The organism is Bradyrhizobium sp. WYCCWR 13022 (assembly GCF_030435535.1).
GTDB lineage: Bacteria > Pseudomonadota > Alphaproteobacteria > Rhizobiales > Xanthobacteraceae > Bradyrhizobium.
In genome coordinates, this window is sequence record NZ_JAUIZJ010000031.1 from 56874 (window position 1) to 114544 (window position 57671).

Genomic DNA, 57671 nt, shown 5'->3' on the forward strand with positions numbered 1-57671 from the left:
GCGGGCCGGCGCGCAGCAGCCGCATCACCTTGCGCGTATCGGCCGGCGTCACCGAGGCGTACCACCTGTGCCCTTCGCGCTTGTGCTCGCGCATCGCCGGCAGGAAGAAGCGAAAATCACCTGAACGAACGTAGGACAGCGCATGGGTCCAGTATTCGAACACGCTTTTGTCGACGCTCTGGGCATAACGCAGATCGGCGCGACGGTAGGACGGGATGCGGCTGAACAGGATGTGGTGATGGCAGCGCTCGATCACATTGATGGTGTCGATCTGTACGTATCCGAGATGGTCGACCGCCTCGGTGACGGCCTGTGCGCCCTTCCCGAACGGTTCACGCGTGTCGAGCCTTTGGGCGCGCAGCCAGATCTGCCGGGCCAGTGTCGTCGGAAGCGAAAGGGGTTTTGGTGCACGGGACATTGCGAGAGGCAATGTAGCGGGATTCGGGCAAAGCAGAAGCAGAACCAGCGACAGAACAGGGCGAAGAAGAGCCGCGCTGCCATCTGCTGACAGCGCGGTTGGATGGTGAGGCCGGGGCCTACTTCATCATCATGGCTTTTTGCGCCTTCATGTAGTGCATGCAGGCGCCCTTCATCTTGCCCATGCTCATGTCCGTGTTGGCCATGGCCATTTCCTTGTTCATGGCCACCTTGGCGGGGGTGTCGGCCGTGCCGCCCATCATGGCCGCCGATTTCATCATGTTATCGCTGGTGCACGCCATCATCGCGGCGGACGCGGGCGAAACTGAAAGAGCGAACGCGACAAAGGCTGCGGTAGTGAGCAAGGTCTTCATCGAAAAGTCTCCTGAAGTAAAACGAAACCGGCGTCATGCCGGCATTCGCAATTACGTATCCTCAAGCGAGAACGTTTCGCGGGGAAAACAATTTCCTTGCTGCAACGCGAAGCAAAACGGCTTCAGTGGCCGCTCTTCGGCAGCTTGGGCCGGTCGCCGACGCTGCCGGTAGCGATGTCGGGCTCGCAGGAGGCCTTGCCCCGCCCCTCGGCCTGACAGCGATAGACGTTGCCCGTCAGGCGATCGACCAGCCACATATTCTCCTCAGTCGGCGCTTCAAGACCGACATAGCGGGAGGTCAAGCCCGCGATCAGCGTCGAGAGCAGGATCGCCACCGCAATCATCGCCGCGCCGATATAGATCGGCATGGCATTGAGAGACACGGTCCGATCCGGCGGGCCATTACGATAGAACTGATGATCACTTGGCCTCGGCACTGAACGGAACTCGGCTCCCTTCGCCCGTCATGTCTGATGAGGGGGTGTTTGCTAGGCGCGCATCTGGCCGAAAGCTTGTTCGCGAGCGGACCATGCCGCGACCGCTTTGCGACGAACGATGTCCGCGCGTTTCAGCAACGTCCCGCCACGATCCGTCAGCGCAAAGGCGGAAGCACAGCAGGTCCTGTTCCGGGCGGGAGGCAGGCTACCCCGGAAGCCCCCGCCTCCAACGTGACGAATATCACATCCGAGCCTTTGAACCTTCCCTATGCTCGCAGCATCAAATCGCCATCAGGCGTTACAGCGAGGATACGACGATGACCCATTTCACTAAGTCTTTTGGACTAAAGGCGATCACGCTCACGGCCGTGCTGTCGATGACGGCGGGCCTGGCTTTCGCCGGCGACACCAACGTCTCGTCCAGCCAGATCCTGGATGCGTTGAAGCCCAGGCCGATCACCCGTGGTCTCTCCGCCGGTCCCCAGGCCGACCCGACCGCGCAGGCCAAGGAAGCGACGTTCCTCAACACCGTGCGCAACCGGCAGACCCGTTCGCTCTCGATGGGTGAACGTGACCAGATCGCCGAGCTCGCCGCGACCAAGCCGAACATCGACCTGGAGATCCAGTTCGACTACAACTCGGCCGACATCGCCAAGACTTCGGTAGCGTCGGTGCAGGCACTCGGCAAGGCGCTGTCCGACCCGTCGCTCAAGGGCTCGACCTTCGTGGTCGCCGGCCACACCGATGCGATCGGCACGGAAGAGTACAACCAGGGCCTCTCGGAGCGCCGCGCCGACACGATCAAAAAGTACCTGGTCCAGAACTACGGCCTCAACGGCAGCGATCTCGTCACCGTCGGCTATGGCAAGACCAAGCTGAAGGACACCGCCAACGGCGCCGACCCGATCAATCGCCGCGTCCAGGTCGTCAACATGGACACAAAGACTGCATCGAAGTAGTCGTGACGATCGACAAATCGCCTGCCGCTTTCGCGGCGGGCGGTTTCACCTCGTCAGATCCAGCTCTGGAACAGCATCAGCCGGTTGAAGGTCTGCATCGACGTGCCGATGAAGGCGGCTGAAATGGGCAGCATCACCGCAAAGCCGATGGCGGCGATTCCGACATAAGCCCACAACAGCCAGCGCGGTAGGCCCTCTCGTCGCAACACATAGACCAGCGCGAGCGAAGCCGCCGTTGCGGCCGGCAGATAATAATAGCTGAACCCCAGCGTGCGCGGCAGCAGCGCCCAGGCGAGCCAGGGTCCGAAATAGAACGCTGCGATCAGGAACGCGTCCCAGCGACGCGCGACGATGAAGTCGCGGAGCACCATCAAGAGCGCGAGCAGCGCCGGCCACAGCACCAGGGGATTGCCGAGAAAGACGATCGCCGCGACGTTGTCGTCCGTGGTCTTGTCGAACAGAAACCAGACGGGCCGCGCCAGCAGCGGCCAGGACGGCCACGAACTCATATAGGTGTGGCCGGCGATCGCGGTTGTGGTGTTGTCGGCAAAGATCCGGCGCTGCGCCTCGATCAGATCAGGCAACGACACCCCGTAAAGCGGAACGAAGGCGGGCAGATAAGCCACGACCGGCAGCAGCACGAAGCAGAGCGCGGCATGATGGGCCTTGAACCCCGGCCAGAGATCGGGCCGGTACCAGTCATCTGGCCTCGCGTCGGCAAACAGCGTGTGCCAGCTTTGCATCAGGCGGGTCACCGCAACGATGACGATGCAGACGCCGAGCGGAAACAGGCCGCTCCATTTGCAGGCGGCGGCAAGGCCGAACAGGCTGCCCGCGAGCGCGAACAGCGCCTGCGGCCGCTCGCGTCGGAAGCCGTGCATGAAGGCGGCGATGGCGAGCAGACCGAAGCCGAGCGCAAAGATGTCGAGCATCGCGATGCGCGCCTGTACATAGAGCATCTGGTTGAACGCCGCGATCAGCGCTGCCGCGATCGCAGGTCCTTGCGAGCCGAACAGCGCGAGGCCGCAGAGATAGATCGCGACGATCGCGAGCGCACCGAACAGTGTCGCCGGATAGCGCCAACCCAACGCATTGTCGCCGAAGGCCGCGATGGATGCCGCGATCAGCTCCTTTGCCAGCGGCGGATGCATCGGATTGAGCATCGGCTGCGACGCCGTGGAGCCCAGCATCTGACGCGCCGCCGGTACGTAATGCACCTCGTCGAAGACGAACTTTTCCGGTGTCACCAGCCCGATCAGCAGCGCGAAATGTGCCGCTAGGAAGATCGCGACAGCGATCACTGCGCTTCGCGACACCATTGGAACCGCGTGTGCTTCACGCGACTGCTGTGAGACTATTTTGCGTGGCAAATCTGCGTCACCGCGGAATAAAACAAAACTCAGCCGATCCATTGAACGCATTCTGCCGCAAGTGTCACTAAGCTAGCGCTCGTCTCACGCCCCTTGTGATAATTCTGCCACAACACGGGCGTGCACGATCCGTACGGCCAGGGACTTCGATCGGTCACGAAATGATTTTGCGTTTTCTGCTTTTCCCCACACTGCTGTCGGTTGCACTGTGCGCTGCGCCTTGCGCGCAAGCCCAGACGCGCGTCGGCGAAGCCGTCCTCGTCCAGAACGAGGTGGTTCGCCTCGCCGCGACCGCGACGCCAATCAATGTCGGCGACAGCATGCTGCGCGACGAGACCGTGCGCACCGGCGCCGACAGCGCGGCGCGCTTCGTGATGGCCGACAGCACCAATCTGTCGCTCGGACCGAGCGCGACGCTGAAGCTCGACCGCACGGTCTTCAACGACGAACACAGCTACCGCGATGTCGCGATCCGCATGACCACCGGCGCTTTCCGCTTCGTTACCGGCCATTCGGAGAAGGCGGCCTACAAGATCACGACCCCGCTCGCGACCATCGGCGTTCGCGGCACGACGCTCGACATCCTGTCGCAGCGCGGCCGCTCGGTCGTCGTGCTTCAGGAGGGCGCGGCCAGCGTCTGCACGCTGAGTTTCCAGTGCGTCCAGCTCACCCAACCGGGCGACACTGCGGTCATCACCTCGACCGGCGGCAAGGTTACCATCGCCAAGACCAGCACGCCGCCGTGGACTTTCGCCGCCAACTGCGCTGCGAATTCGGGGCTTTGCGCCGTGAACCAATATGCCGACGCCTCACCGACCATCACACCTGGCGTCCGTGACGACGACACGCTGTGCGGGCGTTGACGATGGCAAAGCTCGGCTTCAAACGGCTCCTTCTGGCGGTCGCATTGGCCGCAACCACGGTGCTTGCCTTGTTCTCGCTCGATACGCGCTCGGCGGGCGCGGCCAGCTTCTGCGAGTCCGAATGCGGCGAGCCGACGCCCTATCCGTCGCCGAACCCGTACCCATCGCCGAGCCCGACCCCGACGGGCGCCGACTCCAGCGGCAGCTCGGCCGGCGGCCTCGCAGGCCAGCGCTTCAACCAGATGATCACCAACCGGGTACTCGGCACCGTGCTGCTTGGCGTCAACGAGCAGGTCAATTGCAGCGACTGCGTCAGCGCATTCGGTTCGGCGGGCTCGTTCTCGGCCGGCATTCATGGCCGCAAGGAGCTGACGTCCAATCTGTCGCTGCTCGCTGGCCTCGCCTACACGCAATACAGCGAGGGCGGCTACCACATCACCAGCGCACCGATCGGCGCCTTCGCGCTGCGCTATGACTTCACCGATTGGGGCTCGTCGCGTCCATTCTTCGACGTCGGCACGATCCTGACGCCGTGGGAGAAGGCGCGCTACACCCGCAACTACGACACCAGCCTCGGCCCGGTGAGCGTGACGAGCTCGACCAATGCGGCGAACTACGCGGTCTATGGCCGCGCCGGCTGGATGAGCCGATTGTCGCCGCGCGACGAGGTCGCGGCCTCGATCGAGGTGTGGCAGCTCTGGCAGCGGGTCTCGGGCTATGCCGACGACACGGTCGCCTTCAATCCGTTCGACGCCAGCATTGCTGATGGCACCGACCGCACCAGCCTGGTCAAGATCGGCGGCCAATGGACCCATCTTTTCGCCGGCAACATCGAGACCAACATCAATGGCGGCTGGGTGCAATCGTTCGCCAGCCACAGCGGCATCGTCGCCACCGTGACCGGCGACGGCACGGTGGTGCCGACGATGGGCAACCAGGGCTGGTTCGAATATGGCGGCCGCCTCGGCTTCCGCGTGCAGAAGGGCTGGGTCGTGGACCTCTTCGCCAACGGCACGCTGGGCCCGCAGCCGGTGGGCAACACGATCCACGGCGGCGTGGGGTTGAGGATCAATTATTAGCGTGGGGTTCGCGCGGAGCCGCGAATTCCGCCGCGATGCCCCGGCTTCGACCGAAGCATCCAGTACGCCGCAGCCTTACGGTTCAACTACCGTCGTCACGGAGTACCGGATCGTCCGGTCAAGCCGGGCGATGACAGTGCGTATGTAGCAAGGCCGAAGCCCTCACGCAGCCGACTTGCCCTCGAACGCGCGGCGCAGCACCTCCACATCCAGCTTCACCATCTTCATCATGGCCTGCATCGCGCGGGCGGCGGCAGCCTTGTCCGGGCTCGCGAGGAACTCGAACATGACCTTCGGCACCACCTGCCAGGCCACGCCCCAGCGATCCCTGAGCCAGCCGCACTGCTCTTCCCTGCCGCCATGGGCCAGGAACGCATTCCACACGCTGTCGACCTGGGCCTGGTCGTCGCAATGGATCATCAGCGAGATCGCGTGCGTGTACTCCTTGGTCATGCCGCCGTTGAGCGCGACCAGGGGCTGGCCGGCCACCGTGAATTCGACGACCAACACCGAACCTTCCTTGCCCGACGGGCCGTCCGAAACGTTGTGTTGAACGTGCGTGATCTCCGAATTCGGCACGATCGAGACGTAGAACTTGGCGGCTTCCATGGCATCGCCGTTGAACCACATGCAGGGGACGAGCTTGGACATTGCGAATGCTCCTCTTCAGCCTTCGATCAGGCGTGCGCCATGGCGGGCTCGGCGGGGACGGCTGCCATGTCCAGCCAGTTCACGCCCCACATATGACCATCCGGATCTTCGAAGCTGCGGCCATACATGAAGCTGCAGTCGTCGACCGGGCTGGGATCGGCGACCGCGCCGGCAGCCGCGGCCTTGCCGACGATCTCGTCGACCTCGTTCCGGCTATCGGCGGACAGGCAGAACAGCGCCTGGTTCGAGGTCTTTGCATCCGCGATCGGCTTCGGCGTGAACTGACGGAATGTGTCGTGGGTCGTCAGCATCACGTAGATGGTCTCGGACAAGACCATGCAGCTGGCGGTCTCGCCGCTGAATTGCGGGTTCCGGGTTGCGCCGATTGCCTCATAAAAGGCGGTCGCTCGCTTGATGTCCGTCACGGGCAGATTGAGGAAGATCATCCTGGGCATCGGAAGCTCCTTGGGCGGGGTTCTGCCCAAGGACGGATGGCCGAGCCGCCATCCGACACGGCGGCTTCCGAATATTTTTGCGCACGGCCTTGCGAAGTTTGGTCACACCAACCCCCGCGCAGTCGTCAGCCTCATTTCTTCTCGTTCGGATCCCGATGCACGGGATCGATCCACAGCACGGTTTCGGGCTTCTCGACCGGCTCGATATCGAGATTGATCGCGACCGCCTCGCCATCGCTGCGCACCAGCACGCATTCCAGCACCTCGTCGGCGCTGGCGTTGATCTCCTGATGCGGCACGTAGGGCGGCACGAAAATGAAATCACCGGGGCCCGCCTCGGCGGTGAATTGCAGGCTCTCGCCCCAGCGCATCCGCGCCTTGCCCTTCACCACATAGATGACGCTTTCGAGATGGCCGTGGTGATGCGCGCCGGTCTTCGCGTCCGGCCTGATGCTGACGGTGCCCGCCCACAATTTCTGCGCGCCGACGCGCGCGAAATTGATCGCGGCAGCGCGGTCCATGCCGGCGGTCGACGGCACGTTGGTATCGAGCTGGTTGCCGGGAATGACGCGCACGCCGTCATGTTTCCAGCGATCATCGTGATGATCGTGGTCATGGTGGGAATGGCTGTGGTCATGGCCGGTCATGATTCTTGCTTTCTGTTGGTTCCGTGCGCGCGAAACTAACCAAAGCCGGCCTATCAAGCCATACCAAATTCGGAACCCTCATAGCCGCCAGACGTTGTCTTCGCGAGCAATCTGGAAGGAGAGTTTCATGGGTAGCACGAGCGACAAGATCAAGGGCACCGCCAACGAAGCCATCGGCAAGGCCAAGCAGGGCATTGGTGAAGCCACCGGTTCCGAGCGTCTGCAGGGCGAAGGCGCGGTCCAGGAAGTGAAGGGCAAGGGCCAGAAGGCCATGGGCGATGCCAAGGATGCCGCGAAGGAAGCGATCGACCGCGCCGCTGCGGCGGCACGTCGCACAACCGAGTAAACTGCGTTGTACTGAAAGCGAAAAGACCGGCCGCGAGGACGGTCTTTTTGTTGGTGCGTTATTTCACGCCGAGCAATTCCACGTCGAACATCAGTGTCGCGTTCGGCGGGATCACGCCGCCGGCGCCGCGCGCACCGTAGCCGAGCTGCGGTGGGATTATCAGCGTACGCTTGCCGCCAACCTTCATCGTGGCAACGCCTTCGTCCCAACCGGCGATGACGCGGCCCTTGCCGATGGGAAATTCGAACGGCTCGTTGCGATCGACGGACGAGTCGAATTTCTTGCCCTTTTGGCCGTTCTCGTAGAGCCAGCCGGTGTAGTGCATCACGCAAATCTGGCCGGGCTTCGGCGAAGCGCCGGTGCCGACGACGCTATCGGTGATCTGCAAGCCTGAAGCTGTGGTCATGGTCTTTCCTGCGGTCTGGGCCGAGGCCGTGGTGGAAACGAATGTCGACACGCCGCCGATCAACGTGATCACGAGCGCCGACACGATGGCGAGAAGCATGCGCTGGAAACGCTGCATAAGACACCTTCCGTTCGAGGCGGAAGGTGTCTAGCGCAAGGCGGTGATCGTTTCCAGCCCTCGGAGGATCAATAGCCGAGCGCGCAGCCGTCCTTGCGCGGGTCGGAACCGCCGGTCAGCGTACCCTTCTCCCAATCGATCCAGATCGCCTGCGCACCGCCGAGCGGGCCGACCACGCTGGTGGTCTTGTGGCCGAGCTTCTTGAGGCCTTCGACGATGTCGGCCGGCACGCTGTCCTCGAGCTGATACTGGCCCTCGTAGTGCAGACCGCGCGGCATGTCGATCGCCTCCTGCACGTCGCAGCCATAGTCGAGGATGTTGGTCAGGAGATGGGTCTGGCCGGTCGGCTGGTACTGACCGCCCATCACCGCAAACGACATCGTGGAGCGGCCGCCCTTGGTGAGCAGGCCCGGCATGATCGTGTGCAGCGGACGCTTGCCGCCCTCGATGCAGTTGGGATGGCCCGGCTGGATGCGGAAGCCGCCGGCGCGGTTCTGGAACAGCACGCCGGTCTTGTTGGAGACGATGGCCGAGCCGAAGGAATGCGCGACCGAGTTGATGAACGAGCAGACGTTGCGATCCTTGTCCACCACGGTGATGTAGATGGTTGAAGGATTCATCGGCGGCGCGACGTTGGGCAGGTCGAGCATTCCGTCCATGCGGATCTTGCTGATGTACTCGTCGGCAAAACCCTTCTCGAGCATCTCGGCGACGTTGATCTTCATGTGCGCAGGCGAGGCGACGTGCATCTCGCGGTTCATGTAGGCGATGCGCGCGGCTTCCGCCTCGAGATGGAAGCGCTCGACGCTGACGGGCGCGTACTTGGTGAGATCGAAGCGCGACAGGATGTTGAGCATCAGAAGCGCGGTGACGCCAGGGCCGTTCGGCGGGCACTGCCAGACGTCGTAGCCCTTGTACATGGTGCCGATCGGCGTGGTCACTTCGGTCGTGTGTGCGGCGAAATCGTCGAGCGTGTGCAGGCCACCGATACCTCTGAGGGTCTCGACCATGTCCTCGGCGATCGCGCCCTTGTAGAAGCCGTCGCGGCCATCCTTGGCGATTGCGCGCAGCGTTTTGCCGAGTTCTGCCTGGCGGATGACGTCGCCGGCGACCGGCGGCTTGCCGCCGGGCAGCAGATAACGGACGGTGTTGGTGCCGTTCTTCAGCTTCTCGAACTGGTTCTTCCAGTCGAACGCGATGCGGGGCGCGACGACGTAACCTTCTTCCGCCGCCTTGATCGCCGGCTGGAGCAGCCGGTCGAAGCCGAACTTGCCGTGGTCGCGCAGCACGGTCGCAAACGCGTCGATCACGCCGGGGATCGAGACCGCATGCGCGGAGGTCAGCGGCACGGAGGTGATCTTTCGCTCGAGATACCAGTCGGCATTCGCGGCTTTGGGGGCGCGGCCGGAGCCGTTATAGGCGATGATCTTGCCCTCGCCTCGTGGCTGGATCAGCGCGAAGCAATCACCGCCAATGCCGGTCGATTGCGGCTCGATCACGCCGAGCACGGCCGAACCCGCCACCGCCGCGTCCACCGCCGTGCCGCCCTCGCGCAGCACCTCGATCGCGGCAAGGGAAGCCTGCGGATGCGAGGTCGCGACCATCGCATTGGTGGCGTGGACCGTGGACCTGCCGGGGAAATGGAAGTTTCTCATCGAAGTTCTGCTCTCTCAGGGGCGTCTAGACGAAGTCTTGGGTGCATGCCGCACCGTCTCGGAAAATCGGGTCTTCATGACACATTCAGGGCCGCCCGGGCAATGCTGGCATACCAGGGAAATGGCTGCCATTCGCTGGGAATAGAGCTATCGGTTGCGGGTTTTCCGGGCGGCGGACGCCTGCTAAACGAGCCATCATGACGTACAAGGTCTGCGCCTTCTACCAATTCGCCGCCCTGCCCGATTACCGCGAGCTGCGCGAGCCGCTGCGCGCGTTCTGCGCCGGCCTGGCCCTGAAGGGCAGCGTGCTGCTGGCGCAGGAGGGCATCAACGGCACCGTCGCGGGCGCGCCCGGCGCCGTCGACGCCTTCGCGGATGAGCTCGCGCACGGGACGATGTTCGGCGGCAGGCTGAACAATCTCGAACTGAAGTGCTCGACCGCAGAGGCCATGCCGTTCGGCCGGCTCAAGGTGCGGCTGAAGAAGGAGATCGTCACGCTCGGCGATGCGGCCGCCGATCCGACCCGGCAGGTCGGCACCTATGTCGATGCGAGCGAATGGAACGCGCTGATCGCCTCGCCCGACACGCTGGTGCTCGACACCCGCAATGCCTTCGAAGTGGCGATGGGGACATTCGAGGGCGCAGTCGATCCTGAGATCAAGAGCTTCGGCCAGTTCAAGGAATTTGCCAGCCGGCAGCTCGATCCCGCAAAGCACCGGCGCATCGCGATGTTCTGCACCGGCGGCATCCGCTGCGAGAAGGCGAGCGCGCATCTGCTCGCGCGTGGCTTTGCCGAAGTCTATCACCTCAAGGGCGGCATTCTGAAATATCTGGAAGAGGTGCCGGAGGCGCAGAGCCGCTGGCGCGGCGAATGTTTCGTGTTCGACGAGCGCGTCGCACTCGGCCACGGCCTGCAAGAAATTGGCTTGCGCGAACGGGACAAGGGGCACGACCGTGACGAATGAGATCAAGACGCTCGCCGAGCGCATCGACGCGCTGGAAATGCGCCTCTCCTATCAGGACGATACCATCGAGACGCTGAACCAGACCATCACCGCGCAATGGAAGCAGATCGATGTGTTGACGCGGAAGGTCGCAGAACTCGGCGAGCGATTGCACGAAACCGAGACGAACGCGCCGGGTCCGGCCAACGAGCGCCCGCCGCATTATTGAACGCGATTACTGGCCTGACGCTTTGGGCAGCAGATTCATGACCTCGCCGGACATCATCAGCCGATCGCGGCCGGCGGTCTTGCCGGCATAGAGCGCGCGGTCGGCGGCCTCCACCAGCGACCCCGCGCCCGCGGTACGCTCCGCGGCAGGCCGGCAGGCCGCACCGCCGACGGAAACGGTGACGCATGGTCCGGCCGGATTGGTGGCGTGCACCAGACCCGCATCATGGACGGCGCTGCCGATCCGCTCGCCGACCCGTGCACAGCCGGCGGCATCGGTGTTCGGCAGCAGCATGGCGAATTCCTCGCCGCCGTAGCGGGCCGCGAGATCGCCGACCCGTTGCACCTCGGCCGCAATGGTCCTTGCCACCACGCGCAAGCAGGCATCGCCTGCGGGATGGCCATATTCGTCGTTGTAGGCCTTGAAGTGATCGACGTCGATCATCAGCAGACCCAGGCTGGAGCGGTCGCGATAGGCACGCGCCCACTCCTCCCTCAGACGCTCGTCGAAGCGGCGCCGGTTGGCGAGCCCGGTGAGACTATCCTCGATCGCGAGCGTCTCGAGGCGGGTCTCCAGCTTCTTCTGCTCGGTGATGTCGCGCGAGATCGCGACCACGCCGTCGACATTGCCGTTGTCCTTGCGCGTGACGCGCATGGTCGATTCCAGCCAGACCTCGGTCTTCTGCCGGTGCCCATTGCGGTAAGTGATGCGCGCTTCATCCATCTCGCCGCGCTTCATGGCATCGACGATCGCCTGCACCTGAGGCCGATCCTCGGGATTGATGCCGGCGAGCGCATCCGTGCCGATCAGCTGGTTGGGACGCCATCCGACCACGCGGTTGGACGAGGGCGAGACGTAGCGCAGCCGCTCATCGAGCCCGATGCGGGTGACCATGTCGCTGGAGCCTTCCGCGAGCAGGCGAAAATGCGCCTCCTTCTCGATCAGGGCGGCCGCCATACGCTGGCCGCGCTGCAGCTGCCGCACCAGCACCGCGCCGATGATCGCGATCAGCAGCACCAGCGCGATCACGTAGAGCATGCGCGAGATCGCCGCGGCTCGCCACGGCGCCAGCAATTCGTCCTTGTCGACGGTCGCGAGCAGCACGAGCGGATAGCGGCCGCTGCGCTTGAAGAAGCTGACGCGCTCGGCGCCGTCCAGCGGCGAGGTGAAATGATAGGCGCCGCTCGGCCGCTGCAGGCTGGCATCGCGGAACAGCGGCGTGTCGCCGACATTGCGGCCGACGAACTTCTCGTTGTTCGGGTTGCGCGCGATGATCTGGCCGTCGGCGTACATCAGCGTCACCGAGCTGTTGCGGCCGATCTCGAACTGCTCGTAGAAATGCGACAAATACCGGGAGCCGATGGCCGCGAGCACCACGCCGCCGAAGCTGCCATCCGGCTTGTTGAACCGCCGCGACAGGGTCACGACCCATTCACCATCGACGAGGCTCTTCACGGGGTGGCCGACATAGGCCTCGCGCAGGGGCGAAAGCTGGTGGTGACGGAAGAACGCGTCGTCGCTGAGCGTCGATGCGATCGTGCCGGGCGAGGTCAGCCAATTGCCCTTGTCGTCGATGATGGCGAGGCTATGGACGCGCTCCATCGCCCTCTTGCGCGCCTCCAGAAGGTTGCGCAGCTTCGCGATGGTGGCAGGGTCCGAGCCGTCCATCTCCAGCCGGCTGACGACGCCGACGACGCCGGAATCAAGGAGGTCGAGGCTGTCCTCGGCATGCTGCGTCAGGGAGCGGGCGACGTTCGCCATCTCGGTCTCGGCACCCTTGAGCACTGCGTCCCGCGCGGCCCATTCGCGCCAGCCGCTGACGCCGAGGATCGCAACGCAGGTCAGCACGACGAAGGCCGCCGTGCGCAGCGGCAGGCGGCTCCATCCGGCTCTCGGTGAGGCGAGGTTCATGCGGCAGAAATCTCCGATCGCCGGAACTTCTGCCGCTTCTCTTATTGAACCCTGAAGCACCCGCGCAGTTTCGCATTCATCTACGGGCTTTTCCGTACTCCTACGGACCGGGGCTTCCGCAGATCACTAACAAGGTCTTAGCAAGCCGATCGGAAACCGGCAGTCGGATCCCTAGCTGAAGATCGCCTTAACCTTGTCCCAGAGCGAGGGATTGTCGGCGTCCGCATCGGCCTTCGACGGCGTCGGCTGCGCGGCGCTCACGGGATCGGAGGCGGGAAAGGTATCCTCCAACCCGGTGTCGAGCCTGGCGTTGCGATCTGCGGCGAGCGCTTCGCGCAAGTCCTCGGCGTGCTTGTCATGCGGCGCGGGATTGAATGTCTGGGCCATGGAATTCCTCCTCCATTGCCGGGTCAACGCGACGCATTTGCGCTGGTTCCCCTGTTCCGCTTCCGCGCGTGGCGGTGTATCAGGAACCCTGGATCTGCATCAGGATTGCTCGTGCCCCAGTCTGCGACAAAGCCCTTCATCGACGTGCTCTCCGGCCAGCGGCAAACCGTTCCGCCCCTATGGATGATGCGGCAGGCCGGCCGCTATCTGCCTGAATATCGCGAGGTGCGCGCCAAGGCGGGCGGCTTCCTCGATCTCTGCTTCAATCCGGAGCTCGCCGCCGAAGTCACGCTGCAACCGATCCGCAGGTTCGGCTTCGATGCGGCGATCATCTTCTCGGACATCCTGGTGATCCCCTACGCGCTCGGCCGTGAGGTGCGCTTCGAGGTCGGCGAGGGTCCGCGGCTCGAACCGCTCGATGATCCCGCGAAAGTCACAACGCTCGCGGCGCAAGCCGACTTCGGCAAGCTCGCGCCGGTGTTCGAGGCGCTCAGGATCGTGCGCGCCGCGCTCGATCCGAAGATAGCGCTGATCGCCTTCTGCGGCGCGCCGTGGACGGTGGCGACCTACATGGTCGCAGGCCAGGGCACGCCCGACCAGGCGCCGGCGCGGATGATGGCCTACCGGCATCCCGAGGCCTTCTCGAAAATCATCGACGTGCTGGTTGAGAGCTCGATCCACTATCTGCTGGCGCAGCTCGAGGCCGGCGCCAACGCCCTGCAGATCTTCGACACCTGGGCCGGCGTGCTGCCGCCGGCCGAATTCGCGCGCTGGTGCACCGAGCCGACGCGGCGCATCGTCGAAGGCGTGCGGGCGAAAGTGCCTGACGCGAAGATCATCGGTTTCCCGCGCGGTGCCGGCGCGCAGCTGCCCGGCTATGTCGAGGCGACCGGCGTCAACGGCGTCAGCATCGACTGGACCGCGGAGCCCGCCTTCATCCGCGAGCGCGTGCAGAGCAAGGTCGCCGTGCAGGGCAATCTCGATCCGCTGGTGCTGATCACGGGCGGCGCGGCGCTCGACCGCGCGGTCGACAACGTGCTGGCGAACTTTGCGCAAGGGCGTTTCATCTTCAATCTCGGCCACGGCATCCAGCCGGAGACGCCGATCGCCCATGTCGAGCAGATGATCAAGCGCGTGCGGGGATGAATCGCGAAAACAACCCCATGCACAGTACAAATCATTGAGGAATTTCGCGCCGCACGGGTGGAGCGCCGCTCGCATCGACATTTGACACGTCGGGCAAAACAGGAGCACGATGGCATCATCCCGCCGATCGTGATCTCACCACCGACGCCTATCGCGGCCGGCTGCGCTCGATGATCTCGGCGGCGCCCTTGCCCAGCAGATCCAGCCCTACGGCGCGTCCCAGCTCACGCGGGCGATTGGCCGGGCCTGCGCGCGAGGCTTCGATGATGGTGTTGCCGGAGAGGTCGAGCACGGATGCGGTCAGCGACATCCGATCGCCCGTGATGGTCGAGAAGCCGGCGACGGGCGAATTGCAGTGGCCGTTCAGCACCCACAACACTTCGCGCTCGGCATCGGCGCAGAGATGCGCGTCAGCGTCGTCGATCGACGACAGGATTTTTCGGGTTTGCCAGTCCTGCGCGGCGCATTCGACGGCGACGATGCCCTGCCCTGCCGCCGGCAGCATCTCCGCCGGAGTGAATTCGTAAGCGATGCGGCCGGCGAGCCCGACGCGGTCGAGGCCGGAGCGGGCCATGATCAACGCATCTGCGGGACCCACCGCGCCGCCATCCGGCAGCTTCTGCTTCTCGCCATCGTCCAGCTTTCGCACGCGCGTATCGGCGGCGCCGCGGAAGTGAATGACCTCGACATCGGGAAACAGCCGCCGCGCATAGGCCGCGCGGCGCACCGCGTTGGTGCCGATCTTGAAGCCCTTGCCGCGGGACTGGCGCAGCGCCGCCAGCGTCACGCCCGCGCGCAGCACCAGCGCATCGCCCGGCGGATCGCGCGACAGCGTCGCGCCGATGACGAGGCCCGGCGTGTCCTCGTTACCGGGCATGTCCTTCAGCGAATGCATCGCCGCCTGAAGCTCGCCCGCAAGCACCGCGGCACGGATCTGCGCGACGAAGGCGCCGCCCTTGCCGCCGTGGGGCAGCAGCTTGCTGGTCTGGTCGAGATCTCCAGTGGTGTCGAACTTGACGATCTCGACGTCGAGACCGGGCACCGCTGATGTCAGGCGGCGCGCGATCTCTTCCGTCTGTGCCAGCGCCATCGCGCTCTTGCGGGTGCCGATCTTGAATCGCGTAGCCAAGTCCGAATGCTCCTTGAGTTAGGCATGATCTAATCGGAATACCGCTGCACACTTTTCCGGATCATGCCTGTGCGTCCTGCAATATCATATCGGAGGCCTTCTCCGCGATCATGATGATCGGCGCGTTGGTGTTCCCCGAGACGAGGTCGGGCATGATCGAGCCGTCGACGACACGGAGGCCTTCGAGCCCCCTCACCTTCAGCCGCTGGTCCACCACCGCGAGCGCGTCGTTGCCCATACGACAGGTCGAGGTCGGATGGTAGATGGTGCTGCCGCGGTCGCGGCAATAATCCAGGATCTCGGCGTCCGTGGATACCTTCGCACCGGGATCGTACTCGCTGATCACGAATGGCTTCATCGCCGGCGCGTTGAGAATCTTGCGCAGGATCTTGATGCCTTCGACATTGGTGGTGCGGTCCGTCTCCGTGGACATGTAGTTGATGCGGATCTCCGGCGGCACGGTCGGGTCCGCGCTTTTGATGCGCAAGCTGCCGCGGCTCTCGGGTCTGAGCTGGCACACCGACGCCGTGAAACCAGAGAAATCATGCAGCCGCTCGCCCATCTTGTCGGTCGAGAACGGCAGGAAGTGAACCTGGATGTCGGGCGAGGCCAGCCGCGGATTGGTCTTGAAGAACGCGCCCGCCGTGCCCGCCGCGATCGTCAGCCAGCCTTTCCGGAACAGCGCGTAGCGCGCGCCGGCCAGCGTGCGGCGGATCGGGTTGTTGACGGTGTCGTTGAGCGTGATCTTCTGCGAGCAGCGCATCACGATGCGGACCTGCATGTGGTCCTGGAGATCGTGGCCGACGCCTTGGGCATCGAGAACGACGTCGATGCCGTGCTTGCGCAGCAGATCGGCGGGGCCGACGCCAGAGAGCTGCAGCAGTTGCGGCGAGTTGTAGGCGCCGCTCGACAGCACGACCTCCTTGCGGGCCCGCGCGCGGCGCACGCTCGCGCCCTGCCGATATTCGACGCCGACCGCGCGGCGCCCGTCGAACAGCACGCGCTGGCCAAGCGCCTCGGTCTCGACCTTGAGGTTGCTGCGGGTCTTCGCAGGACCGAGATAGGCGACCGCCGTCGAGGCGCGGCGGCCGTTGCGCGTCGTGGTCTGGAACAGGCCGACGCCTTCCTGCGTGGCGCCGTTGAAATCGGGATTGTAGGGCAGACCGGTCTCGACCGCGGCGTCCATGAAGGCCTTCGACAGCGGGTCGGTCACCACCATGTTGGAGACCGGCAGCGGCCCGCCGGCGCCGTGATATCGGTCGGCGCCGCGCGCCTGGTTCTCGGCCTTCTTGAAATAGGGCAGCACGTCGTCATAGCCCCAACCGGCATTGCCGTGCTGGCGCCAGCGATCGTAGTCCTCGTGCTGGCCACGAACATAGAGCAGGCCGTTGATCGAGCTCGATCCGCCCAGCGTCTTGCCACGCGGCTGGAACACCTGGCGGCCCTTCAGCTCGGGCTCCGGCTCGGTCTGGTACATCCAGTTGACGGTCTTTTCCTTGAACAGCTTGCCGTAGCCGAGCGGCACGTGGATCCAGATGTTGGAATCCTTCGGGCCGGCCTCGAGCAACAGCACGCTGTGCTTGCCGTTCGCCGAGAGACGGTTGGCGAGCACGCATCCGGCGGAGCCGGCGCCAACGATGATGTAGTCGAACTCTGGATCGGAGGAGGCGGAGTTTGCGTTCATGCGCTACTGTTCTTCTTGTTGGCGTGGGCGTTTCCTTCCTCACCTCTCCCCGACGGGGAGAGGTCGGATTGCGCTCGGCAATGCGCAGCGTCGTCCGTAGCAATCCGGGTGAGGGGCCGCAACGGCAGACCGTAGCCCCTCACCCGGATCGCATCTTCGATGCGACCCGACCTCTCCCTACGGGAGAGGTGATCGCGTTTGGCGCCAGCACCGCCCAACTCATTCTGCACTAGCACAATCATGCCCGCACGCGCAGCGCCTCGACCAGCGACTTGAACGCACGGGCATATTCCACGCCCGCCCTTGCGATATCGGCGCGCCCGGCGCAGGCGACCGCCGCCTCCGTGACCGCACCAAGCAGCAGCCGCGCCAATGGCTCGACCGGCTGCCTGGCGATGAGACCTGCCTCCATCGCCGCCGAGATCGCGCGCGGCATCTTGCCGCCAAAGTGTTTCGCGTCGATCTCGCGCCAGCGCTCCCAGCCGAGCACGGCGGGTCCATCGCGCAGGATGATCTGGCCGGTCGCGCCCTTGGCGGTCGCGGCGAAATAATGCTGGGTGCCGGCGACCATCGCGGCCAGCACGTCCTTCTCGGCCCGCGCGGCGCTGTCGATCTCTATGACGAGGTCGCGCGAGACGAGGTCGAACACCGCCTCGAACACGGCCTCCTTGGTCTTGAAGTGATGATAGACCGCGCCCTTGGCGATGCCGGCGCCCTCGGCGATCTCGTCCATGGTGGTGGCGGCAAAGCCCTTCGCCCCGAACAGCCGCCGCGCCGCCGTCAGGATCGCCTCGGTCGTTGCTGCGCGCCGCTCCGCCTGTTTTGCCATGCCGTTCCTGTCTAGCGCAGATCGGGCCGCGGGCTCGCGTTGTGGAGACACCCCCACCCCAGCGCTCCCCCCCAAGCGGGAGAGGGAGTCGACCTTCTTCGCGGATGCAGCTCGATCTGATGCTGCTCTAATGGAATTCTCCGCAGGCGACCAGTTGACTTTTCGACTAGCGGTCGGTATTTACCGACCAACAGTCGGTTTTACCCGTGAGGTGTGCCATGCCAAGCCGCGACGTCGTCGAAGCCTTTGCGCAGCGTCTGGAAGCCGGGGATTTCGTCGGCGCGATCGAGCAATTCTATACGCCCGATGCCGCCACCTATGAGAACAACGCCGCGCCGATGGTTGGACGGGACAAGCTGGTGGCAAAAGAGCGCGGCGTGCTCGCCGCCTTCAAGGAGGTCAAGGCGGTCCGCGTCGGACCGAGCCTGATCGAGGGCGACAACGTCGCCTCGCGCTGGATCTTCAGCTTCACCAACGCCGAAGGCGTCACGCGCACGCTGGAGGAGATCGCCTGGCAGACCTGGCAGGGCGACAAGCTGATCGAGGAGCGGTTCTTTTACGACCCGAAGCAGCTGGAGCGGTGACGACGTCTCCCGAACACAGGTGTCATCGCCAGGCTTGCCGTCCTCGCTCAAGCTTCGCCGGCCGCGGCGTACGGGATGCCCCGGTCAAAGCCGGGGCATGACAGCGGAGTTCGTGGCGAACTGGCGCAACTATTGCGCTGTTACAGCCGCAACGCGGCGCGCCGCATTTGTATCGATTTGTTATCGATATCGGCGATCGGACACGCAGAAGTGGTCACGGAGCCCGCCGCAAGCGTGGATAATTCATAGTTCGTCAAAGGTTTGCGGCGAATTCTCCTGACCAGGCCGGACAAACGGCTCATGCTGCAGGCTCTGGAATGCGGACTCACCTGACCAATCATGTCGCACGGCTGTTCGCCGGCGATCTGTCAGCCTTTGGCGGTCCCGCAACCGACGAAACCGTTGCGGGTCACATCCGCGCTGAACAGATGTCGCTGGTGCTCGGCTATTCGGTCGGCATCATGCTGGCCAATGCCTGCAATGCCGCGGTGCTCGCGATTGCGCTGTGGCAATCGCCCGACCGGACCGTCGCGGTGGTCTGGGCGATCGCCGTGGCCGGCGCCGCGATCGCGTTCGGCGTGCAATCCCATGCCTCGCGCAGGATCACCAAGCCGCAATTCGTCTCCCGCCGGGCGATGCATCGGCTGGTGCGCAACGCGTTCGTGCTCGGCACCGCCTGGGGCATCGTCCCCGTCGCGTTCTTCGCGGACGCATCCACCGGCGGCCAGCTCGTCATCACCTGCCTCTGCTCGGGCATGCTGGCCGGCGGCGCGCTCGCCTTCGCCACCATCCCGATCGCGGCCATCGCCTTCACCGCCCCCATCTTCGTCGGCATCGCAATTTGCCTCAGCAGAAACGGCGATCTCGCCTTCCTGCTGATCGCCTTCCTCGTCGTGGTCTATGGCAGCGTGCTGCTGCGCGGCGTGTTCGTCAATTCGATCACCTTCGCGCGGCGCGTGATGCGGCAGATCGACGCCGAGCGCACGGTGCGGCAGGATCCGCTGACGCAGCTGCCCAACCGCATCGCCTTCAACGAAACGCTCGACGCAGCGCTGAAACGCCTTGCCCTCTCCGGCGAGGAATTCGCGGTGCTGCTGCTCGACCTCGACCGCTTCAAGGAGGTCAACGACCGCTTCGGCCACCCCGCCGGCGACGAATTTCTGGTCCAGGTCGCAAGCCGCCTGCAACGCTGCACCCGCGCGGCCGAGCATGTCGCGCGGATCGGCGGCGACGAGTTCGCGCTGGTGATGGCCAACCTGACGCGGCCCGAAGATGCACTCGGGATCGCCGAGCGCTTCGTCGCGGCCTTCAACGAACCGTTCCTGATCGAAGGCTGCGAGATTGTTGGCGCGACCAGCGTCGGCATCGTGCTGGCGCCGCGCGACGGCAACGCGCCGCTCGACATCATGAAGAATGCCGATGCCGCGCTGTATCGCGCCAAGAAGGCCGGCCCCGGCACGATCTGCTTCTTCGAGGAGGCCGACGACAGGGTCTCGCGCGACCGCAAGGCGCTCCAGGCGGATCTCGCCGGCGCCGTCGCGCGCGACGAGCTGTTCCTGGTGTTCCAACCCTTCCTCGATCTCGACGCAAACCGCATCACCGGTTTCGAGGCGCTGCTGCGCTGGCAGCACCCCTCGCGCGGCCTGGTGCCGCCGAGCGAGTTCATCCCGATCGCCGAGGAAAGCGGGCTGATCCACGAGATCGGCGAATGGGTGATCAGGCGCGCCTGCGCGACGCTCACGGAGTGGCCGGAGGACATCCGCGTCGCCGTGAATTTCTCGGCGGCACAGTTTCACAACGCGAGCATTCTCCAAACCATCGTGCAGGCCCTGGCCGACGCCAAGGTCGCGCCCGACAGGCTCGAGATCGAGATCACGGAATCGATGCTGCTGTCGAAATACGGTTCGGCCGCCTCGATCCTCAATGCGCTGCTGGAGCTGGGAGCCACCGTGGCGCTGGATGATTTCGGCACCGGCTTCTCGTCGCTGACTTATCTGCGCAAGCTGCCGTTCAGCCGCATCAAGATCGACCAGTCCTTCATCCGCGACATGCTGGTGCAGCCGGACTGCGCGGCGATCGTGAAATCGGTGATCTCGCTGGCGCGCGACCTCAACATCGGCGTGGTCGCCGAAGGCGTCGAGACCGCCGACCAGCTCGACTATCTCCGCCAGTTCAGTTGCGACGAAGTGCAGGGCTACCTGATCGGCCGGCCGGTGTCGGCGGACGCCGTGCAGGCGATGCTGGGCTCGAAGAAGCTGAGGGCGATTTTCGCGGCGTAACCGCCCTCAAACCGCATCCGCCCGCAGCAGCGTGTCCACCGTGATGGTGCCCCGCGCGCGCGAGACGCAGGCGCAGATCTTCGCGTTGCTTTGCTTCTGATGGTCGCTGAAGAAGACGTCGCGATGGTCGATCTCGCCGTCGACGGCGACGACGTCGATGGCGCAGAGGCCGCACTCGCCGCGCTTGCAGTCGGATATCACCTCGAAGCCGCTGGCGTTGAGCACGTCGAGCATCGAGCGCTCGCGCGGGATTTCGAGCTCGACATTGGAATCCTTCAGACGCACGCGAAAGGTTTCGGTCGGCAACGTGCCGCTGGAGCCGAAAGTCTCGTAGCGGAGATCGGCGAGCGGATGGCCGGCGCCGATCCAGGCATGGCGGGCGGCATCGAGCATGCGCATCGGGCCGCAGAACAGCGTCAGCGCGCCCTGCGGCAGGGAGGCGAACAGACGATCGAGATCGAGCCGCTTGCCTTCATCGCTGGCATGAACGACCAGGCGGTCGCCGAGCATCGCAGTGAGATCGTCGAGATAGGCGGCGTCTGCAAGACTGCGCACCGCATAGTGCAACGTAACATCCGCGCCACGGCGCGCCAGCGCCTGCGCGGCGCCGAGGATCGGCGTGATGCCGATGCCGCCGGCGATCAGGCAATAATTTTCACGGGCCCAGTCGACGGCGACGAGCGAGGCCGGCCGGGTGATGTCGAGCCGCGCGCCCGGCGCGAGCTGCCACATGTAGCGCGAGCCGCCGCGGGAATCATCGGCCCGGCGCACCGCGATCCGAAAGCCGCGTGGCGAAGCCTCGCCGACCAGCGAATAAGAGCGCGTCTCGGGCAGGCCGTCGATGGTGACGCTGACATTGATGTGGCTGCCGACCGGATAGGCCGCACCGTCGAACTGGTCGGGCTTGATCAGGAATTCGCGGATGCCGGGCGACAGATCGCGCGTGGAGACGAGCGTTGCGGGAATCCAGGTTTCGATGAAGCGCATGATGCCCTCAATCGGTTGCGGTCTTGATGAGCGCGAGCGCCGGCAAGAGGTCGAGATGGGTCCGGTTGCGCAGCGCAAGGCGCAGGTTTCGCACCGCGAGCCGCGCATGCTCGCGCATGACGGCTTCGGCGCGCGCGCCCTCGCGGTTCTCGATGGCGTCGATCACCACGCGGTGGTGCTCCTGCCCGATGATCAGGATCTGCTGCGCCTCGGGCAACGCCGACTGCGCCATCACGAAACCGCTGGGCGAGGCGAACGGAAGCGCGGAGGCGCGGTCGATCTGCCGGATCAAGGGCGGACTGCGCGATAGTTCGGTCAGCAGCGCATGGAAGCGTGCGTTCAGGGTGACATAGGCGGAGAAGGCGTCGACCGAGATCGGCACCTGGCGCAGGAGATCGTCGATCGCGAGATGGCATTCCTTCAGCGGCTCGAGCTCCCGCGCGGAGACGCCGCGCTCGGCGGCAAAGCGCGCGGCCAGCCCCTCGAGCGTGCCGCGCAACTCGATCGAGTCCAAGATGTCGCGCTCGGAAAACGCCTTGACCATGAAACCGCCGGAAGGAATCGCCTCCAGCAGCCCCTCTTCCTCCAGCCGCACCAGCGCCATGCGCACCGGCGTGCGCGAGGCGCCCGTGGTCTCCACCGCCTGAAGCTCGGAGATGCGCTCGCCCGGCCGCAGGCTGCCCGACAGGATCTGGTCGCGCAGCGCAAGCTGCGCCTTCACGGTCTGCGAGACGGAGCGGTCGACCTCGCGTTCGGGAGCTACTTTCACTTGGGCTACTCCGCGGCCTGGAGATGCGTCGGCGGATTTTCCTTGGCGACCATCCTGTCGATCAGCTTGCGCGTCCACATTGCGCCGGCGTCGATGTTGAGATTGTAGAAGATGCGGTCGGGGTTCTCGTCCATCGCGCGCTGCTGCGCTTCCAGGATCAACTCGTCCTCGCGGAAGATGCCCGAGACGCCCTCGCGGATCTCGGTGGTGATGCGCTGCTCGCCGATCTGGTAATTGCGCACGAACGCCCAGAAATAGTGGCAGGTCTTCTCGGTCTCGGGCGTGATGGTGTTGAGCACGAAGCCGTTGACGCCCTGCGAGCGGTCGCCTTCCGGCGCGCCGGTGCCCGTCGGCGCCACGCCGACATCGATGGCGATGGTGCACGGCGCCTCGAAGCGGATGATCTGCCAGCGGTCGACGAGGCCGGGCTTGCCGAGCTGCTTGGCCCAGAACGGCGGCGCCTCGATGCCGTGCATCCAGCGCGTCACGGTGACAGTCTTCTCGCCATGGGTGACGTCGAACGGCGCTTCCGCCACAGCGTCATTGCCGATGGAGGAGCCGTGCACGAAAGTCTCGTGGGTGAGGTCCATGAGATTGTCGAGCACGAGGCGATAGTCGCAATTCACACGAATGGTCTTGCCGTCGCCGGCCCAGGCCGGATCGTGATTCCAGTGCATGTCGGGCACGAGCGCGGGGTCGGCGAGCGCGGGGTCGCCCATCCAGAGCCAGATGTAGCGATGGCGTTCGACCACGGGATAGGCGCGCACGCAGGCCGACGGGTTGATTGTCTCCTGCGAGGGCATGAAGGTGCAGCGCCCTTGCGCATTGTATTTCAGGCCGTGATAACCGCAGACGACGGTGTCGCCTTCGAGCCGGCCCTTGGACAGCGGCACCAGGCGGTGCCAGCAGGCATCCTCCAGCGCAGCCACCGAACCGTCGGCCTTGCGGTACATCACGATGTGCTTGCCGCAGATCGTCCGCGGCAGCAGCGCCGGCTTCACCTCCGCGTCCCAGGCGGCAGCGTACCAGGCGTTCATGGGGAAGGGTTTTGTCACCGGCGATCTCCCAGGGCTTATGTATGCGTTGTGTATACAATAACCGAGGGATAGAATCGTTCAAGGCAAAAAATAGCGTACTAAAATACCTATCGTAAATGTTATGTATACAGACTTAAGGCGGTTGTCATTCCCCGCGAAAGCGGGGAATCCAGTATTCCGCGGCGGTCATTAGTTCGCGCAACTTCCGTCACGGCGTACTGGATCACCCGCTTTCGCGGGTGATGACACCTGTTGATATTGCGGACGCCCTACGCCCCGAACACCTTCTTCAACCCCGCCTGGGCCTCTTCCTGAATCCGCTTCAGATGCTCGGTGCTGCGGAAGCTTTCGGCGTAGATCTTGTACACATCCTCGGTGCCCGACGGCCGCGCAGCGAACCAGCCGTAATCGGTTTCGACCTTGATGCCGCCGAACGACTGGCCGTTGCCGGGGGCCTTGCTCAGCGTCGCGCGAACGGGATCGCCGGCGAGATCCTTCAGGCCGAGTTGCTCGGGCGTGACGGACTTCAGGATGTTCTTCTGCGGTCCGGTCGCGGCGACGTCGATGCGCGCGTAGTGCGGCACGCCGAGCTCGGCGGTGAGATCATTGAACAACTGGCTCGGATCGCGGCCGGTCCTGGCCATGATCTCGGCAGCGAGCAGGCCGAGGATGATGCCGTCCTTGTCGGTGGTCCACACCGTGCCGTCGCGGCGCAGGAACGAGGCCCCTGCACTCTCCTCGCCGCCGAAGCCGAAGCCGCCCGTGAGGAGGCCGTCGACGAACCATTTGAAACCGACCGGCGTCTCCACCAGCTTGCGGCCGAGCTTCCTGGCGACACGGTCGATGATCGAGCTCGACACCACGGTCTTGCCGATCGCGGCGTCCCTGCCCCAGTTCGGGCGGTGCGCGAACAGATAGGAGATCGCGGTCGCCAGATAGTGGTTCGGGTTCATCAATCCGCCGGTGCGGGTGACGATGCCGTGACGGTCGGCGTCGGTATCGTTGGCAAAGGCGACGTCGAAGCGGTCGCGCATCGCGATCAGGCTCGCCATCGCGTAGGGCGAGGAGCAGTCCATGCGGATCTTGCCGTCCCAGTCGACAGTCATGAAGCGGAAGGTCGGATCGATCGCCTCGTTCACCACGGTCGCCTCGAGGCCGTAGCGTTCGATGATCGGATGCCAGTAGTGCACGGCCGCGCCGCCGAGCGGATCGATGCCGATATTGATGCCGGCGGATCTGACGAGTTCGAGATCGACGACGTTGCCGAGATCGGCGACATAAGGCGTGATGTAGTCGTAGGCGTGGACCGTCGAGGATTTCAGCGCCTTGGTGTAGTCGATGCGCTTCACGCCCTCGAGGCCATCGGCGAGATAGGCGTTGGCGCGCTTCTCGACGACGCCCGTGACGTCGGTGTCGGCCGGGCCGCCGTGCGGAGGATTGTATTTGTAGCCGCCGTCTTCAGGCGGATTGTGCGAGGGCGTGACGACGACGCCGTCCGCAAGGCCCGAGGTGCGGCCCTTGTTGTAGGTCAGGATCGCATGCGAGATCACGGGCGTCGGCGTGTAGCCGTGATCCTTGTCGATCATGATGTCGACGCCGTTGGCCGCGAACACCTCCACCGCGCTCGCGAGCGCCGGCTCGGCCAGCGCATGGGTGTCGATGCCGATGAAGAGCGGGCCGGTCAGTCCCTTCTCTTTCCTGTAGTCGCAGATGGCCTGCGTGGTCGCGAGGATATGGCCCTCGTTGAAGCTGCTCTTCAGCGAGGTGCCGCGATGGCCGGAGGTTCCGAACGCCACCCGCTGAGCCGGATCGGCCGGATCGGGCCGGTTGGCGAAATAGGCAGTGACCAGCCGTGGCACGTTGGCGAGCGCGCCTGGTGCAACCGGCTTACCCGCCGCGGGATCAACTTCTGCCATTGCAACTCCTCTGTACCTCAAGACGACAGTTCGAAGCACCATACCATCGGCCGACCGATCGCCAAGCCGGCTGCCGGACCGACGTCACATTCCGGTCACGATCAACCGACAACGCCAGCCGGTGCCGGATGATCCACGACGACCGCATGGCGCTCTCGTACTTTGGTCCCGGATCAGGGTTGATACAGGACAAAGACGCCGTAGCACGGTGCGGGGCACGCTCATCGCCGTTTGATCAAGAAACGCCGGAGCTTGCGGCAATCGCCGCATATCCCACAGGGGGTGAATTCAAGATGACTGGACGTCTGATCTTCGTGCTCATGCTGGGTTTGGCCACGTCGCCCGCCGTCGCAGAAGGCGATGCAGCCGCGGGCAAGACCATCTTCCAGCGCACCTGCGAGAACTGCCACGCCACGGTGATCGGAGTGAACAAGATCGGCCCGAGCCTTTGGAACGTCGTCGGCCGCACGCCCGCCACTATCCCGGACTTTGCGTACTCCGACGCCATGAAGGCCAACAAGCAGACCTGGACCCCGACGACGCTGGACGCCTATCTCGCCGATCCTCGTGGCGACGTCCACGGCGTCAAGATGTTCTTCAGGGGGTTGCCGAGTCCCGGGGATCGATCCGACGTCATCACTTATCTTCAGACGCTGAAGTAAAGGATCGGGACGGACGCCAGATCCGCCCAATGCCACGTTCGCGGGCTCGCGCGATTCTGCTATGATTCCGGCGGCCAGGGAGAACCGTCCGCCATGAACGTCGCGCGCTGGCATCTGCCCGTGCTCATCCTGCTTGCCATCGCGGCAACTGCGGCTCGCGCGAACGCCGCCGAGTTCTACACCGAGGATCTGCGCATTCCGATGACGGAGGCCGGACCGCAGGGGCTGGAGGCGTTCCTGGTTCGCCCTGTCGGCACCAGGCGCTATCCGCTTGCGCTGCTGAGCCACGGCTCGCCGCGCAGCTTCGACGACCGCGCCACCATGACGGCTCACAAATATTACGGCATCGCGCTGGAATATGCCCGGCGCGGCTTTGCGGCGCTGATCGTGATGCGGCGCGGCTATGGCACCTCGCCGGGGGGACGCGTCGACAGCGTCGGCGGCTGTGCCAATGCCGCTTATCTGCCGGCAGCCGCGGTCGCGGTTGCGGATTTGCGCGCCGCGATCGATGCGATGGCCCGCCGGGGCGACGTCACCACGTCAGGCATGATCGCAGCCGGCCATTCCGCCGGCGGGCTCGCCACCGTCGCGCTGGCGGCCCAGGCTCCGGCGGGTCTGGTCGCCGCGATCAATTTTGCCGGCGGCCGCGGCTCGCGCGATGATGACGACGTCTGCAACGAGGATGGCCTGGTCCGGACCTTCGCCAGCCTCGGCAGGACCTCGCGCGTGCCGATGCTGTGGGTCTATGCGGCCAATGATTCCTATTTCGGCCCCGACCTGGCGCGCCGCCTCTATGACGGGTTTCGCAACAGCGGCGGCAACGCAAAGTTCGTCGTCACGCCGCCTTACGGCGACGACGGCCACTATCTCTATTCCGTGGTCGGCCGCCCGCAATGGACGCCCTATCTCGACGCCTTCCTGCGCGAGCGCGGGATCGCCCAGGCCGTGCTGAGCCCGCCCGATCCGCTGCCGCCGCCGAGCCATTTCAATGACGCGGCGAAAGCCGAATTTGCGCGCTATCTCGCCAGCACGTCGCCGCACAAGGCCTTTGCGGTGTCGCCGAACGGCGGCTACGGCTGGCGTTCGGGCCGCAACACCGTGGACGAGGCGCAACGCGATTCACTCGCGGCCTGCATGAAATGGTCGCCGACCTGCACGCTCTACGCGGTCGACGACCGGCTCTCCTCCGGCAACGTGCAGGGGGCATCAACCGAACAGGTCTTTCGCGCGCGATAGCGCGGCACCGGCATGACGAGGGCTGAGCTAGAGACGCTCGCTGAGCGCGAGCTTGTAGCCGACGCCGGTGACGGTGGCGATGACGGGCGTGCCGCTGCCGACGAGCTTGCGGCGCAGCCGCGCCACCAGCGCATCGACGGTGCGGATGTCGACCTCGGCCTGACGGTTGCTGACGACCTCGATCAGATAGTCGCGGCTGAGCGGCCGTCCGTCCGCACCGACGAGGGCGGCGAGCAGGTCGAACTCCGCACGCGTCAGCGCCACCGGCTTGCCGTCGCTGCCGAGCAGCTCGCGCCGCGTCAGGTCGATGATCCAGTCGCCGAAGGCGATCGAATTGTGGTTGCGCGCGGCCTTGCGGTCGATCGAGCGGCGTCGCAGCACGCTGCGCGCACGCGCCAGCAGATCGCGCAGGTTGATCGGCTTGGTGACGTAGTGATCGCCGGCGATCTCGAGACCAAGAATGCGATCGACGTCGGTGTCGCGGCGGGTCACGAAGATGATGCCCGCGTTGCTGGTCGCCTGGATCTCCTTGGCGAGCTCGAAGCCGTCGCCGTCGGGCAACTGCACGTCGAGGAAGACGAGGTCGGTGCGCGCGCGCAGCGCCTGGCGGCATTCCGCGCAGGTGCCGGCGCCGACCACCTCGAAATTGTTCTCGCTGAAGTAACCGACCAGCATCGTCCGGGTCACGGGGTCGTCTTCGACCACGATCAATCGCTCGCGTCCGATGGGACGCAATTCCTGAAGTGCGGAATCAGCCACGATGTTGGATATCCTGTGTGCCTGCGACCCGGTCTGCAAATTCAGGTCGCTGCGCGATGCGCTGTCCTGTGAACGAACATTCACGGCTTATTCGATCCCCCGAAATTGCCTGCCGGAATACTAGGCGTGTTGTGTGCCCCGAACAATATAGGTCACAGTCCTGAAGCATTAACTATGAATTGCCCCACACTTCTCATCGAGCGCATCGTTGTTGCCCGGCACAACAGTTCCGTTCATCCGAAGGCCGATTCAACCGCACTGGAGTAGACGCCATGGAAGTCATCCTGCTCGGCACCGGCGGCCCGCGCCCGGACCCGCGCCGCATGGCGACGACCACGCTGATCAGGCTCGGCGAGGAAAACATCCTGTTCGACGCCGGCCGCGGCGTCGTGGTGCAGCTCAGCAAGGCCGGCGTGCCGCTCGGCGCCATCAACACGGTCTTTCTCACGCACCACCATTTCGACCACATCGGCGACCTCTACGATGTGATGCTGAATTCATGGATGCACGGGCGCAAGGACGATCTGCGCATCTTTGGACCTCCCGACACCGAACGGCTCGTCAACACGCTGGTCACCCAGGTCTACGACAAGGACATTGCCTGGCGCGATCAGGGCGAGCCGACCTTCGGCGGCTGGAAGCCGGTGGTCGCAACCGACATCGTTCCGGGCCCGGTCCTCGACACCGGTCGCTGGAAGATCAGCGCCGAGCTCGTCTCGCACGGTGACCGCCTCGACATGTCACCGGCGTTTCTCGCGCGCTGGATGTGCCTCGGCTATCGCTTCGAGGCCGAGGGCAAGGTCGTTGCCATTTCAGGCGACACCGTCCCCTGCCCCGGACTCGAGCGGCTGGCTGATGGCGCCGACCTGCTGGTTCAGGTTTGCTTTCTGGCAACGCCGGAGATCAACAATGAGCACTTCAGGAGGCTCGCGAAATACACGCTCGCTTGCGGCGACACGGTCGGCAAGGTCGCGGCCAAGGCCGGCGTCAAGAAGCTGGCGCTGACCCATCACCGCCCCCGCACCGACGATGCCATGCTGGATGCGCTGCTCGCCGATGTCAGGCGCGACTATGACGGTCCCGTCGTGCTCGGCGAGGATCTCACGCGCATCGAGGTGTAAAAGCTCAAGACGTTCCCACGTCGATCCGGAACGACAGGCACTCCTCCGCGCCGGGCGCGATATGCATCAGGCCCGGCTTGTCGGTGAATTCTCCGTCGAAGTTCTTGGGACTGGCATAGCCGCGCCAGGGCTCGATGCAGAGGAACGGTGCGCCCGATGGTTTCGACCAGACACCGAGTTCGCGAAAGCCGCGCCAGGACATTTCGAGCCAGGGGCCGCTGCCATCCGCGGCGGCATAGCGGACCGCATGGCTGTTGACGGGATCGAGGATGACTGCGTCGCTGGTGAACAGGCCCTCGGACAGAGGAAGCACCTTGCCCTCGACCGGGCTCGGATCCGTTGCGGCGAGCAGGAGCCCGCCCTCGACACGGCGAACCGGCGCCGGCTCCTCGTTCGTGAAGGTCAGCGCGTAGCTCTCCTTCGGCACGCCGGGCCGAAGCGGCCAGTTGAAAGCGGGATGCCCGCCGAGCGACACCGGCAAGGTTTCGCCGCCGGTGTTGACGACTGTGAGCGAGAGATCAAGACCGGCATCGTCGAGCGTGTAGGTGGCCGTCAGGCGGAATGCGAATGGATAAAGCGCGCGCGTGGCTGCGCTGTCTTCGAGCACCAGCGAGCACCGGCCTTCGCCACGCTCGGCCCAGACGAAACGGCTGTCGCGCGCAAAGCCGTGCTGGGTTATCCGGTAGGTCCTGCCCCGATGCCGCATTTCGTCATTGGCGAGGCGTCCGACGATCGGAAACAGTAGCGGGGCATGGCGTTGCCATTCCGGGCCAGCCTGCCAGACGAATTCAGTGCCGCCTTCGTGCCTGAGCGAGCACATCTCGGCGCCATGCGCCTTGACGGTCGCGGTGAGGGAGCCGCTTCGAAGCGTGTGTGTGTCGTCGGTCATGATCGTCTCCATCGCGGCAGCCGACGGGATCATACCGCATCGGAAACGGTTTCGCCCGCCTCGCGAAGAGGCGGGCGACCATCAATGCCGCAGGAGTTCTCAGGCCTGAGCGGACCGCCCCACGCTCTCATAAATGAAGCCGGCGGCAGCCATCTCTTCGGGGCGGTAGATGTTGCGGAGATCGACGACAATGGGCTGGGCCATGGTCGCCTTCAACCGGTCGAGATCGAGCGCGCGGAACTGCACCCATTCGGTGACGATGACAAGCGCATCGGCACCTTGCGCGCAGGAATAGGCGTCCTCGCAATAGGTGATGTTGGGAAGTTCACCCTTGGCCTGCTCCATGCCGACGGGGTCGAACGCCTTGACCTTCGCGCCCATGTCGATGAGGCCCGTGACGAGCGGGATCGACGGCGCGTCGCGCATGTCGTCGGTGTCGGGCTTGAAGGTCAGACCCAGCACCGCGATGGTCTTACCGCGCAAGCTACCGCCGAGCGCCTGGCTCACTTTCCGCGCCATCGCGCGCTTGCGGTTCTCGTTCACGGCAAGCACGGATTCGACGATGCGCAAGGACACGTCGTAGTCCTGCGCGATCTTGATCAGCGCCTTGGTGTCCTTCGGGAAGCAGGAGCCGCCGAAGCCGGGACCGGCATGCAGGAATTTGGTGCCGATGCGGTTGTCCAGGCCAATGCCGCGCGCGACTTCCTGCACGTTGGCGCCGACCTTCTCGGAGAGGTCCGCGATCTCGTTGATGAAGGTGATCTTGGTCGCGAGGAACGCGTTCGCCGCATATTTGATCATCTCGGCGGTGCGGCGCGCGGTGAACATCAGCGGCGCCTGGTTCAGCGACAGCGGGCGGTAGATGTCGCCCATCACCTTACGGCCGCGCTCGTCGGAGGTGCCGACCACGACGCGATCGGGGAACTTGAAGTCGCGGATCGCGGCGCCCTCGCGCAGGAACTCGGGATTGGAGGCGACGACGACGTCGGCCTTCGGATTGGTCTCGCGGATGATGCGCTCGACCTCGTCGCCGGTACCGACCGGCACGGTCGACTTGGTCACCACGACGGTGAAGCCGGACAGCGACTGCGCGATCTCCTTCGCGGCGGCGTAGACATAGGAGAGATCGGCGTGACCGTCGCCGCGACGGGACGGCGTGCCGACCGCGATGAACACGGCATCGGCCTCTGCGACCGGCTTTGACAGATCGGTTGTGAAGTCGAGCCGCTTGGCCTTCACATTGGTCGCGACCAGTTCGTCGAGGCCGGGCTCGTAGATCGGAATCTCGCCGCGATGAAGCGCTGCAATCTTCTTCTCGTCCTTGTCGACGCAGGTGACGTCGTGACCGAAATCCGCAAAACAGGCTCCGGACACCAGTCCCACATAACCCGTGCCGATCATCGCGATGCGCATGAAAAACTCTTTCCGTTGAAGACGGATGTTCCACTGAACACCCTAGACCATTTCTCTATCCGGTCGCACGCCCAACATTAGGGCAGTCTGCTTCGCGAACCGAACAAACCTTAACCGTCGCGCGTGACAGGCAGACCAATCGAACGGGGCGGCATGATCGCAGAGATCGACCTCGCACAGATCCATCGTAACGCAACGATGCACTGCCATCGGCGACGTCCCGTCGAGCGAGATCGCTCGCCATCATGCTCGACGAGTTCCACGAGCGTTCGATGTGGCGATCAAACGCCGTGGTACTTTCGGTACCATTCGACGAAACGAGCGAGGCCTTCCGCGATCGAGGTCGACGGCGCGAAACCGACGTCGCGTTGGAGCGGGGAAATGTCCGCGCGCGTCTCCAGCACGTCGCCCGCCTGCATCGGCAGGAGCTGGCGGATCGCAGGCTTGCCGATGATCTTCTCGAGCGTCTCGACGAACTCGAGCAGCTTCACTGACTTGTTGTTGCCGATGTTGTAGACGCGATACGGCGCATAGCTCGTCGAATTTTCCGGCGCTTCGGCGTTCCACGCGGGATTTGGCGCCGCCGGCCGATCAAGGGTGCGAACCACGCCTTCGACGATGTCGTCGACATAGGTGAAATCGCGCCACATGTCGCCATTGTTGAAAATCTTGATCGGCTCATTCGCGAATATCGCGCGCGTGAACAGCCAGGCGGCCATATCGGGCCGACCCCACGGGCCGTAAACGGTGAAGAAGCGAAGACCTGTCACCGGCAGCTTGTGCACATGCGCAAAGGTGTGCGCCATCAGCTCGTTGGCCTTCTTGCTCGCGGCATAGAGGCTGACCGGATGGTTGACCGATTGCTCGGTCGAATACGGCAAGGTGCGATTGGCGCCATAGACCGAACTCGACGAAGCGTAGACGAGATGTGCCAGGCCATGACGCCGGCCGGCCTCGAGCACGGTGACGAATCCGTCGCAATTGGCGCGAATGCTGGTGATGGGATCGTCGATCGAGGCGCGGACGCCCGGCTGCGCCGCGAGATGCACGACCCGATCGGGTGCGACCTCATCGAAGACGCGTATCACCGCGGCAAAATCAGCCAGGTCGATCTCGTGGAAGCTGAAGCCGGGACGGTGCCTGAGCGTTTCGAGGCGCGCGCGCTTCAGCGCCGGATCGTAATACGGCGTGAGCGCATCGACGCCAACGACCTGTTCGCCGCGCGCCAACAGCCGTTCGCAAACATGCATTCCGATAAAGCCGGCAGCGCCAGTAACCAGCACAGGGGCCAAGGCCAATCTCTCCGCTGTTTCATTTCTTCTGCCCTGCAATGCCAGACTGGACCGGCAGAGGCAAGGCTTCAAACCCGCACGAACCGAGCCGCGGAAATCATGCTGCCGGCATTCGCGATCAGCCGCGCTGGTTTGCGGAAACGGGAAAGCAGGGATGCGAAATCGAAAGTCCGCGATCCTGAGCGAACCGGCGAAAAACCAGCCGCACTTCCTCCGGCTGGGAACACATCTTGTCCAGCAACAACACCCGCGTCGCCGCCGGCGCAGCCTGATAGATCACAACGGCTGTAGGAAGCTGTCGGGCGCCGACAATATCGACGAAGTCATCGAGCGTCTGTCGCCTGAGCTTTTCAGGCAAGAAGTTGTACGCCCGCAACGCAAGAGGCGCGCGGAAAAGTTGCACCCACATCTCGTGTGGCGCAAGAGCGTAGGATTGGGTCAAATAGGAAATGGCGCTTGGACCGAAGCCGAGCGTGCGAGTTTCCGCCCAATAGAGCGCCAGCCAGCCGATCGATTCCGCAGGTGAGCAGGCGATCAGCCGCTTGGCCGCATCCGTGACGTCCGGCAGCCTCAGATCCATGGCCGCCGCGTTGCCAGCTTCGAAGGCATTGCTCAACAGCCGCAGCCGGATCAAGAGCACATTGCGCCTCAGCTTCGGGTCACAGAACCAGCCCGCGTCGCTGCTGACACGGCTCACGATCTGGTCGAGCGCCGCACTGTCGTAGCGCTCGCCGCGCATCAGATGCGAGGCAATATCCTGCAAAGTCGGCCGAAACGTATAGGTTGCAACCGATGTCAGCCAGGCCAGCGCCATCACCACGAGGACGGCATTGAGAACAGCGGCCGAGATCACCACCGGCCGCCGCGCAACACGCGATGCGTCAGCTCTGCTCAATGTAGTAGTCAGAGTAATGCCGCCCCTTATACGACTCGATCCGCTTCAGCGTTTTCGGATTGGCTCTATTGAGAACGATTCCGACGATCTTGCTCTTGAAGACTTCCAAGTCCGTGAGGGACTCGTGGACCGCCGCCCGGCGCGTCTTGCCCCATTCGACGACGTAGACGATGGCGTCGATCAAATGGCCCGCCGCCTTGGCGTCCGTCACCGGCAGCACGGGGGCCAGATCCATGAAGATGTAGTCATACTGCTTGCGGGCGGACCTGAGGAAATCCGCCATCGCGGGAGAGGCGAGCAGATCGGCAGAATTCACCAATCGCGTCTGCACGACCGAAGGCAGGAAATTGAGCTTCGAGTGGCGATCGACCTGGACGTGCCGCTCGAACTGGTTCGGCTCCGAAAGGGCCTCGACCAATCCGGTCTTGGCAGCGGGAGCAAGCTTGCGCGTCAAAGCCTGCGTGTGCAGGTCGCCGTCGATCAACAGCGTGCGGTGTCCCGTGAGCGAGGCCAGGTGAGCGAGATTGGCAGCGACCGTCGTCTTGCCTTCCTTCGGCAGCGAGGAGACGATGGCGATGACATTGGTCTCTCTCGACAATCGCGCGAGGTCGACCGCCGTCTTCACGTTCCGCAGCGTCTCCGCGTAGCGCGAGAACGGGTGCTCCAGGGCATATCGGACGAGGGCTGCACCGCCGGCGTCCGAAGACCCGTCCAGCCCATCCGAATGAATTTCGGGCAGCGTTCCGAGGCACTGGAGCGCAGTCTCGCCCTCCACTTCCAGGGGGGTCCGCAGCACTTCGGTGAGCAGCTCCTTCGCCACGGCGCCACCGACGCCGAAACACAGCCCGCCGACCAGGCCGCCAAGCAGGAGCAGGCCGATCCTCGGCCAGCTCTTCTTGTCCGGCTTTTGCGCCGTGCTGATGATCCGCGCTTCGCTGATCGGGAAGCTCTGGTTCTGCGTGGCTTCCTGGAGTTGCTGGAGGAAATTGTTGTACAGGGTACGATAAGTATCGGCGGCGCTTTCGAGATTGCGCAGCTTCACCTGGGCCTGGCTCGCGCTGCTGGATTCGCTAACGAGCTTGTTCAGATCGCCGTCAAGCGAGCTCTCTCGGCTGCGCGCAATCTCGTAATCGCTCTTGTAGGCATCGGCGATCCGCTTGACTTCATCCTTGATGGCCCGCTTCAGCTCCTGCATTCGCGAAGCCAGGTTGACCGAGGCCTGGTGATCCTTCCCGTACTTGCTGGACCAGTCGGCATATTGAGCCGCGAGATCAAGATATTGTGCGCGCAGACGCGTGATCACCGTATTGTTGAGCGCGTCCGTGACCGTGGGCTGGGCGAGATCCTGGTCCGTGATCGCATTGATCCGGTCGAGGCGCGCCTTGGCCTCGGCCGTAGCGGCCCGGGCCTGAATCAGCTGGGTATTGACGTCGGACAATTGCTGCTCGCTCATCAGCCCCTTGCTCGTTCCGACGATATTGTTCTGGGCCTTGAAGGTCTGGACCGCACGGTCGGCATCCATGGCCTGCTGCTGCAGCTCCGCGCTGCGCCGCTGCAACCACTCGCTGGCCCGTTTGGTCGACTGGTATTTGGCCTCGAGAACGCCGACCATATATTGGTCGGCCAGGGCGTTGGCGATGCGCGCCGCCTTGTCCGGGTCCGTGGACTTGAAAGACAGGGTCAGAACGTAGGTCACGCCGACCCGCTCCACCTTCAAATTCTTCTTCATCGCGGCGACGACCATCCGCTTGACGAAGTCCTTGGATTCGGGCTCGGCAAGTCCAAGCGCGCCCACGACGGCACCGATGATGTGAGAGAGCAGATTGCCTTCGACATACTCGGGGTCGCTCGTCAGCTTCATCGAATCGGCGACCGAACGGACGAGGTCGTCGGACGAGAGAATTTCAACCTGGCTTTCCACGAAGCCGGGATCGATCAGCGTGCTGTTGGCGTCCGTGGACTTGCTCAGCAGTTGCGCCTGACGCGTGTCCACCAGAATGCTGGTGGAGGCCGTGTAGTAAGGGGTGGCCGTCAGCGAGTACGCCACAACCAGAGCGAGACAGCAGCCGACGACGGTGGCAATCAAGGGCCACTGCCGGCGAACGATATCCACCGCGCGCTCGAACGTCAGCACGGCCGTGTTGAACGGGAACGTCAGAGGCTGGCCGGGCTCAAAGTTGCTGCGAGGCTGATACATGTTGCACTTTTATCGCGGGGGGGTCTCAAGAGGAACCGGAATGGGGGCGAATGGATCGGCGAGGTCGGTGTTCCACTCGCCGGTGAATAATGAATTGGGCTGATTTGCCGGAGCGCTTTGCACGGGAAGTTGCGGCGTCGTGTCAGAATCAACCGAACCATAGCCGGCGCTCACGGAGGAGTCCTGCAAGTTTCGCGTGAAGGCGATGATGCTTTGCACGGCCTTGGGATCGACGGGACCGCAATGCTGCGCGGCGCGAGCAAGGCCACGACCGATCGCGGCGCGATTCGAGTCAGGCGTGAGTTGCACCAGCTTTTTGATCGCGGGCAGAAGATCCGGATCACTCGCCAGATACTCGGTCACCTTCTGCTCGATCTTGGATCGATCATTCTTCGCATATTTCAACAGATGATCCGGATCGTCGGCGAACAAGCGAAGCTCCAGAGACGGAGTTCGCAAGAGAAGCGGCAAACAGCCAGACGCCGCGGCCGGCGAAACACCGACCACGGCGAACACGAACGCAAGCACAAAGCGTGCCATTACGAGGGCTCACCCAAGGTGAACCAGGATCCACAACGCCAGGAAGTCAACTGATGTCACCGTCAATGTCTGTCCGAGAACGCTCGCTTAACAGACAAATACGGCAAGTGTTTGTGCGTTGCAAAAAGATTTGTGTCTTGTCTAGTTGGAGTCGTTCTTCGCGCTCCCAAGCGCGGCAAAATCGCGATGATCCTGCTTGGCAATGGAAACCCAGAAGCGAGGATTCTCGGCCGACTCCATCGACACCCACTGATAGTCGACGCCGCCCCACCTCCGAACGTCCGAGGCGAGATTGTCCAAAATGTAATCACCGTCTTGCAGCCGCGCGACGAGCACGAGATGGCCGCCGGTCGGCGCATAGACGACCGCCAATCGCAGGGCGCTCGCGGGCCAGCCCCTGGCGATGAGCATGTGCCGCTTGGTCACCGCATAGTCATTGCAGTCACCGGACGCCGGCGAGATCGCCCAGCGGGCCAAGATGGGGTCCGTGGATTTGGCCAACGGATGAATGCTCTGGTTCGCCGTCGCATTGACTTCGGCCAACGCCGCGAAGGCCTCATCCCGTGCCGGCAACCGTGCTTCCGAGGAGCTCGGCTCGCACTCCGCGGGATTGTTCATGCAGAACTTCACGAACTGGAGCGGAGCCAGCACGTTCTGCGCCTCTTTCAGGAATGCCCCCGAAGGCGCCGTCGCCTGCTCAGCCGCATAGCACGGCATTGACAGCCCAACGACGAGCCAAGCCGCAATCAGATGCCGTTTCATCACCACCTCCAACGAAACATTCGATGGAACGAGCGTAGTGTCGAAACTTCTCAGCCTGATTGCGCAATTTCGTAAAATTGCACCGAAACGAAGGATCGGCCTTCAGTTCGTCGGGCTGATTGGAGCAAGTGTGTTGGTCGAAGCGCTCGATGCAGCGGCGAAAAAGGTCGTCGTCGTCGCTGTTGACGCGCCGGAAAAAGTAGTGGTGTCGGAAGTACTTACGCCTCCCGACGATTGAGGGGTAGCTGACCCCCGTCCGCCGCCTACGACCGATTCACCGTTGGGATCAGACCCCGGAACAGCGTTGGTCGGAACATCTCCCGTGATGCTTTCGAAGGACTGAATAAGGTCGCGGTTCTCGGTTTTGAGGACCGCTTCCTGGATCAACGTTGCGGTCGCCGGATGCGATACGACGCAGGTCGCTGCGGCCGTTCCGAGCCCCGCGCCGATTGCGCGATTTTGACTCGGCGAGCTTGCGCTCGACAGCGATTGGATCCCCTCCAACGTTTCAGGGCGCATCGTCGCGAAGTCCCGGATGGTTGCCGAAAGCTTGCCCTCGTCACCCTCCGGGTAACCGCTCAGCAAGCCGCTCGGGTTGTCGAGAAATTGTGTCGCCCGCTCGGCATTCATCCCGCCGGCCAGAGGCGCGCATGAAACATCGACCGCAGTCGCCGCGTGGGACAACGAGGGCGCGAGTGAAAAGGGAACCAAAAGCAGCCACACACTAACCTTCATTTTGGCAACCTCTTTTCGAATTTCATACGTGTAGAAGTCTCATTTGTATAAGCGAATTCCCCAACGGGGTGAACAGATTTAAGAAGTGGTGAATTGGCGCGGCGGACGCTGCTGCGTGGAGATCGACTGCGCCAGACCACATCCCGCGATCGCCGCGAATAACACTGCAAAGCCCGTTACTTGCACCGAAAAATCGACGCATGAATGCAGGGCTCCGAGCAGAAACACAGCGGCACCGGTGGCTGGCATATAATTGTCACGTCGTCTTGCGAAACTGCCGAAGACCATTCGTCCGAAGAACAGGACGACCAGACCACAGACGAGGATCGTCAAAGGAATGCCGGCGGAGACCAATATCTCGAGTGGAGTGCTGTGCGCCTTGTCCCAGATTCCCTGGCTTCCAAGATCCGCTGCCCGGAAAGCAGGAAATGCTGCCTCGAAATTGCCCAGCCCCCAACCGAACAGTTCATGGCCCCTCAACATCTCCAATGACGTTCGATAGACCTCGAGCCGCCGCGGATCTCCCAGCCCGAACATGCCGACGCGGCTGCTTGCGATTCCACCGATCACAAAAAAAGCCATGATGGCAGCGACAGTCACCGTTCCGGAGACCAGCCAGTAGCGCTTCAACTGGTCTCGATATTGCATCAGATGCAGATTGGTCAGGAAGGCGAGACTAAGGAGAGTGAGAACGACGCCGGCACGCGACCCCGTCATGCCGACGGCCGTGAGGCAAGCAAGAAGGCCCGCGCAAAGAACGGCGGGATGATCAACAGGCGAATGCCGAACGTGTCGGAAGCTTCGCTTGGCAAACCATGTGTCGGACGACCGAGCCAGCAATTGACCGAGGAACAAGACCGCACAGCAGCCCCAAAAGGCTGCCGCCGTATTTCGATTCACGAACGTTCCCGTGGCGAACGAGAGATAGTACTCCTTGGTCCGCCACAAGAGCCTGGTGGGAGCAAGCAGCTGTGCAGCGATGCCGTAGACAGCATAGGCGAAACCGGCATATGCAGTCGCCTTCAGCAGCGATCTCGCAGCCACTTCGTCCGTTGCGATCAGATAGGCCCGCACGAGCATCAGGGCAAAGAGCAGGCAAGGGCCAAACGCCACCCACGGGACTGAAGCCGTGACAGAAAGACGATCCGGCAGCGTCAGCCCGGCGAGATTCCGGGCCACGTCCCATTCCGGGTCGGCGAATCCGGCACCGACTCCGGGCCAGATCTGAAAGACCGCCAATGCGCAGGTGAATAGCAGGATGACGACCGTCGAGCCCAAAATCCAGAGATCTGCGCGACACACGCGCGACAGGTCGGCCGTCATCAGACTGACAACCAGGAGCGCGGTCCAAATCCAGCCCCAGATCAGTTCGACCGAGCCGAATGGCAGCGGCGCCACCAAGACAACGAAAAGTGCGATAAACTGAGATATCCGGTGCACAGCAACAGTTTCTACTTGAAGGCCATGCAATCGGCCGTCGGTTGGTTGAGCTCGCCGCGCAGCATGAACAACACCACGTACCACCTGGCGCCCCGGACACTTCTTGTGCCCCAGACATTTCCCTCGTTGAAGACACGAAGTATTTAACGAAAGCCTTCACGATGGATCAACCGACGACGCATCCCGAAGTCCAAAAAGCGACGTCTGCGCTCTGGACGCTTCCGACCCTGGAAGGTCTCGCGGTCATCCTCTATTTCGGGCGCGACGCCTTCGCCGGCGTGGTCCGGTATTACGCAAGCCTTACTCATCTCGACCCGCTGTGGTTCGTCCCGGACGTCTTCGCATTCGCCTGCATCGGCGCCTTCACCTACAGGTACGCCTTCAAGAGAGCGAACGTCCTTGCAATTCTCTTTCTCCTCTATGTGCTGTTTGCCCTGTTCCTGGGCTACGTCTTCCTCGGCGAAGTCAAGGGACTGGCTTCGTCCATCAAGATGATTGCGCCGGCCTTCGTTGGATTCTGCTTCTGCGGCCGCGAGTTCAAGGATCAAAAACTCCTCCTGAGGCTGATCTACTTTCTCTTTTTCGCCTCCATGCTCGGCATCCTCTGGTCTGCCCATACACGCTTGCCCTGGGTCGCCTTTTCGTACGAATCCTTCGGCGCGACACGAACTGCCGCGCGGCTCTGGTGGACCGGCGGCGAAAGCCGCGTCTCCGGGTTCGCCGCCGACAGCACCATGGCGGCCTACTTCGTCCTGATCACCTACGTCTTCACCTCAATTCGAAAAAGCGTGCTGTGGTGCCTGGTGTGGGCCGGACCTGCCTTTTATGCGATCCACCTTTCGACGAACAAGACGGCGATCGGCGTCCTCGCGATCTATCTCGCGGCCCTGATGTTCGTCCGCGCATTCAACGAAAGGCATCGCTTTTCGGCGCTTCGATCGATCACTCTTTGGTCATTTGCGTGCATTCTGATCCCCGGAGCGCTGATGCTGATGTTCAGCGGCACGAACCTCGCGAGTGTCGCAAAGGGCCTCTACAGCCTGCAGGACCGCATCAACAACAGCTGGCAGCTGCCCTTCGTCTACATGAACGACCTCATGCCCCTCGGCTATTTCACGGGCTGCGGATTGGGCTGCTTCAACTACCCCCAGCAGCTGTTTTCGAACAAGGTCAGCTACTACGTGCCCGTGGACAATTTCTACATCGGTACGTATCTGATGTTCGGTCCGGTCTTCGTGCTTTTCATGATCTTCGTCATGCTGGCTGTGGCGAGGACACGGGACATCTACAAGCTCACCGTAGTCTTCGTCATGAACTTCTACACCATTACGGTTCTGGGCTACGGACCCGCCAGTGGCCTCCTGGTCATCACCATGGGCTTCAGCGAGGTGTTCGGCGCGAAACTCAAGTCCCGCCCGTTCAGCGCCGAATCCAATGCGATCGGACGGCAGCCGCTTCTGAGGGCAGCGAGCGGGTGATGAACCTCTCCAGATTGCCCGACGAGCGGGCGGGTCCCGTCACGGCGACATTTCCCGAGGGGGCTCATCGCGCCCGTACGACGCAGTTCGAGCCCTCAATTCAAGGCTTGCGCGGCCTCGCCGCGTTGAGCGTACTGCTCGTCCACCTCTATGACATGCCGATGCTGGCCGGATTCCTTCCGGCCGTGCCATCGTGGCTGAACGCGACCGTGGGAACCTTCGGCCGTGGGGTCGAGGTGTTCTTCATGATCAGCGGCTACCTGATTCCGGCGAGTTTGGTGCGGCACAAGCTGATCTCGAAATTCTTCTACGACCGATGCCTGCGCATCCTGCCGGTGTTCGTCACCTTCCACCTCATCCTGTTCGCCATTGGCCCGCTGGTCGGATACAAATTCTTCAAGGACATCGACGCGCTGAACTATCTGAAGATTTTCTTCGCCAACCTGTTCTTCCTTCCGGACATCCTCAATCTCCCTCTTGGGCAGCAGAACGCCTGGACGCTTACCTATGAGTGGGCCTTCTATATCTGGTTTGCCGTTGCCTTCTATTTCGCTTCGCGCTCGCGGCCAATCACGGCGCTCGTGGTCGTCGCAGGCTGCGCCGCCGTGTTCTATTTCCCCATCACCGCTTATTTCCTGATCGGTCTCGTTCTCGGGGCGATCGAACTGCGCATCAGGGCACAGGGCCTGCCCGGGCTGATATTCAGCGTCGCCTGCCTGGCATTGATGTACGCGATGATGGAGTATGTACATCCGTTCGCAGGGCTGATCCCGGCGTTCTTCCTGTTTTCGACCGTGTTGAACCCGGACTCGGCCATCGCGCAGCTGCTGTCGAAGACTGCGCCGCAATTCGTCGGCAAGATCAGCTACAGCCTCTACCTCGTTCATCCCTTTGCGCTCTATCCGCTCCAGGTCATCGGGAGCAAACTCGTTGCGCATGGATATTCACCGTGGGCGGTTTGGCCGATATTCGTGATCGTCGGCTTGCCCCTCTCATTCGTGGCGTCGACCATTACGTACGAACTGATCGAGGTTCGAATGAGACATGCCGTCGCGGCATTGCTCGGAGACTCCAAGCGAAGATCCCTCGCCGAAGCGCGGAATGACTAGCCGCCCGAATGAAATTCTGGCGGCGGCCCTTCTGCAACGTTCGTCGCTCCCTCACCTTTGACAGGCATTGCACGATATGCTTCGCCTTCGCGATCGCGGATGATGACGGTCCTGACAATGCGTATTCCACGAAAACTGGTTGCCCTGACGAATGTCCTCATTCGATCCGCAACGCTTGGGCTCCGTTTCCTACTCTCGTTCTATGTCATCAAATATCTCGGTTACGACGCGGCCGGCGTCTACGGGCTCACGGTCGGCGTGACGGGCATCACGCCGGCGCTGATCGGTTGGGGGTTGAACTATTTCGTAGCCCGCGAGGTGGTCGGCATGTCTCCGTCCCAGGCAGCCTTGCGGATTCGAAATCGCCTGTTCATCACAATCGTTTCGCTGACATTGGCGACGGTGGCGATGATCCTGTTCTCCTTCTTCACGCAACGAACCAGTGCCCCTCTCTTTGTCTTGATCGCCATCCTAGCCTGGCTCGAGACAATTGCGCTCGACTTGCACCTGCCGTTGATCGGCCTGGGCAAGGCCGTGGAAGCGAACGTTCTCGTGTTCATACGTTCCGCCGCCTGGGTCCCCTTCATCGTTGGTCTCGGCCTGGCCTTCCCGCAATTCCGCTCGATGGAAGCGCTGCTGTCGGCGTGGATCGTCGCCGACGTGCTGGCGCTCGTCCTGCTCGGCGTCATGGCGCGGCAATGGGGTGTGGGAGGGATAATCAGCTCACAAATCGATTTCGGCTGGATCGTCAACCGGCTTCGACGATCCTGGCACATCTATGTCAGCGACGTCAGCCTCGTGGGATTGATGTACCTCGATCGATATATCGTCGGAATTTTCCTGGGGCTGTCTGCAACCGGCATCTACACCTTCTTCTGGTCGCTCAGCAATTCGTTGCAGACGCTGGTCTCTACAGCTGTCGTCCAAACAGCCCTGCCGACCCTGGTGAAAGCCTTCTCGAGTGAAGATCGCCACGCCTGGAAAAATGCAATCACGATCGAGTTCTACAAGGTGATCTCGATTTCCGTCGGAATGGCACTGGTGATTTTCGCGGCGAGCGAAGTCGCGCTGCACTACATGTCGATGCGGGGCCTGAGCGAACATCACGGCCTCTTCCTGCTGCTTCTTGCCGCTTCCGTTCTGCGTGCGTGTTCGGATCTGGGAAACGTCGCAATGCTGAGCACGCAAAAGGATACTTCGTATGCCGCCATCAATATCATCGGGGTCTTTCTCTCGACCGGCATGACCTGTCTCGGCGTCGCTCTTTATGGCCTCTCTGGCGCAGGCGTGGCGATCTTCACCACTGCGGTCATCCTTCTGCTGATGCGGATCTGGCTGCTTGCGGGCCTGCTTCGGCCCACTGCGTCGCCCGACCCCGGTGACCATACCTGACGCCGGTCGAACAGCCTTGCGCTGCAAAGGAAAGACCCTAAGCTTGCCGGCAGCCGGTGCCGCATCGCGGAGCAACTCTCCATGACTCGAACGACGAAAATCGCCGACAAGATCAGGGAAGATCTGGCGCATTACGCCCTGCGGGAACACACCGGCGTCAGCGCCGCCTTTGCCGCGCGCATGTTCCTGCTGACCCCGGGATTTCAGTTTGTGCTGGCTTTGCGCATCCAGGAGGCACTGTTTCGGATTCCGCTCGTCGGAAGGCTCCTGCGCCGCATCGCCTGGTGGGCCTCGTGCCTCCTCTTTGGATCAGAGATCGCGATGGCTGCGAGCGTGGATGGAGGACTTTACGTCCCACATCCGTACGGAATCGTCGTCGGCGCCTGCGACATCGGAAAGCGAGTCACATTGCTGCAACACATCACGATCGGCCGAAGGGACCACACGGATCGAGGACGCCCTCGGATCGATGATGGCGCCTCTTTGATGGCAGGCTGCGTCGTGCTTGGAGATATCACGATCGGCAGCGGAGCAACCATCGGCGCCAACTCCGTCGTCCTGAAGGACGTCCCGCCCGATTGCGTGGCGATCGGCGCTCCGGCCAAAATCCTGCGGCGAGCCGACGCTCCGATCGACGCTAAAGACGAATTGCAGGACGCTAAATCGCAGGTCGCGTAGGATTGCGAGACGCGCGGTGCGGAGTTCAACCGGCCTTGGCCGTTGAATTGTCCGCTCCGACGATCCGCGCGGGAGCTCCCGCCGCGCACGCATGATCGGGAACATCGATAAGAACGACGGAATGGGCCGCAACGACGGCATTACGTCCAATCCTGATCCCACCCAGCACCGTTGCGCCAGTATAGATCACCGCTCCGTCTTCGATCGTAGGGTATGCCGCGACGTCCTGCGAAATGCGGCCAAGCGTCACGCCCTGATAGATCGTCACATCGTTCCCGATCACGCTCCCCTCACCTATGACGACGCCAATCGGATGCGGCAGACATAGCCCGGAACCCAGCCGGGCCGTGACTGCAATGTAACATCCATACGACGTGACCGTCCCTCGCCAAACAAGCCGTGACAAAACTCTGGCGATCTTGCCGCCGCGATTCAGCGACATCGCGAGCCGCGCGCGGATGACCACGCAGAAACCAGGCGATGTGACGAGCGCGATCGCCCCTCCCAGCCAACCCTTGCGCCCGGCATTTCGCGAGAGATCTCGCCTCCAAGTGCTCATTCGTAGCCTCATTCTCCTCGGTCGACGGATGCAACGAGTTCCTGGGCGCTCTTAACACGCCGCGACCGGTCACGAGTACCCTGTAGCATCGTCGTTTGCCATGTTTATAGCGTACTTCGTAACCAATCCACGGCGGGTCCCGCTCTTATCATCTCGAACCAAATCGGCAGAAAGCTCGTCGCGCCCTGAGCCAGCCGGCGAATGACCTGCCTGAGATGACTTGCCAGAATTGAGGGCGCCTCTCACCGGCGACGCTTCGGCGAATACGTTCGCGGGTCCGACCGGAGTGTTCTAAACGACTCGTTAGTAATCGCACTCCTTCGTCCAACGACGATCTCGGCAGCATGGTTCGCGACAAGCTAACAACGTCCATCCATCGACCACGCTGCCACGCAATTCAGCAGAAGCAAACGAATGCACCCGGAAATCTACGGAGGAACTGGTCTTTCGTCGCGCGCTGACGGCGAAGCTGATTACGACAAAGGCAATCATCGCGCTGAAGCTGCGCGCCGCCCCCGAGAGCAACGACAACAGTTCCGGTTTCAAGCACGTGACGACACAAATTTTAGATTGTGCAAGCACGAAATATTCCAACTTGCGTGAGACACACCACGAAACACTCACGTTTGGAATGACGTCACGATGGCAACGTCCAGCAACTCCTCCACCATTCTCTCGGCTCAGGCCTTTGTCGCCTCGATCGCCGTCAACGCTCACTCGGCCTATTCGAGCTCATCCGCCTACGCTTCTTACGGCAACTCGAGCTTGATCCTCGACGACTTGCATTATCTCGGCGTCACCACGATCCGTGACGCGCTCCCTACGGATCCGAGCGCAACCCCCGTGGTCAACGCTCTCGCCGCCGCTGGCGTGAAGTTCGACTTCGTAGTCTCGTCCGATCTGCCGGCGTCCGGCGCAGCCGGAATTGCGCAATTCATCGCATCGCTAGACGGCTTCGTCGCGAAGTATCCGAACAGCATCGTGGCAATCGAGGGGCTCAACGAAGCGAACATCCAGGCCTTCAGCTACCACGGCAGTTCGTCGATGGCCGCTGCAGCCCAGTTTCAGAAGGACCTCTACACCGCGATCAAGGCCGACGCACATCTTGGCGGCGTCTCCGTTTACAATCTGACCCTGGGTCTGAACGACTCGGCCGCCTACGCCAAGCTCGGCGACCTCTCCAAATACTCCGACTATTCGACGTCCCACGCCTATGTCGCAACGTCGACACCCGAGAACTACGGCATTCAGTATGGCGTCGACGTTGCCGCCAGCAGCTCGCCCGGTAACCCCTCCGTCATCACCGAGACCGGCTACACGACGCTTGCGAGCTACACCGGCCTCGGCGTTGACCAGCTCGTGCAAGCCAAGTCGATCCTGAATTCCCTGGTCGATGCCTTCAGGGACGGCGTCAGCAAGACCTACCTGTACGAGCTGCTCGACCACGGCAGCAGTTCCGACCCGGAGGGACATTTCGGCCTGTTCAACGCCGACGGCACCCCGAAGCTGGCGGCGGCGGCGGTTCACAATCTCACGACCATTCTCGCCGACGACGGGAGCGGCGACCGCACGCCGACGGCGCCCCTCGCCTACACGATCGACAACCTGCCGACGAGCGGCAACAGCATGGTCCTCGCCAAGAGCAACGGCGCGTACGAGCTTGTCGTCTGGGCCGAGCCGCAACTCTGGAACGATTCAAAGGACGCGGAAATCTCCAATCCGACGACGCAGGCGAAGGTCCACCTCGGCAGCGTGCACAAGACCGTCACGGTCTACGATCCGCTGAACACCAGCAAGCCAATCGCGACCTACACCAACGTCCAGGATTTTACGCTTCCCATCAGCGACCACCCGCTCATCATCGAGATCGACGCGCCGACTGCATCGACAACCACGCCGGTCGGCGCAACCGACGTTGTCGCCACCTCGGCGGCGGTCGTGGCCGATCTGTCGGACCTCAATGCGGCCGGAACCGTAAAGTCCATCACGCTGACCGACAGCCACGTCCTGACTGTATCGTCGAAGGCGACGATGGATTACATGATCTCGCACTACGCGGGCGTGCTGTCCACGATAAAGGGCGGATATTCGTTCGCCGTGACGACCTCGACCTCCACCTGGAGCCTCACCGAAAACTACGACTCGACCGGCAAGCTCACATCGACCGACCAGACAGCCTACCAGAATGGCCTGACCGCGTACGATCTCGTCACCTTTGCCGACGGCACGACCGCAGCCTCGAACTTTGCCAACGGCGTCAAGACGCAGACCACGGTCACGCACCCCGATGGATCCAAGGACGTCACAGTTTACGGGATCACCGGGAAATCCTACGTAACGATGGTCACGTACACCAACGCATCCGGGGCCGTCGTCGAGAAGACGTATATCGGCGCCGATGGAAGCACGGTCGACGATCGCTTCAATTCTTCCGGTACGCTCGTCTCGGAGACCAGCACCAGCGCGGACGGCTCCTCGAGCACGACGCTGTTCACCAACGGCGTGAAGACGGCGGCCTTCGTCACCAACTCCGATCACAGCAATGACAACTCCTTCTTCAACATCAAGGGCCAGAGCTACGCCTCGGAAGTCCAGCACGTGGATGCAACCGGATCGGTCTCGTCGGTCATCCGCAATTATGCCGACGGAACGCTGGCCTACACCGAGACCCACAACTCGGACGGCACCATCGTCTCGGCAGACTACGACGCGAAAGGCGTGAAGGTCGCGCAGGCAGTCGCGCACACCGACGGAACGAAGGACATCTATGCGCTGAATATCCAGCAGAAGTCCTACGCATCCGAACACAGCCATTTCGACGCCGCGGGCAACCTGACGCTGTTCGAACGCTTTCACGCGGATGGAAGTTACGCCCAAAAGTCCACGATGCTCGGCGGCATCAGCATGACCGACACCTATGACGCGAAGGGCACGCTCGTCAGCGAACTGGTCGCTGGCGCCGATGGCTCAACGTCGACGTCGCTGTTCTCCGGCGGCGTCAAGACGAAGATGTATGTCGCCTATGCCGACCACAGCCAGGATAATTACGCCTACAACGTGACCGGCCAAGCTTACGCCAACATCGTGCAACACGTCAGTGCCGCAGGCCAGCTGACCTCCGTCATCCGTACGCATGCCGACGGCTCCCTGGAATACACCCAGGTCCTCGGTGCGGACGGAACCAAGACCAGCACTCAATATGACGCGCATGGGACGAAGCTCGCTCAGACGATCACCCATTCCGACGGCTCGACGATCAGCGACTCCTTCAACGCCGCCGGTCAGCTCACGCAGGACGTCGTCAGGAACGCCGACGGCTCCTCTTCGACGTCCCTGTTCGTGGACGGCGTGAAAACGAAGATGTACGTCCTGAACGCGGATCACAGTCAGGACAACTATGCTTACGGCGTCGTCGGACAATCATACGTCGATATCGTCCAGCACGCGGACGCTGCAGGAACACTCACGTCGGCTACGCGCACCCATGCCGACGGTACGCTCGACTACACGTTTGCGACCGCCTCCGACGGCACCACGACCGCGACATACTATGACGCGAAGGGCGTCATGGGATCCGAAGTCGTTACGCAGACCAACGGAGCCAGGGACGTCTTCACTTTCCTGTCGACCGGCGTACAGGACAAGGCCTACTCCGCGGCTGGCGTGCTGCAGAAGACGGACCTGCTCAAGACCGACGGCACGCATGTGGAGACCGCAAACGTCGCCGGCGTGACACTTCGGGGCGGGACCGGAAACGACGTGTTTACGTCGGCCGGTTCGACCACCTTCGTGTTTGACCGCGGAAACGACCAGATCCAGAACTTTCACTCGGGAGCGACGGCGGATCACGATGTCATCGAGATTTCCCAGTCGCTGGTTGCGGACTACAGCCATCTGAGCATCACCCAGGCTGGAGCCGACGCGCTGGTTCATCTGGACGACGCTGGATCGATCCTGCTCTCGCACGTCAATGCAGCTCAGCTGACGCACCACAACTTCCTGTTCGTGTGAGCTGACTGCGGCGCAGGCTTCTTCTGCACTTTCGGCGGCGCCCACCCACCGCGAGGCACCGTGAAGCGCCCATATCCGCATTGCGGGCAAAATATGGGCGCCGTCTGCCGCGAGACGACGCACCGTAGCTTGCCCACCCACGAAAATTTCGCCAGGGGCGAGAAAAGCAGATCACGGAAAATCCATCGCGGCCATGAATTGCCACAAATTTCAATTTTGGTTGGGCCTGACAACAAGTGGTTCGCGCTATCGCCTTGCGTGTGAACGCAAATGCGGAATATGGTCGGAACCTGAGTGTTATGTGGATTAGTATGTCTCTATCAAGCCACTTTTCGAATGACGCATGAATTCTCGGGGCTGAGAATAGTCCATGTTGCCGAAACGGTTCGTGGTGGAATCGCGACCTATTTCAACGAACTGCACTCCCTTCAATGCCAGACCTTCGGCCAGGAGAACGTGCATTATCTCGTTCCATCGGATCATAGGGACGATCTGATCGGAATCTCCGACGCGAACATCGTCCCTTTCGATCGCTCGGGCCGCAACTTGGCCAGCCTGATGCGGCTCGCTCTGGAGACGATGCAACAAGTCCGCGCCACTCGACCGGACATCGTGCACGTTCATTCCACGCTTGCTGGCATAATCGTGCGCATCATGTTGATGCTCGTCCGGAAACGGCCCGCGGTGGTCTACTGTCCTCACGGCTGGGCCTTCTCGCGCGACACGTCTTGGTTGAGCAATTATGTCGCAAAGCTGGCGGAATGGTCGCTCGCCAAAGTCACAGACCGGATCATTTGCATATCGAGGAACGAATACGCCGCCGCGCGCGAGGCCGGCATCCCGGAGGAGAAACTCAATCTCGTTCTCAGCGGCATGCGCAATGAGCGCCTGAGTGCCGATCCCAGGACACTGAACTGGAACACGCCGAAGCTGAAGGTGCTTTTCATCGGGCGCCTCGATCGCCAGAAGGGCTATGACTTCCTCATCGAGGCCGCCGAGGAACTCGATAGCACGATCGACGTCCGAATGATCGGATCGGCAGTCGTCAGCGAGGAGGGCGATCACACCCTGCCTCCAAACGTTACACTGCTCGGCTGGCTTGCACGCACGAGCATCGAGGCGCAGCTCAACCTGGCGGACATTGTCGTCATTCCGTCACGTTGGGAGGCATTCGGCTTTGTCGCGATCGAAGCGATGCGGGCGCACAAGCCAATCTTGGCATTTCGCGCAGGAGCCCTGCCTGAAATCGTCGAGAACGGAACCACGGGATTGATTTGCGATCCCGTTGGGCCCCAGGCCCTCGTGATGGGATTGAAAGAAGCTGCGCGAATTGATCTGCCGGCGCTTGGAGAGGCCGGCTATCAGCGTTTCATTTCCATGTTCAGCGTCAATCGAACGCATGAACAGCTGCTCAAGGTTTATGCAAACGTGCTGAGGTTATCCTCGAAACGACTGCCAAAATTGGCGCTCTGATAAGCACGTGGCTCAAAAGCAACAACGCCGGTCGAATCTTCTTGGTCGGGATGACCGAGCGTTGGTCCGTATTCTCGCACCTGCTAAGAAGTATTTGGGCGGGAATTCAGAGTAGGATGCGCTTTGTTACAGTCATTTCTAAGAGTATCACCCGCGCTTCTTGTCTCGACCCTCTGTCTTGCAGGCTGCGGAGGAATCACGCCGCAAGATGCACCCAACAGCGCCGCGATCGTTACCAATGCAGCGCTGACGACGGCACCGAGCCCTCCGCTCCCATACGCCGTGCTTGCCGTCGATCCTGCGATCCTGAAGTGGGCAAATTCCGTCAGCGATCGCGGCGGCGGCTCGTTCAGCAAGTTGCCGGGCGGCAACTACAAGGACATCACGATCGGCGTGGGCGACATCGTCGCTGTAACGATCTTCGAGGCGCAGTCCGGCGGATTGTTCATTCCCCGGGAAGCCAGCGTAAGACCGGGCAACTTCGTTGACGTACCTCGTCAGCAGGTCGATCAGTCCGGAAACATCACAATTCCGTATGCGGGCTCAATCAAGGTCGCCGGGCTCACCGCCCGCGCCGTCGGCGATATCATACGAGAGCGCATCAAGAACCGCGCCATCGATCCGCAGGCCGTCGTCTCGGTCGTCGAACAGCGCGGAAATCAAATCAGCGTCCTCGGCGAAGCCAATGCACCGCTGCGGTTCCCGGTCGATCCAGGCGGCATTCGCGTTCTCGGGGCAATCGCGCGCGCTGGCGGCCCGAAAAATCCTGCATGGGAAACGAAGGTCAGAATCAAGCGCGGAGGCCGAACCTTCGTCGAGTCGATGAGCTCGATCGTCCGGCATCCCGAGGAAGACGCCTTCCTTGCGCCAGGAGACGTCGTCTATCTGTCGCGCGAACCCCGGATTTTCATGGTGTTCGGCTCGACACCGTCGCCCGGCTCCATCGGCGGAACGAACAATCGCAGGTTCACGTTCGAAAACGACACGATGACCCTCGCCGAAGCGATCGCAAAGGCGGGCGGCCTGGATGGAACCCGGGCAAACTCACCGTCGGTTTACGTCTTGCGGCTTGAGCCCAAAAACCTCCTGAAGTCGGCAGGCATCGATGTCGAGCGCTTCAAGGGCGAACTGGTGCCGACCGTGTACAATTTCGACTGGAGCAAGCCGGACGGAATGTTCTTTGCCGACTCGTTCCAGATCCGGGACCATGACGCCATCGTCGTATCGGAATCTCCGAGCACCGAGTTGCTCAAATTCTTCAGTCTGATGATCGCCGGAACCGATACGGCCGTGAACATCCAGACACTGACGCGATAACCGCGGTTCACACTGGATGAAACCGGCACGCAGCGCTGCAATTTGCAGCGCTGCCCATCACTGCAACATCTCTTGAGTTGTTCGCGGCCCTCGCTGCAGCGGTTTCGTTTTGACTTGGATGTATGCCGGGTATTTGGCCTGGATACTGCAAGATGGCTGGCGCGCGTCATAAAAACGCGCCGTGTCAGCGGCTAAACGAGCCAGATTCCTGGTCATTTGGAGCTTGAGAGTATGCGCATTTTGGTCGTCTCGGCCATGTTCCCTCCGAACGTGCTCGGCGGTGCTGAAATTTCCGCATTCAACCTCTCATCCTGGCTCCAGAAGCAGGGACATGAAATCGGCGTACTCACGGCAGCAAAATCGCCTTCGGAGGAGAAGTTCGGCGAGATCGTCGACGGCATGAAAATCTGGAGCATCTACATGCCGCGCCCATACCCGATCTTCGCGCAAGGCGCGGTCGAGCAAAAATATCTCAAACCCATCTGGCATCTGCAGGACCACCTCGATCCGCGCAACCGAAGCACGGTCGCCAAGGTCCTCGAGGAATTCAGACCTGATTTCTGCAACGTGCATTATCTCACCGGGATCGGCCACAATGTGCTTTCCGAACTCGGCAAGCGCGACATTCCCGTGATGTACGTGATGCCTGACCTCGCGCTGTCCTGCGTGCGCCTGACCATGTTTCGCGACGGAAAGACCTGCGAACGACAATGTTCGCCGTGCAAGGCATCGGCGGCCTTCAAGCGCAGCGACTTCCGCTCGGTTCGACGTATCGGGTTTTGCGCGCCGTCGCGCGCAAATCTGGAACGCAATGCCCGCTTCCAGGCGCTCGACGCCTATCCGACCGCTCATATCCTGAACGCGAACAAGTATCCGGCGCCGTCGGTGACGAGGACGGCATCCGCCACGGTGCGCTTCATCTACGTTGGGCGTCTCCACGCGGCCAAGGGCGTCGACATGCTGATACAGGCCGCCGATATGATTCACGATCTGGATTATTCTCTCACGATCGTCGGCGGCGGCGCGGAGGAGGAAACTTTACGGCAGAAATACGGTCATCGCCCGCGCATCGAATTCACGGGACACGTGCCGCTCCAGGAGGCGATCAATCGCATCGCCGGCAGCGACGTCCTCTGCATTCCGTCCATATGGCTGGAAAATTCTCCCGGCGTCGTCATCCAGGCACTCGGCATGGGCGTCCCCGTCATTGGCAGCGAGGTCGGAGGCATCCCCGAGCTGGTTCAACACGACGAGACGGGCCTGCTCGTCGCGCCGGGAGACATCGCTGCATGGAGCAGCGCCCTCAAGCTGCTGGTCGTGGACCGCGAGCGCCTCAACAAGTTTCAGCGCAACGCGACGAGCCGCGCCAATGAATTCGACCAGGATTTCATCGGCAAGCGCTATGCCGCATTCATGGATCGGATCGTGAATTTTGGCGGCCGACCGGCGCAGTGACGTGGAAGCGACATCTCAAATGACATTTCGGACCACCTGCGTCGCAAAGTTCATTGCGGCGACCTTGGCGATCATGAGCCTCGTTCCCCTCCTTACACGACCAGTGATGGCAGAGACGAAGATGGTCGTTTTTGCCCATCGGGATGCACCTGCGACGACACCCAGACCAATCTATGGTGCCAATATCCACTATGGCTTGCGACGCACGCTCGGCTACAACTCGGTTGCCCAGGGCATCAAGCAGCTGAACGACATCGGCGCGGTCTCTTTCCGCGACTATCTGCCCTGGCAATCGTTCGATTTCGGGACGGGAGCTCCGTCTCTCGTCTACTCCGAGCGATTGATGAGCTTTCTTCCACAGGCGCGGTTCAAGCCGCTCCTCAACCTCGGTGGCGCCAACAGTCAGGTTCCGGGCGGCGTGCCTCCCGTCTCCGAAGAAGGCCTGCAATATTTCGATCGCTATCTTGCGGCGGTCGTCGACGCCACAAGACAGTACGACCCGATCTACGAAATATGGAACGAATGGAATATGTACATCGGCACGGGACCTCGCATGCCGCGCTTGCAGGGCGCCGGCGAGGCGAGTGATCCGCGAGCCGCGGTTCATTATGCGCGCATTGCGCGAGCCGCAGTCGATACGATCAAGAAGGCAAACCCTCATGCAACCGTGATCGTGGGTGCCGTTGGCGACGACACGGACTGGGTATGGGCACAAGCCATCACGCGGTATGGCGCGCTCGATCACGCCGACGGCCTATCGGTTCACCTCTACAACCAATGCGCGAGACTGGTATCCGATCGAACGGCCAAGGAGATGATCGTTCGCCTGGAAAAGCTGCAGAACGCGCTCAAAACGATCAGAAATGGTCAGCAGACTCCCATTTATGTCACCGAGTTCGGCTGGCCGACCTCGCAAGGCAATTGCGGCATGCCGCTGGATGTTTCCGCTTACAATTTCGCCCACTTCGTCCTGCAGAGCGCCACGTTGCCATGGCTCAAGGGAGCGTGGATGCACGAACTGAAGAATATCGGGCCGGATCCGGTGGATCGCGAAAACAACTATGGCCTTTTCACATTCGACGATCAGCCGAAGCCCGCCGCCTGCTTCATGCGCGAGGCCGTAGACCTGGTCAAATCGGCCAAGCTGCTGGAATTGCGCGAGCCGTTCCCTGATGTCTTCGTGCTACGGGCCATCACGGCGAGGGGACAAACAGTCGCGCTCTGGACGTCAGGCCCCTTCAAGCGCGCGAATTACAGGTTCGACGTCCCGGCGACACACGCCCGCATGATGTGCGGCGACACAATACTGACAAGCCAGCCTGCCAGTCTGGGAGCGCAGCCCGTCGTCTACGAATTTGACCAAGGCGCTCAAATCACCGTAGCCGTGGATACGGGAGCACTGCCCGCTCCAGGGACGAAATGAAGCGCGTGACCGAGCCCTGAAGCGAGTTCCGATGCTGTTGTACTGCAAGACACTGATCTCAGAGCTGCGCAAGAAGAAGCGCGGCGCAGCTCGACTGTGGTTCATCGGACCGATGCCACCTCCCCTGCACGGGCAATCCGTCTACAACACGGCGCTGTTGGAATTCTTGCGCCCCTATCGCGTGCCGACGTGCCTGCCGCTGGGCGGAACCAGATCAGAGAAAATTGCAGGCGCGCTGCTGCTGCCGTTGATCATACTGCTCTTCGCCCGGCGCGAAGACGACGTCTATACATCGCCGCCCGGCCAGGGTGGCGTCTGGGCATTTCTGCTCACGATCGCAGCACTGCGCCTTCGCCATCTCGACCACTACGTACACCACCATTCCTTTCGGCCGATCAATCAGTCTCCGGCGCTGTCCGCACGGCTGCTGGCGGGCGTAGGCAGCAAGTACCAGCACCATATTTTCCTATCGGAGGGAATGAGAGAACGATATGCGGCGCTTTATCTGAGCGGCCCGCAACAATCTCAGAGCCTGGTGCTCCCCAATTCCTTCCTGTTTTACGAGCCCTTAGACCGTATGCCCGAACGCTCGGGGCCGGTCACGCTGGGACACCTGAGCGTGATCACACGCGAGAAGGGCATTGTCTACCTGATGGAGCTTGCCGATCGGATGTTTCAGGTTCGAAGCGATTTCCGTTTGGTGCTGGCTGGTCCGGTTCGTGACCCTTCCCTGAAGGACGAGATTCTCGCATTTTGCGCGCGGCACCCCGACAAGGCTGCATATCTGGGGCCGGTTTACGGCCCGGACAAAGCAGCCTTCTATCGCTCCATCGACATCTTCGTTCTTCCATCGCGTCTGCTCGACGAGGCCGACCCTCTCGTCTTGCTCGAATCCTACAGCAGCGGCTGCGACGTCGTGGCTTCGAGCACCGGCTGCATTCCCGAGCGGATTCGTTCGGGAGACAGGCTCCTGTCCTTCGTTCCGAACGACGACTGCGCCCTGATGGGTCGCATCATCGATCAATGCAACGTGGACAGAGGAGACGTTTCCTCGATGTGCGTGACGCACGCCCGGCGCCTTTATGCGGACGCGCGACAGGCAGCCGTCCGATTCTTTGGAGCATTGTCGATCTCGATTCCGGTCAACGCTTTCCCCGACAGATCCGACAAAGCTCAAAAGTTGTGATCATGTCCCGCGCCCGCCCAATTTGTCCGACGCCGCCGACATGGCACATGCGCGCCAAACCGAAAGGCGATCGTGCAAGAACGATCTGCATCAAATTCATGCAGAAGATGACACTAAAAGAGACGCCTCGCGACGGCGTTTGTTGCATGGTGTTCCAGGGAATTATGATATGAGCCGTGACCTGAAGCCATGGAAGGCAGAGCACTGATGACCGGCATCGCAATTTGCCGGAACGTCAGCATGATGTGCCCATCCACTCTGGATTGTTCCGCCTGGATCGACGATTTGCCACAGTTCTCACGCCGCAGGATTTTCGCTCTATGAGCTGCCCGAGTAAGCTCCAGGCGGTCATCGTCAACTTCAGAACTCCCCAACTGACCATCCGCTGCATACAGTCGATGCTGGAGCATCGCGTGGTGGATCGGGATGGCGTGCTTGTCGTCGACAATTGTTCCGGAGACAATTCGCTCGAGGAAATTCGCAAGGCTCTACCCGACATCAGGACGATCGCCGCCGACCGCAACGGCGGGTTTGGCGCCGGCGTCAATCTGGGCGTGGCGAAGACGACTGCCGACTATCTTCTGATCCTCAACCCGGACACTTACTTCGAATTCAACAGCGTCGCGGCCGTCGTCGACTACATGGAGCGGCATCCCGAAACCGCGCTGGTCGGGATGGACCTCGTCAATCCCGACGGCAGCCGGCAGTATTCGGCTCGCCGCTTCTACTCGGTGTTCGACGTCCTCGCCCGGCGCGTGGACTGGATCGGGTCGATGGTGCCGCAACGTGGCAAGAAGCATCTGATGATGGACGCCTGGGACACCGGGGAGCCGTTCGACGCGGAATGGGTCATGGGCACCGGGTTTGTCGTCCGACGCTCCGCATTCGAGCAAATCGAGGGAATGGACGAGAGCTATTTCCTGTACATGGAGGATGTTGATCTCTGTGCCCGCCTCTGGCGCGCGGGACACAAGATCAAGGGCATGCCGGGAGCCAAGCTGGTGCATGACCATCAGCGGTCAAGCGCCGCCGGTCCTCTTACGTTTGCCGGCCGGACGCACATTCACAGCCTACTTCTTTTCAGGTCGCGATTTTCGGTTCCGCTATTCCGGCCACCGGGCGTCGGCAAAATCGTCAAGCGAAAGGCTCAGCATTGAGTGGTCGGCCTCTTCACGCCGCCATTTGACCGGGGAAGCGATCCTTCATGACGTCACAACTTCCGCAGAAAGAAGCTCCGGTGCCGCGACAGGGACAGCTTTTGCAGCTGAACTGGATCCGGGCCGTCGCGGCGCTGCTCGTGGTCGCCTACCACTGCGAAGTGACCATGATCTTGCCGAAATACTTCGGCGTCAGCACGTTTCCGTTGTTCAAGGCCGGCCATTCGGGCGTTCAGCTGTTCTTTGTTCTGAGCGGCTTCGTCATCTACCTGGCGCATCATCGCGACTCCGAAGGCAACGGGAGCATGGTCGCCCGCTTCTTGATGAAGCGATTCCGTCGCATCTATCCATCGCTTTGGATCGTGCTCGTTCCCCTGATCGTCCTGTCATTTCTCGGCTTTGCGACGAGGGTGCCGGACAGCGCCGACGTCGTCTTGTCGCTCCTGATCTTGCCGGTGAAGGAAGAGGTGATCCTGGCTACGGAGTGGACGCTTCGCCACGAAATCCTCTTTTACGCCCTGTTCGCGTGCTTTCTCTGGAACAGGAAGATCGGGTTCTGGCTTCTGGTGACATGGGGCTTCATCGGCCTCCCCCTCGCCCTGTTCGGCGACAAGGGCTGGCTGATCGACTTCATCTTCAACAACAATCACGTGCTGTTTCTATGCGGGGTCGGCATCGCATGGCTCTACATACGTGGACATTCTGCCGGTGGCCCCTACTTTCTCCTCGCAGGGCTGATCGTTTTCGCTGTCACCTTCTACTTCGCGATGTCGAAACAGATTCCTCCAAACGGCGAACTCCTCTTATTTGGGCTCGGCGCAGCAGGAATTATCCACGGCGCGTGCTCCATGCCGTCCCTCAACCGGAAAATCGCTCCGTTGGAGG

General features: G+C 62.5%; 54 protein-coding genes (2 of these 54 cut by a window edge). 24 read left to right on the plus strand and 30 right to left on the minus strand.

All coding sequences use genetic code 11. The features are described from left to right. The 3 genes from QY049_RS33660 to QY049_RS33670 form a co-directional block, all read right to left on the minus strand. A protein-coding gene (locus tag QY049_RS33660; RefSeq protein WP_258762913.1) for a winged helix-turn-helix domain-containing protein crosses the window boundary here: on the minus strand, positions 1-418 show its 5' end (the start). The gene continues 743 nt to the left of window position 1, outside the view; 418 of the gene's 1161 nt are visible here — the first part of the coding sequence; it begins with the start codon at positions 416-418; the stop codon falls past the left edge of the window. A 118-nt stretch (positions 419-536) separates the two neighbouring features. Next, a complete protein-coding gene (locus QY049_RS33665; protein ID WP_194477420.1) occupies positions 537-791 on the minus strand; it encodes a hypothetical protein in 255 nt (84 codons plus the stop codon). A 122-nt stretch (positions 792-913) separates the two neighbouring features. Continuing rightward, positions 914-1159: a hypothetical protein gene (locus QY049_RS33670; RefSeq protein ID WP_194482829.1), complete on the minus strand. Its 246-nt coding sequence runs from the start codon at positions 1157-1159 to the stop codon at positions 914-916. A gap of 386 nt (positions 1160-1545) precedes the next feature. Between QY049_RS33670 and QY049_RS33675 the strand changes: the two genes are divergently transcribed. Further along, positions 1546-2187, plus strand: a complete 642-nt coding sequence (locus tag QY049_RS33675; RefSeq protein WP_258762914.1) for an OmpA family protein — start codon at positions 1546-1548, stop codon at positions 2185-2187. Between the two features lie 53 nt (positions 2188-2240). On the opposite strand, the gene QY049_RS33680 is transcribed toward QY049_RS33675, so the two are convergent. Further along, a complete protein-coding gene (locus QY049_RS33680; protein ID WP_301270415.1) occupies positions 2241-3506 on the minus strand; it encodes a phospholipid carrier-dependent glycosyltransferase in 1266 nt (421 codons plus the stop codon). A gap of 212 nt (positions 3507-3718) precedes the next feature. On the opposite strand from QY049_RS33680, the gene QY049_RS33685 reads away from it, so the two are divergent. Further along, entirely contained in the window at positions 3719-4420 is a 702-nt protein-coding gene (locus QY049_RS33685; RefSeq protein ID WP_301270416.1) for a FecR family protein, read from the plus strand. A gap of 2 nt (positions 4421-4422) precedes the next feature. Further along, positions 4423-5499: a hypothetical protein gene (locus QY049_RS33690; protein WP_258762917.1), complete on the plus strand. Its 1077-nt coding sequence runs from the start codon at positions 4423-4425 to the stop codon at positions 5497-5499. Positions 5500-5661: 162 nt separating this feature from the next. On the opposite strand, the gene QY049_RS33695 is transcribed toward QY049_RS33690, so the two are convergent. The 3 genes from QY049_RS33695 to QY049_RS33705 form a co-directional block, all read right to left on the minus strand. Next, the gene (locus QY049_RS33695; protein ID WP_258762918.1) at positions 5662-6150 is read right to left on the minus strand and encodes a VOC family protein; all 489 of its coding nucleotides are present in this window, start codon (positions 6148-6150) and stop codon (positions 5662-5664) included. Between the two features lie 26 nt (positions 6151-6176). After that, on the minus strand, positions 6177-6605 hold the full coding sequence (locus tag QY049_RS33700) for a VOC family protein (RefSeq protein WP_194477426.1): 429 nt from the start codon (positions 6603-6605) through the stop codon (positions 6177-6179). Positions 6606-6736: 131 nt separating this feature from the next. Next, entirely contained in the window at positions 6737-7252 is a 516-nt protein-coding gene (locus tag QY049_RS33705; RefSeq protein WP_194477427.1) for a cupin domain-containing protein, read from the minus strand. Between the two features lie 127 nt (positions 7253-7379). Between QY049_RS33705 and QY049_RS33710 the strand changes: the two genes are divergently transcribed. Further along, complete coding sequence (locus QY049_RS33710; RefSeq protein WP_258762919.1) at positions 7380-7598, plus strand: CsbD family protein; 219 nt, start codon at positions 7380-7382, stop codon at positions 7596-7598. Between the two features lie 58 nt (positions 7599-7656). Here QY049_RS33710 and QY049_RS33715 read toward each other — a convergent pair whose 3' ends face one another. Then, the gene (locus QY049_RS33715; RefSeq protein WP_194477429.1) at positions 7657-8121 is read right to left on the minus strand and encodes an FKBP-type peptidyl-prolyl cis-trans isomerase; all 465 of its coding nucleotides are present in this window, start codon (positions 8119-8121) and stop codon (positions 7657-7659) included. Positions 8122-8189: 68 nt separating this feature from the next. Continuing rightward, a complete protein-coding gene (gene ggt / locus QY049_RS33720) occupies positions 8190-9776 on the minus strand; it encodes a gamma-glutamyltransferase (protein WP_258762920.1) in 1587 nt (528 codons plus the stop codon). Positions 9777-9973: 197 nt separating this feature from the next. Here ggt and QY049_RS33725 point away from each other — a divergent pair, with 197 nt between their 5' ends. Both QY049_RS33725 and QY049_RS33730 read left to right on the plus strand, forming a co-directional pair. Further along, positions 9974-10741 (plus strand): rhodanese-related sulfurtransferase, encoded by a 768-nt coding sequence (locus QY049_RS33725; RefSeq protein WP_258762921.1) that lies wholly within the window; start codon positions 9974-9976, stop codon positions 10739-10741. Then, positions 10731-10949: a SlyX family protein gene (locus QY049_RS33730; protein ID WP_258762922.1), complete on the plus strand. Its 219-nt coding sequence runs from the start codon at positions 10731-10733 to the stop codon at positions 10947-10949. The genes QY049_RS33725 and QY049_RS33730 overlap by 11 nt, the downstream gene beginning before the upstream one ends. A 6-nt stretch (positions 10950-10955) precedes the next feature. On the opposite strand, the gene QY049_RS33735 is transcribed toward QY049_RS33730, so the two are convergent. Both QY049_RS33735 and QY049_RS33740 read right to left on the minus strand, forming a co-directional pair. Next, positions 10956-12860, minus strand: coding sequence for a diguanylate cyclase (locus QY049_RS33735; RefSeq protein WP_301270417.1), 1905 nt, complete (start codon positions 12858-12860; stop codon positions 10956-10958). A 171-nt stretch (positions 12861-13031) separates the two neighbouring features. Next, positions 13032-13247: a hypothetical protein gene (locus tag QY049_RS33740; RefSeq protein WP_258762924.1), complete on the minus strand. Its 216-nt coding sequence runs from the start codon at positions 13245-13247 to the stop codon at positions 13032-13034. A gap of 111 nt (positions 13248-13358) precedes the next feature. Here QY049_RS33740 and hemE point away from each other — a divergent pair, with 111 nt between their 5' ends. Next, positions 13359-14393, plus strand: coding sequence for a uroporphyrinogen decarboxylase (gene hemE / locus QY049_RS33745; RefSeq protein ID WP_258762925.1), 1035 nt, complete (start codon positions 13359-13361; stop codon positions 14391-14393). Between the two features lie 148 nt (positions 14394-14541). On the opposite strand, the gene hemC is transcribed toward hemE, so the two are convergent. The 3 genes from hemC to QY049_RS33760 form a co-directional block, all read right to left on the minus strand. Next, a complete protein-coding gene (gene hemC / locus QY049_RS33750; RefSeq protein ID WP_258762926.1) occupies positions 14542-15522 on the minus strand; it encodes a hydroxymethylbilane synthase in 981 nt (326 codons plus the stop codon). Positions 15523-15583: 61 nt separating this feature from the next. Continuing rightward, a complete protein-coding gene (locus QY049_RS33755) occupies positions 15584-17206 on the minus strand; it encodes a GMC family oxidoreductase (RefSeq protein WP_258762928.1) in 1623 nt (540 codons plus the stop codon). Positions 17207-17444: 238 nt separating this feature from the next. Then, positions 17445-18035, minus strand: a complete 591-nt coding sequence (locus QY049_RS33760) for a TetR/AcrR family transcriptional regulator (RefSeq protein ID WP_194477438.1) — start codon at positions 18033-18035, stop codon at positions 17445-17447. 218 nt (positions 18036-18253) lie between these two features. Here QY049_RS33760 and QY049_RS33765 point away from each other — a divergent pair, with 218 nt between their 5' ends. Then, complete coding sequence (locus tag QY049_RS33765; RefSeq protein WP_258762929.1) at positions 18254-18619, plus strand: nuclear transport factor 2 family protein; 366 nt, start codon at positions 18254-18256, stop codon at positions 18617-18619. A gap of 140 nt (positions 18620-18759) precedes the next feature. Here the strand turns inward: QY049_RS33765 and QY049_RS33770 are convergent, their stop codons facing one another. Then, a complete protein-coding gene (locus tag QY049_RS33770) occupies positions 18760-18921 on the minus strand; it encodes a hypothetical protein (protein WP_301270418.1) in 162 nt (53 codons plus the stop codon). Positions 18922-18936: 15 nt separating this feature from the next. Here QY049_RS33770 and QY049_RS33775 point away from each other — a divergent pair, with 15 nt between their 5' ends. Continuing rightward, complete coding sequence (locus QY049_RS33775; RefSeq protein ID WP_258762930.1) at positions 18937-20898, plus strand: bifunctional diguanylate cyclase/phosphodiesterase; 1962 nt, start codon at positions 18937-18939, stop codon at positions 20896-20898. A 6-nt stretch (positions 20899-20904) separates the two neighbouring features. On the opposite strand, the gene QY049_RS33780 is transcribed toward QY049_RS33775, so the two are convergent. The 4 genes from QY049_RS33780 to pgm all read right to left on the minus strand — a co-directional run bounded on the left by QY049_RS33780 (position 20905) and on the right by pgm (position 25607). After that, complete coding sequence (locus QY049_RS33780; RefSeq protein WP_258762931.1) at positions 20905-21885, minus strand: PDR/VanB family oxidoreductase; 981 nt, start codon at positions 21883-21885, stop codon at positions 20905-20907. Positions 21886-21892: 7 nt separating this feature from the next. Then, entirely contained in the window at positions 21893-22654 is a 762-nt protein-coding gene (locus QY049_RS33785) for a GntR family transcriptional regulator (RefSeq protein WP_258762932.1), read from the minus strand. A gap of 5 nt (positions 22655-22659) precedes the next feature. Beyond that, a complete protein-coding gene (locus QY049_RS33790; RefSeq protein ID WP_258762933.1) occupies positions 22660-23709 on the minus strand; it encodes an aromatic ring-hydroxylating dioxygenase subunit alpha in 1050 nt (349 codons plus the stop codon). Between the two features lie 251 nt (positions 23710-23960). Then, positions 23961-25607 (minus strand): phosphoglucomutase (alpha-D-glucose-1,6-bisphosphate-dependent), encoded by a 1647-nt coding sequence (gene pgm / locus QY049_RS33795; protein ID WP_258762934.1) that lies wholly within the window; start codon positions 25605-25607, stop codon positions 23961-23963. 293 nt (positions 25608-25900) lie between these two features. On the opposite strand from pgm, the gene QY049_RS33800 reads away from it, so the two are divergent. Next, the gene (locus tag QY049_RS33800; RefSeq protein WP_194477445.1) at positions 25901-26269 is read left to right on the plus strand and encodes a cytochrome c family protein; all 369 of its coding nucleotides are present in this window, start codon (positions 25901-25903) and stop codon (positions 26267-26269) included. Positions 26270-26362: 93 nt separating this feature from the next. After that, complete coding sequence (locus QY049_RS33805) at positions 26363-27505, plus strand: S9 family peptidase (RefSeq protein WP_258762935.1); 1143 nt, start codon at positions 26363-26365, stop codon at positions 27503-27505. Between the two features lie 27 nt (positions 27506-27532). Here the strand turns inward: QY049_RS33805 and QY049_RS33810 are convergent, their stop codons facing one another. Then, on the minus strand, positions 27533-28348 hold the full coding sequence (locus QY049_RS33810; protein ID WP_258762936.1) for a response regulator transcription factor: 816 nt from the start codon (positions 28346-28348) through the stop codon (positions 27533-27535). A 188-nt stretch (positions 28349-28536) separates the two neighbouring features. Here QY049_RS33810 and QY049_RS33815 point away from each other — a divergent pair, with 188 nt between their 5' ends. After that, positions 28537-29385 (plus strand): MBL fold metallo-hydrolase, encoded by an 849-nt coding sequence (locus QY049_RS33815; protein ID WP_258762937.1) that lies wholly within the window; start codon positions 28537-28539, stop codon positions 29383-29385. 4 nt (positions 29386-29389) lie between these two features. Here QY049_RS33815 and QY049_RS33820 read toward each other — a convergent pair whose 3' ends face one another. From QY049_RS33820 to QY049_RS33860, 9 genes are all read right to left on the minus strand, one after another. Beyond that, positions 29390-30274: an aldose 1-epimerase family protein gene (locus QY049_RS33820; RefSeq protein WP_258762938.1), complete on the minus strand. Its 885-nt coding sequence runs from the start codon at positions 30272-30274 to the stop codon at positions 29390-29392. Between the two features lie 99 nt (positions 30275-30373). Further along, complete coding sequence (locus QY049_RS33825; protein ID WP_258762940.1) at positions 30374-31687, minus strand: UDP-glucose/GDP-mannose dehydrogenase family protein; 1314 nt, start codon at positions 31685-31687, stop codon at positions 30374-30376. A 281-nt stretch (positions 31688-31968) separates the two neighbouring features. After that, complete coding sequence (locus tag QY049_RS33830) at positions 31969-32979, minus strand: NAD-dependent epimerase (protein ID WP_258762942.1); 1011 nt, start codon at positions 32977-32979, stop codon at positions 31969-31971. Positions 32980-33097: 118 nt separating this feature from the next. Next, on the minus strand, positions 33098-33832 hold the full coding sequence (locus QY049_RS33835; protein WP_258762944.1) for a hypothetical protein: 735 nt from the start codon (positions 33830-33832) through the stop codon (positions 33098-33100). Between the two features lie 28 nt (positions 33833-33860). Further along, on the minus strand, positions 33861-36071 hold the full coding sequence (locus tag QY049_RS33840) for an AAA family ATPase (protein WP_194477453.1): 2211 nt from the start codon (positions 36069-36071) through the stop codon (positions 33861-33863). A 9-nt stretch (positions 36072-36080) separates the two neighbouring features. Beyond that, positions 36081-36611, minus strand: a complete 531-nt coding sequence (locus QY049_RS33845; protein WP_258762948.1) for a hypothetical protein — start codon at positions 36609-36611, stop codon at positions 36081-36083. 141 nt (positions 36612-36752) lie between these two features. Beyond that, positions 36753-37373, minus strand: a complete 621-nt coding sequence (locus QY049_RS33850; protein WP_258762950.1) for a transglutaminase-like cysteine peptidase — start codon at positions 37371-37373, stop codon at positions 36753-36755. Between the two features lie 102 nt (positions 37374-37475). Further along, complete coding sequence (locus QY049_RS33855) at positions 37476-38108, minus strand: hypothetical protein (RefSeq protein WP_258762952.1); 633 nt, start codon at positions 38106-38108, stop codon at positions 37476-37478. 78 nt (positions 38109-38186) lie between these two features. After that, positions 38187-39506 carry an O-antigen ligase gene (locus QY049_RS33860; protein ID WP_258762954.1) on the minus strand — a complete coding sequence of 440 codons (1320 nt, stop codon included), beginning with the start codon at positions 39504-39506 and terminating at the stop codon, positions 38187-38189. 83 nt (positions 39507-39589) lie between these two features. On the opposite strand from QY049_RS33860, the gene QY049_RS33865 reads away from it, so the two are divergent. The 4 genes from QY049_RS33865 (at position 39590) to epsC (ending at position 44205) form a co-directional block, all read left to right on the plus strand. After that, positions 39590-41026: a hypothetical protein gene (locus tag QY049_RS33865; protein ID WP_258762956.1), complete on the plus strand. Its 1437-nt coding sequence runs from the start codon at positions 39590-39592 to the stop codon at positions 41024-41026. Then, complete coding sequence (locus QY049_RS33870; RefSeq protein ID WP_258762957.1) at positions 41026-42135, plus strand: acyltransferase; 1110 nt, start codon at positions 41026-41028, stop codon at positions 42133-42135. The genes QY049_RS33865 and QY049_RS33870 overlap by 1 nt, the downstream gene beginning before the upstream one ends. A gap of 99 nt (positions 42136-42234) precedes the next feature. After that, complete coding sequence (locus QY049_RS33875) at positions 42235-43527, plus strand: lipopolysaccharide biosynthesis protein (RefSeq protein WP_301270419.1); 1293 nt, start codon at positions 42235-42237, stop codon at positions 43525-43527. Positions 43528-43608: 81 nt separating this feature from the next. Beyond that, positions 43609-44205, plus strand: coding sequence for a serine O-acetyltransferase EpsC (gene epsC / locus QY049_RS33880; protein WP_301270420.1), 597 nt, complete (start codon positions 43609-43611; stop codon positions 44203-44205). Positions 44206-44230: 25 nt separating this feature from the next. Here epsC and QY049_RS33885 read toward each other — a convergent pair whose 3' ends face one another. Then, positions 44231-44764 (minus strand): serine O-acetyltransferase, encoded by a 534-nt coding sequence (locus QY049_RS33885; RefSeq protein WP_194477460.1) that lies wholly within the window; start codon positions 44762-44764, stop codon positions 44231-44233. Positions 44765-45406: 642 nt separating this feature from the next. Here QY049_RS33885 and QY049_RS33890 point away from each other — a divergent pair. The 8 genes from QY049_RS33890 to QY049_RS33925 form a co-directional block, all read left to right on the plus strand. Continuing rightward, positions 45407-48775, plus strand: coding sequence for an RHS repeat protein (locus QY049_RS33890; protein ID WP_258762960.1), 3369 nt, complete (start codon positions 45407-45409; stop codon positions 48773-48775). A 336-nt stretch (positions 48776-49111) separates the two neighbouring features. Further along, on the plus strand, positions 49112-50248 hold the full coding sequence (locus QY049_RS33895; protein WP_258762962.1) for a glycosyltransferase: 1137 nt from the start codon (positions 49112-49114) through the stop codon (positions 50246-50248). Between the two features lie 357 nt (positions 50249-50605). Then, positions 50606-51565, plus strand: a complete 960-nt coding sequence (locus tag QY049_RS33900; protein ID WP_246755604.1) for a polysaccharide biosynthesis/export family protein — start codon at positions 50606-50608, stop codon at positions 51563-51565. Between the two features lie 231 nt (positions 51566-51796). Further along, on the plus strand, positions 51797-53020 hold the full coding sequence (locus tag QY049_RS33905) for a glycosyltransferase (protein ID WP_258762965.1): 1224 nt from the start codon (positions 51797-51799) through the stop codon (positions 53018-53020). Between the two features lie 106 nt (positions 53021-53126). Beyond that, entirely contained in the window at positions 53127-54443 is a 1317-nt protein-coding gene (locus tag QY049_RS33910) for a cellulase family glycosylhydrolase (protein WP_301270421.1), read from the plus strand. Between the two features lie 31 nt (positions 54444-54474). Next, the gene (locus QY049_RS33915) at positions 54475-55629 is read left to right on the plus strand and encodes a glycosyltransferase family 4 protein (RefSeq protein WP_258762967.1); all 1155 of its coding nucleotides are present in this window, start codon (positions 54475-54477) and stop codon (positions 55627-55629) included. Positions 55630-55853: 224 nt separating this feature from the next. Further along, positions 55854-56786 (plus strand): glycosyltransferase family 2 protein, encoded by a 933-nt coding sequence (locus QY049_RS33920; protein WP_258762968.1) that lies wholly within the window; start codon positions 55854-55856, stop codon positions 56784-56786. 47 nt (positions 56787-56833) lie between these two features. Beyond that, positions 56834-57671, plus strand: the 5' portion of a protein-coding gene (locus QY049_RS33925) for an acyltransferase (protein WP_258762969.1). Its footprint extends 305 nt past the window's final position; 838 of the gene's 1143 nt are visible here — the first part of the coding sequence; the start codon lies at positions 56834-56836; its stop codon lies off the right edge, out of view.

What these genes read in the sequence shown, in the direction of transcription:
- pgm (WP_258762934.1), bottom strand. Translation starts at nt 25,607, where the DNA reads ATGGCAGAAGTTGATCCCGCGGCGGGTAAGCCGGTTGCACCAGGCGCG.
- QY049_RS33800 (WP_194477445.1), top strand. Translation starts at nt 25,901, where the DNA reads ATGACTGGACGTCTGATCTTCGTGCTCATGCTGGGTTTGGCCACGTCG.
- QY049_RS33895 (WP_258762962.1), top strand. Translation starts at nt 49,112, where the DNA reads ATGACGCATGAATTCTCGGGGCTGAGAATAGTCCATGTTGCCGAAACG.
- QY049_RS33820 (WP_258762938.1), bottom strand. Translation starts at nt 30,274, where the DNA reads ATGACCGACGACACACACACGCTTCGAAGCGGCTCCCTCACCGCGACC.
- QY049_RS33825 (WP_258762940.1), bottom strand. Translation starts at nt 31,687, where the DNA reads ATGCGCATCGCGATGATCGGCACGGGTTATGTGGGACTGGTGTCCGGA.
- ggt (WP_258762920.1), bottom strand. Translation starts at nt 9,776, where the DNA reads ATGAGAAACTTCCATTTCCCCGGCAGGTCCACGGTCCACGCCACCAAT.
- QY049_RS33700 (WP_194477426.1), bottom strand. Translation starts at nt 6,605, where the DNA reads ATGCCCAGGATGATCTTCCTCAATCTGCCCGTGACGGACATCAAGCGA.
- QY049_RS33840 (WP_194477453.1), bottom strand. Translation starts at nt 36,071, where the DNA reads ATGTATCAGCCTCGCAGCAACTTTGAGCCCGGCCAGCCTCTGACGTTC.
- QY049_RS33755 (WP_258762928.1), bottom strand. Translation starts at nt 17,206, where the DNA reads ATGAACGCAAACTCCGCCTCCTCCGATCCAGAGTTCGACTACATCATC.
- QY049_RS33890 (WP_258762960.1), top strand. Translation starts at nt 45,407, where the DNA reads ATGGCAACGTCCAGCAACTCCTCCACCATTCTCTCGGCTCAGGCCTTT.
- epsC (WP_301270420.1), top strand. Translation starts at nt 43,609, where the DNA reads ATGACTCGAACGACGAAAATCGCCGACAAGATCAGGGAAGATCTGGCG.
- QY049_RS33885 (WP_194477460.1), bottom strand. Translation starts at nt 44,764, where the DNA reads ATGAGCACTTGGAGGCGAGATCTCTCGCGAAATGCCGGGCGCAAGGGT.
- QY049_RS33870 (WP_258762957.1), top strand. Translation starts at nt 41,026, where the DNA reads ATGAACCTCTCCAGATTGCCCGACGAGCGGGCGGGTCCCGTCACGGCG.
- QY049_RS33910 (WP_301270421.1), top strand. Translation starts at nt 53,127, where the DNA reads ATGGCAGAGACGAAGATGGTCGTTTTTGCCCATCGGGATGCACCTGCG.
- QY049_RS33725 (WP_258762921.1), top strand. Translation starts at nt 9,974, where the DNA reads ATGACGTACAAGGTCTGCGCCTTCTACCAATTCGCCGCCCTGCCCGAT.
- QY049_RS33850 (WP_258762950.1), bottom strand. Translation starts at nt 37,373, where the DNA reads ATGAAACGGCATCTGATTGCGGCTTGGCTCGTCGTTGGGCTGTCAATG.
- QY049_RS33735 (WP_301270417.1), bottom strand. Translation starts at nt 12,860, where the DNA reads ATGAACCTCGCCTCACCGAGAGCCGGATGGAGCCGCCTGCCGCTGCGC.
- QY049_RS33760 (WP_194477438.1), bottom strand. Translation starts at nt 18,035, where the DNA reads ATGGCAAAACAGGCGGAGCGGCGCGCAGCAACGACCGAGGCGATCCTG.
- QY049_RS33770 (WP_301270418.1), bottom strand. Translation starts at nt 18,921, where the DNA reads ATGAGCCGTTTGTCCGGCCTGGTCAGGAGAATTCGCCGCAAACCTTTG.
- QY049_RS33915 (WP_258762967.1), top strand. Translation starts at nt 54,475, where the DNA reads ATGCTGTTGTACTGCAAGACACTGATCTCAGAGCTGCGCAAGAAGAAG.
- QY049_RS33875 (WP_301270419.1), top strand. Translation starts at nt 42,235, where the DNA reads ATGATGACGGTCCTGACAATGCGTATTCCACGAAAACTGGTTGCCCTG.
- QY049_RS33845 (WP_258762948.1), bottom strand. Translation starts at nt 36,611, where the DNA reads ATGGCACGCTTTGTGCTTGCGTTCGTGTTCGCCGTGGTCGGTGTTTCG.
- QY049_RS33855 (WP_258762952.1), bottom strand. Translation starts at nt 38,108, where the DNA reads ATGAAGGTTAGTGTGTGGCTGCTTTTGGTTCCCTTTTCACTCGCGCCC.
- QY049_RS33705 (WP_194477427.1), bottom strand. Translation starts at nt 7,252, where the DNA reads ATGACCGGCCATGACCACAGCCATTCCCACCATGACCACGATCATCAC.
- QY049_RS33740 (WP_258762924.1), bottom strand. Translation starts at nt 13,247, where the DNA reads ATGGCCCAGACATTCAATCCCGCGCCGCATGACAAGCACGCCGAGGAC.
- QY049_RS33765 (WP_258762929.1), top strand. Translation starts at nt 18,254, where the DNA reads ATGCCAAGCCGCGACGTCGTCGAAGCCTTTGCGCAGCGTCTGGAAGCC.
- QY049_RS33685 (WP_301270416.1), top strand. Translation starts at nt 3,719, where the DNA reads ATGATTTTGCGTTTTCTGCTTTTCCCCACACTGCTGTCGGTTGCACTG.
- QY049_RS33815 (WP_258762937.1), top strand. Translation starts at nt 28,537, where the DNA reads ATGGAAGTCATCCTGCTCGGCACCGGCGGCCCGCGCCCGGACCCGCGC.
- QY049_RS33805 (WP_258762935.1), top strand. Translation starts at nt 26,363, where the DNA reads ATGAACGTCGCGCGCTGGCATCTGCCCGTGCTCATCCTGCTTGCCATC.
- QY049_RS33780 (WP_258762931.1), bottom strand. Translation starts at nt 21,885, where the DNA reads ATGCGCTTCATCGAAACCTGGATTCCCGCAACGCTCGTCTCCACGCGC.
- QY049_RS33680 (WP_301270415.1), bottom strand. Translation starts at nt 3,506, where the DNA reads ATGGTGTCGCGAAGCGCAGTGATCGCTGTCGCGATCTTCCTAGCGGCA.
- QY049_RS33775 (WP_258762930.1), top strand. Translation starts at nt 18,937, where the DNA reads ATGCGGACTCACCTGACCAATCATGTCGCACGGCTGTTCGCCGGCGAT.
- QY049_RS33670 (WP_194482829.1), bottom strand. Translation starts at nt 1,159, where the DNA reads ATGCCGATCTATATCGGCGCGGCGATGATTGCGGTGGCGATCCTGCTC.
- QY049_RS33665 (WP_194477420.1), bottom strand. Translation starts at nt 791, where the DNA reads ATGAAGACCTTGCTCACTACCGCAGCCTTTGTCGCGTTCGCTCTTTCA.
- QY049_RS33675 (WP_258762914.1), top strand. Translation starts at nt 1,546, where the DNA reads ATGACCCATTTCACTAAGTCTTTTGGACTAAAGGCGATCACGCTCACG.
- QY049_RS33695 (WP_258762918.1), bottom strand. Translation starts at nt 6,150, where the DNA reads ATGTCCAAGCTCGTCCCCTGCATGTGGTTCAACGGCGATGCCATGGAA.
- QY049_RS33715 (WP_194477429.1), bottom strand. Translation starts at nt 8,121, where the DNA reads ATGCAGCGTTTCCAGCGCATGCTTCTCGCCATCGTGTCGGCGCTCGTG.
- QY049_RS33905 (WP_258762965.1), top strand. Translation starts at nt 51,797, where the DNA reads ATGCGCATTTTGGTCGTCTCGGCCATGTTCCCTCCGAACGTGCTCGGC.
- QY049_RS33690 (WP_258762917.1), top strand. Translation starts at nt 4,423, where the DNA reads ATGGCAAAGCTCGGCTTCAAACGGCTCCTTCTGGCGGTCGCATTGGCC.
- QY049_RS33710 (WP_258762919.1), top strand. Translation starts at nt 7,380, where the DNA reads ATGGGTAGCACGAGCGACAAGATCAAGGGCACCGCCAACGAAGCCATC.